General features: G+C 69.5%; 47 protein-coding genes and 1 pseudogene (1 of these 48 running past the window's edge). 13 read left to right on the top strand and 35 right to left on the bottom strand.

The genetic code is table 11. From position 1 onward, the window contains the following. From OO62_RS19740 to OO62_RS19710, 7 genes are all read left to right on the top strand, one after another. Positions 1 to 92, top strand: partial view of a cupin domain-containing protein gene (locus tag OO62_RS19740; RefSeq protein ID WP_033268809.1) — the 3' portion only. 355 nt of this gene lie to the left of the window's left edge; 92 of the gene's 447 nt are visible here — the last part of the coding sequence; its start codon lies off the left edge, out of view; its stop codon occupies positions 90 to 92. A gap of 138 nt (positions 93 to 230) precedes the next feature. Further along, positions 231 to 608 (top strand): hypothetical protein, encoded by a 378-nt coding sequence (locus OO62_RS19735; protein ID WP_033268808.1) that lies wholly within the window; start codon positions 231 to 233, stop codon positions 606 to 608. Between the two features lie 852 nt (positions 609 to 1,460). Further along, entirely contained in the window at positions 1,461 to 1,679 is a 219-nt protein-coding gene (locus OO62_RS19730) for a ferredoxin (protein ID WP_033268807.1), read from the top strand. Further along, positions 1,676 to 3,079 (top strand): NAD(P)/FAD-dependent oxidoreductase, encoded by a 1,404-nt coding sequence (locus OO62_RS19725; RefSeq protein WP_033268806.1) that lies wholly within the window; start codon positions 1,676 to 1,678, stop codon positions 3,077 to 3,079. Before OO62_RS19730 ends, OO62_RS19725 begins: the two co-directional genes overlap by 4 nt. 60 nt (positions 3,080 to 3,139) lie before the next feature. Then, positions 3,140 to 4,408 carry a cytochrome P450 gene (locus OO62_RS19720; protein ID WP_033268872.1) on the top strand — a complete coding sequence of 423 codons (1,269 nt, stop codon included), beginning with the start codon at positions 3,140 to 3,142 and terminating at the stop codon, positions 4,406 to 4,408. Positions 4,409 to 4,431: 23 nt separating this feature from the next. After that, on the top strand, positions 4,432 to 5,478 hold the full coding sequence (locus OO62_RS19715; protein WP_033268805.1) for an NAD(P)-dependent alcohol dehydrogenase: 1,047 nt from the start codon (positions 4,432 to 4,434) through the stop codon (positions 5,476 to 5,478). Positions 5,479 to 5,680: 202 nt separating this feature from the next. Next, positions 5,681 to 6,673: a diacylglycerol/lipid kinase family protein gene (locus OO62_RS19710; protein WP_077191301.1), complete on the top strand. Its 993-nt coding sequence runs from the start codon at positions 5,681 to 5,683 to the stop codon at positions 6,671 to 6,673. 122 nt (positions 6,674 to 6,795) lie between these two features. Here OO62_RS19710 and OO62_RS19705 read toward each other — a convergent pair whose 3' ends face one another. From OO62_RS19705 to OO62_RS38075, 11 genes are all read right to left on the bottom strand, one after another. Beyond that, a complete protein-coding gene (locus OO62_RS19705) occupies positions 6,796 to 7,350 on the bottom strand; it encodes an HdeD family acid-resistance protein (RefSeq protein ID WP_078617266.1) in 555 nt (184 codons plus the stop codon). 114 nt (positions 7,351 to 7,464) lie between these two features. Further along, the gene (locus tag OO62_RS19700; RefSeq protein WP_033268803.1) at positions 7,465 to 9,288 is read right to left on the bottom strand and encodes a glycoside hydrolase family 15 protein; all 1,824 of its coding nucleotides are present in this window, start codon (positions 9,286 to 9,288) and stop codon (positions 7,465 to 7,467) included. A gap of 1,304 nt (positions 9,289 to 10,592) precedes the next feature. After that, positions 10,593 to 10,943, bottom strand: coding sequence for a UBP-type zinc finger domain-containing protein (locus tag OO62_RS19695; protein ID WP_033268802.1), 351 nt, complete (start codon positions 10,941 to 10,943; stop codon positions 10,593 to 10,595). After that, entirely contained in the window at positions 10,940 to 12,397 is a 1,458-nt protein-coding gene (locus OO62_RS19690) for an ATP-binding protein (RefSeq protein ID WP_033268801.1), read from the bottom strand. The genes OO62_RS19695 and OO62_RS19690 overlap by 4 nt, the downstream gene beginning before the upstream one ends. Next, positions 12,394 to 14,076: an NAD(P)/FAD-dependent oxidoreductase gene (locus OO62_RS19685; protein WP_033268800.1), complete on the bottom strand. Its 1,683-nt coding sequence runs from the start codon at positions 14,074 to 14,076 to the stop codon at positions 12,394 to 12,396. The genes OO62_RS19690 and OO62_RS19685 overlap by 4 nt, the downstream gene beginning before the upstream one ends. Before the next feature lie 538 nt (positions 14,077 to 14,614). Then, positions 14,615 to 15,067, bottom strand: coding sequence for a VOC family protein (locus tag OO62_RS19680; RefSeq protein WP_033268799.1), 453 nt, complete (start codon positions 15,065 to 15,067; stop codon positions 14,615 to 14,617). Positions 15,068 to 15,309: 242 nt separating this feature from the next. Next, positions 15,310 to 15,807 carry a DUF1003 domain-containing protein gene (locus OO62_RS19675; RefSeq protein WP_051733431.1) on the bottom strand — a complete coding sequence of 166 codons (498 nt, stop codon included), beginning with the start codon at positions 15,805 to 15,807 and terminating at the stop codon, positions 15,310 to 15,312. 412 nt (positions 15,808 to 16,219) lie between these two features. Further along, positions 16,220 to 17,431: a cytochrome P450 gene (locus tag OO62_RS19670; RefSeq protein WP_033268798.1), complete on the bottom strand. Its 1,212-nt coding sequence runs from the start codon at positions 17,429 to 17,431 to the stop codon at positions 16,220 to 16,222. Between the two features lie 39 nt (positions 17,432 to 17,470). Beyond that, a complete protein-coding gene (locus tag OO62_RS19665; protein ID WP_033268797.1) occupies positions 17,471 to 18,865 on the bottom strand; it encodes an NAD(P)/FAD-dependent oxidoreductase in 1,395 nt (464 codons plus the stop codon). Then, a complete protein-coding gene (locus tag OO62_RS19660) occupies positions 18,855 to 19,082 on the bottom strand; it encodes a ferredoxin (RefSeq protein ID WP_033268796.1) in 228 nt (75 codons plus the stop codon). The genes OO62_RS19665 and OO62_RS19660 overlap by 11 nt, the downstream gene beginning before the upstream one ends. Positions 19,083 to 19,479: 397 nt before the next feature. Further along, positions 19,480 to 19,815, bottom strand: coding sequence for an SDR family oxidoreductase (locus tag OO62_RS38075; protein ID WP_078617265.1), 336 nt, complete (start codon positions 19,813 to 19,815; stop codon positions 19,480 to 19,482). A gap of 454 nt (positions 19,816 to 20,269) precedes the next feature. On the opposite strand from OO62_RS38075, the gene OO62_RS19655 reads away from it, so the two are divergent. The 4 genes and pseudogenes from OO62_RS19655 (at position 20,270) to OO62_RS19640 (ending at position 23,229) form a co-directional block, all read left to right on the top strand. Next, complete coding sequence (locus tag OO62_RS19655) at positions 20,270 to 21,550, top strand: molybdopterin-dependent oxidoreductase (RefSeq protein ID WP_106974879.1); 1,281 nt, start codon at positions 20,270 to 20,272, stop codon at positions 21,548 to 21,550. Further along, positions 21,547 to 22,065 carry a hypothetical protein gene (locus tag OO62_RS19650; protein WP_106974875.1) on the top strand — a complete coding sequence of 173 codons (519 nt, stop codon included), beginning with the start codon at positions 21,547 to 21,549 and terminating at the stop codon, positions 22,063 to 22,065. The genes OO62_RS19655 and OO62_RS19650 overlap by 4 nt, the downstream gene beginning before the upstream one ends. Positions 22,066 to 22,198: 133 nt before the next feature. After that, a pseudogene (locus OO62_RS19645) lies at positions 22,199 to 22,519 on the top strand (DUF2064 domain-containing protein); the annotation flags it as partial. Then, positions 22,516 to 23,229, top strand: a complete 714-nt coding sequence (locus OO62_RS19640; RefSeq protein WP_033268794.1) for a class I SAM-dependent methyltransferase — start codon at positions 22,516 to 22,518, stop codon at positions 23,227 to 23,229. The pseudogene OO62_RS19645 and the gene OO62_RS19640, both read left to right, overlap by 4 nt. Positions 23,230 to 23,300: 71 nt before the next feature. Here OO62_RS19640 and OO62_RS19635 read toward each other — a convergent pair whose 3' ends face one another. After that, complete coding sequence (locus OO62_RS19635) at positions 23,301 to 24,674, bottom strand: hypothetical protein (RefSeq protein WP_033268867.1); 1,374 nt, start codon at positions 24,672 to 24,674, stop codon at positions 23,301 to 23,303. Between the two features lie 69 nt (positions 24,675 to 24,743). Beyond that, positions 24,744 to 25,040: a hypothetical protein gene (locus OO62_RS19630; RefSeq protein WP_033268793.1), complete on the bottom strand. Its 297-nt coding sequence runs from the start codon at positions 25,038 to 25,040 to the stop codon at positions 24,744 to 24,746. A 552-nt stretch (positions 25,041 to 25,592) separates the two neighbouring features. On the opposite strand from OO62_RS19630, the gene OO62_RS19625 reads away from it, so the two are divergent. Further along, positions 25,593 to 27,239 (top strand): purine-cytosine permease family protein, encoded by a 1,647-nt coding sequence (locus OO62_RS19625; protein WP_033268792.1) that lies wholly within the window; start codon positions 25,593 to 25,595, stop codon positions 27,237 to 27,239. 209 nt (positions 27,240 to 27,448) lie between these two features. Here OO62_RS19625 and OO62_RS19620 read toward each other — a convergent pair whose 3' ends face one another. Then, positions 27,449 to 28,261 carry an AbiTii domain-containing protein gene (locus OO62_RS19620; RefSeq protein WP_033268791.1) on the bottom strand — a complete coding sequence of 271 codons (813 nt, stop codon included), beginning with the start codon at positions 28,259 to 28,261 and terminating at the stop codon, positions 27,449 to 27,451. 858 nt (positions 28,262 to 29,119) lie between these two features. On the opposite strand from OO62_RS19620, the gene OO62_RS19610 reads away from it, so the two are divergent. Further along, the gene (locus OO62_RS19610; RefSeq protein WP_033268789.1) at positions 29,120 to 29,800 is read left to right on the top strand and encodes a phosphatase PAP2 family protein; all 681 of its coding nucleotides are present in this window, start codon (positions 29,120 to 29,122) and stop codon (positions 29,798 to 29,800) included. A 12-nt stretch (positions 29,801 to 29,812) separates the two neighbouring features. Here OO62_RS19610 and OO62_RS19605 read toward each other — a convergent pair whose 3' ends face one another. The 21 genes from OO62_RS19605 to OO62_RS19505 all read right to left on the bottom strand — a co-directional run bounded on the left by OO62_RS19605 (position 29,813) and on the right by OO62_RS19505 (position 57,591). Beyond that, a complete protein-coding gene (locus OO62_RS19605) occupies positions 29,813 to 31,156 on the bottom strand; it encodes a glutamate-1-semialdehyde 2,1-aminomutase (protein WP_033268788.1) in 1,344 nt (447 codons plus the stop codon). A gap of 7 nt (positions 31,157 to 31,163) precedes the next feature. After that, a complete protein-coding gene (gene rfbC / locus OO62_RS19600) occupies positions 31,164 to 31,715 on the bottom strand; it encodes a dTDP-4-dehydrorhamnose 3,5-epimerase (protein ID WP_033268787.1) in 552 nt (183 codons plus the stop codon). Continuing rightward, positions 31,712 to 33,007, bottom strand: a complete 1,296-nt coding sequence (locus OO62_RS19595) for a polysaccharide pyruvyl transferase family protein (protein WP_033268786.1) — start codon at positions 33,005 to 33,007, stop codon at positions 31,712 to 31,714. Before OO62_RS19595 ends, rfbC begins: the two co-directional genes overlap by 4 nt. Next, positions 33,004 to 33,951, bottom strand: coding sequence for a glycosyltransferase family 2 protein (locus OO62_RS19590; protein ID WP_033268785.1), 948 nt, complete (start codon positions 33,949 to 33,951; stop codon positions 33,004 to 33,006). Before OO62_RS19590 ends, OO62_RS19595 begins: the two co-directional genes overlap by 4 nt. Next, positions 33,948 to 35,255 carry an MATE family efflux transporter gene (locus tag OO62_RS19585; protein ID WP_033268784.1) on the bottom strand — a complete coding sequence of 436 codons (1,308 nt, stop codon included), beginning with the start codon at positions 35,253 to 35,255 and terminating at the stop codon, positions 33,948 to 33,950. Before OO62_RS19585 ends, OO62_RS19590 begins: the two co-directional genes overlap by 4 nt. After that, complete coding sequence (locus tag OO62_RS19580) at positions 35,252 to 36,550, bottom strand: DUF4910 domain-containing protein (protein ID WP_051733450.1); 1,299 nt, start codon at positions 36,548 to 36,550, stop codon at positions 35,252 to 35,254. The genes OO62_RS19585 and OO62_RS19580 overlap by 4 nt, the downstream gene beginning before the upstream one ends. After that, positions 36,547 to 37,581 carry an NAD-dependent epimerase/dehydratase family protein gene (locus OO62_RS19575; RefSeq protein ID WP_033268783.1) on the bottom strand — a complete coding sequence of 345 codons (1,035 nt, stop codon included), beginning with the start codon at positions 37,579 to 37,581 and terminating at the stop codon, positions 36,547 to 36,549. The genes OO62_RS19580 and OO62_RS19575 overlap by 4 nt, the downstream gene beginning before the upstream one ends. Before the next feature lie 3 nt (positions 37,582 to 37,584). Then, positions 37,585 to 38,232 (bottom strand): PIG-L deacetylase family protein, encoded by a 648-nt coding sequence (locus tag OO62_RS19570; RefSeq protein ID WP_033268782.1) that lies wholly within the window; start codon positions 38,230 to 38,232, stop codon positions 37,585 to 37,587. Then, on the bottom strand, positions 38,229 to 39,023 hold the full coding sequence (locus tag OO62_RS19565; RefSeq protein WP_033268781.1) for a sugar phosphate nucleotidyltransferase: 795 nt from the start codon (positions 39,021 to 39,023) through the stop codon (positions 38,229 to 38,231). The genes OO62_RS19570 and OO62_RS19565 overlap by 4 nt, the downstream gene beginning before the upstream one ends. Further along, on the bottom strand, positions 39,020 to 40,309 hold the full coding sequence (locus OO62_RS19560) for a class I SAM-dependent methyltransferase (protein WP_033268780.1): 1,290 nt from the start codon (positions 40,307 to 40,309) through the stop codon (positions 39,020 to 39,022). Before OO62_RS19560 ends, OO62_RS19565 begins: the two co-directional genes overlap by 4 nt. Beyond that, on the bottom strand, positions 40,306 to 41,547 hold the full coding sequence (locus OO62_RS19555) for a glycosyltransferase (protein ID WP_033268779.1): 1,242 nt from the start codon (positions 41,545 to 41,547) through the stop codon (positions 40,306 to 40,308). The genes OO62_RS19560 and OO62_RS19555 overlap by 4 nt, the downstream gene beginning before the upstream one ends. Positions 41,548 to 41,549: 2 nt before the next feature. Continuing rightward, the gene (locus OO62_RS19550) at positions 41,550 to 42,782 is read right to left on the bottom strand and encodes a membrane protein (RefSeq protein ID WP_033268778.1); all 1,233 of its coding nucleotides are present in this window, start codon (positions 42,780 to 42,782) and stop codon (positions 41,550 to 41,552) included. Between the two features lies 1 nt (position 42,783). Next, entirely contained in the window at positions 42,784 to 44,322 is a 1,539-nt protein-coding gene (locus OO62_RS19545) for a right-handed parallel beta-helix repeat-containing protein (RefSeq protein ID WP_033268777.1), read from the bottom strand. Between the two features lie 8 nt (positions 44,323 to 44,330). Beyond that, positions 44,331 to 46,274, bottom strand: a complete 1,944-nt coding sequence (locus OO62_RS19540) for an alginate lyase family protein (RefSeq protein WP_033268776.1) — start codon at positions 46,272 to 46,274, stop codon at positions 44,331 to 44,333. Beyond that, complete coding sequence (locus OO62_RS19535) at positions 46,274 to 48,442, bottom strand: bi-domain-containing oxidoreductase (protein ID WP_033268775.1); 2,169 nt, start codon at positions 48,440 to 48,442, stop codon at positions 46,274 to 46,276. The genes OO62_RS19540 and OO62_RS19535 overlap by 1 nt, the downstream gene beginning before the upstream one ends. 32 nt (positions 48,443 to 48,474) lie before the next feature. Then, positions 48,475 to 50,403, bottom strand: a complete 1,929-nt coding sequence (gene asnB, locus OO62_RS19530) for an asparagine synthase (glutamine-hydrolyzing) (protein ID WP_033268774.1) — start codon at positions 50,401 to 50,403, stop codon at positions 48,475 to 48,477. A gap of 3 nt (positions 50,404 to 50,406) precedes the next feature. Further along, positions 50,407 to 52,059 carry a Wzz/FepE/Etk N-terminal domain-containing protein gene (locus tag OO62_RS19525; RefSeq protein ID WP_078617261.1) on the bottom strand — a complete coding sequence of 551 codons (1,653 nt, stop codon included), beginning with the start codon at positions 52,057 to 52,059 and terminating at the stop codon, positions 50,407 to 50,409. Next, the gene (locus tag OO62_RS19520) at positions 52,056 to 53,447 is read right to left on the bottom strand and encodes a Wzz/FepE/Etk N-terminal domain-containing protein (RefSeq protein ID WP_033268773.1); all 1,392 of its coding nucleotides are present in this window, start codon (positions 53,445 to 53,447) and stop codon (positions 52,056 to 52,058) included. The genes OO62_RS19525 and OO62_RS19520 overlap by 4 nt, the downstream gene beginning before the upstream one ends. Continuing rightward, complete coding sequence (locus OO62_RS19515) at positions 53,444 to 54,724, bottom strand: glycosyltransferase family 4 protein (protein ID WP_078617260.1); 1,281 nt, start codon at positions 54,722 to 54,724, stop codon at positions 53,444 to 53,446. The genes OO62_RS19520 and OO62_RS19515 overlap by 4 nt, the downstream gene beginning before the upstream one ends. Continuing rightward, positions 54,714 to 56,030: a nucleotide sugar dehydrogenase gene (locus OO62_RS19510; protein ID WP_033268771.1), complete on the bottom strand. Its 1,317-nt coding sequence runs from the start codon at positions 56,028 to 56,030 to the stop codon at positions 54,714 to 54,716. The genes OO62_RS19515 and OO62_RS19510 overlap by 11 nt, the downstream gene beginning before the upstream one ends. An 82-nt stretch (positions 56,031 to 56,112) precedes the next feature. After that, positions 56,113 to 57,591, bottom strand: a complete 1,479-nt coding sequence (locus OO62_RS19505) for a sugar transferase (RefSeq protein ID WP_033268770.1) — start codon at positions 57,589 to 57,591, stop codon at positions 56,113 to 56,115. Between the last annotated feature and the right edge of the window lie 80 nt (positions 57,592 to 57,671).

Below are 57,671 nucleotides of genomic sequence, written 5' to 3'. Positions count from 1 at the left end.
TGTGTGCCCCGGGTCAGCCCATGCTCACCCTGGTCGACGACGAAGAGCTGGCCCAGCGTCAACACCTGCGAGCTCCTCGTCCAGGCACCTGAGCCGCCAGAACCGGATCCAGCAGCAGCTGACCGCCGCCGCTGAGGGAGAACGGCAGGTAGTGGCCGTACCCGACCAGCAGACCCTCGGATGCACGCAGCGGAAGCACCGTGGCCTGCGCGAAGGAACAACTCGCGTACATGGACGCCGAGGACAAGGCATCCGCGGCGGACAAGGACGCCGACGCGGCACAGGACGCACTCTCCCAAGCTGAACGGGACAGGGAGACGCTCATTCACACGGACGAGCACATCTACGCCCTCTCTTTGGCCATGGACCCGCTCATCAACAACGACCAACAGCGGAAGTCCCGAAACGCGGTCATCGACGCGGCCAATGCTGCCTGTAAGGCATGTCCAGCGCCGACGCCGCAGCGGTGGCCGACGCGGCCGATAAGGCTGTGGCTGCCGGGAAGCAGTTGCTCTAGGACACTCCCAACGGGCCCCGTGCTCGTTTTGCGAGTCCAGGGACTGATTGCCACGGTCGAGAAGAGAGCTTCGCAGTGCGTTCCAGGCTGATCAGCCACAGCGAGACACGCCCCAAGGAGCAACCGCTGGACCTCCCTTCGAGAGGGAATTAACACCGCCCTCGCGAAAGAGGGACCATGCCCGATTCACTCGAAAATCATCTCTGCGCCGCGAGGAGAGTTGGATCGAGGATCAAACCTTGCGCGCGCAGGGTCAACCACGATATGCGGTTAACGCTTCCAAGGGGCGAGGCCGGTAAAGCCCAGGTTCCATTCGTTTGCTGGCCGTTGGCGAGCGGACCCGGGAGACTCGATGCCGGGCTTTGCGGGATGAAGCAACCCTGCGGTCTGACACGGTGCATGCTGGTTGTGAGGCGCTGAAAGCCGTGCGCGGAAAACTGGAATCCCCAGATCTATGGCGACCATGGAGCATCTTCGCGTACGCGGAGCGGACGCCCTCATGCAGAGCTTCGTTGAAGCTCACAACAACTCCGGGCGGCGACCGGGCGTATCAGGGCGTGATCAGCGCAGCGGCTTCAGCCTGCGGGGCCGTATCGCCTCCGCAAACGCCCATGACGACGGTGACCGTTTCCAGGGCGGGCAAGCACTCCGGAATCCCCCTGGGCCTGCACGACACAGTCAGAGATCAAGAACTACAGCTGACCTGAGAGGTGTTTCCGGAACAGCGGATTTGCGGGCGTCGGAAGACGGGGCGAGGATATTTTTAGGTGAACGGCGGGGCAACCTTGATGCCGATGCCATCGGATCGGACCGCGACCTTCGGACCGTGACGCTCACCGGACGTATGCGCCGCCGTGGCGGAGAAGAGCGAAACATACGGGTGCTCAGCCGGGGGTGACGGGTGGGCTGTCCAGCTGGGCGGCAGATCGGAAGGAGTCTGCCCATGCGGATCGCCGTGGACCTGAATCGATGTCAGGGATACGCACAATGCGTGTATTTGGCGCACCAGGACTTCAGATTGACTGGCCAGGAGGCGCTCACCTACGAGCCGAACCCCGATGACGAGCGGCGCCTGCAGGTTGAGCGAGCCGCTGCGGCGTGTCCCGTGCAGGCGATCGTGATCGACCGCTTGGACGGCGCAGGCGAGAGCGAGACGTCATGACCGTGCGGGCTACGGTCGCAGAGCTGGTGCGCGAGTTCAGGGCCAATGGCCGGATTGTCATCGTCGGTGCGTCCCTGGCCGGACTGCGGGCCGCTGAAGCCCTGCGCGGGGAGGGCTTCACCGGATCTCTGACCATCATCGGGGACGAGCCGTACGAGCCCTACGACCGTCCTCCGCTGTCCAAGCAGGTGCTCAAAGGCTGGGTGCCGGCCGATCACACCAAGCTGCCCCGCCTGCGAGAAGTGAATGCGCAATGGCGGCTCGGGGTGACGGCCACCGGGTTGGACCGGGCCGCCAAGCAGGTGCGCCTGGCCGACGGCGAGCACATCCCGTACGACCGCTTGCTGATCGCCACGGGCACCCGGGCGCGACAGTGGCCGAACCCGGACGAGGCGGCCCTGGACGGGGTGTACACGATTCGCTCGCGTGATGATGCCGCCCAGCTGCAAAAGGCGCTGGCCGCACCGCCGTCGCGGGTCATGGTCATCGGCGCCGGGTTCATCGGCTCGGAGGTGGCGTCGGTCTGCCGGGAACTCGATCTCCCGGTGACCGTCGTGGAGCGGGGCTCGGCGCCGCTGGTCGGCGCGCTCGGCGGGGTGATCGCTGAGATTGCCGCGGAGATGCAGCGGGACCACGGCGTGGACCTGCGCTGCGGGCTGGGCGTGTCGTCGCTGGAGGGCGACTCCGGCGGACACGTGCGGCGTGCTCATCTCTCGGACGGAACCACCGTCGAAGCCGACGTGGTGGTGGCCTCGCTGGGGTCGATCCGCAACGTGGAATGGCTGGAGGGCGCCGGGCTGGCCTCCGGTTTCTGGGGCGTGGGTTGCGACGCCGGCGGTCGCGCCTTCGACGTCAACGGCGTGGTCACCGACAGCATCTACGTGGCAGGGGACGTGGCACGCGCGCCCCATGTGCTGTACGAGTACCAGTTCCTCGCGATGGAGCACTGGGACAATGCCGTTTTCGGCGCCGAGGTAGCGGCCCACAACATGGTGAACCTCGAGCCCCTCTATCGCCCGCATCTGCTGCTGCCCGGCTTCTGGTCCGGTCAGTTCGGCGTCAACATCAAGTCCGTCGGCGTGCCGCCTTTCGCTGACGAGATCGTCTTCACACAGGGGTCCGTCAAGGAGCGCCACTTTGCGGCCGCCTACGGCCGCCGCGGCCGCATCGTCGCCGCCGTCACCTTCGATCACGGCAAGTGGCTGGAGCACTACGGGAATCTGATCGAGCGATCGGGTCCGTTCCCGCCTCCGCCGCCAGGCTGGGACCAGCCTCCGGACATGAAGCCGATGCCGGCCGAGTTCCCGCAACCCGGCGTCCCGACGGCGATCCCCGACGTCGTCCTGACCGGCCACGACCCGAGCGAGCGGAGGGCCGAGTTCCGGCCTCGCCCTCGTTGACGCGCCCGCCGGATGGGCGTGCAAGCGGACCGCATCGACAGGAAGAAGGAGGGGAGCCTCGTGGTCGAGGAAACCCCCTGGCAGCAGGCCCTCCGCTACGCCAACCGCGCCAATCCGTACCCCTTCTACGAGGAACTGCGCAAGACACCGGTGGCGAGGCAGCCGGATGGAACCTATGTCGTCAGCACCTACCGGGAGGTCGTCGCGCTGCTCCACGACCCCCGGGTCAGTTCGGATCCAAGAAAGTGTCCCGTCCCGGTCGCGGCCCAGGACGAAGGCTCCGCGGAGCCGGTGGCCGAGCCGATCAGGGAGGCGCTGACCGAGCCGACCATCATCACCTGCGACCCGCCCGAGCACGATCGAGATCGCCGGATGATGACGCCGCACTTCGTCGGCCCTCCCCAGTCACCTCACCTGATCTCCGACCTGGAGCCCGAGATCCGCCGCATCGTGGACGGCCTCCTGGACAGCATGCAGGGCAAGACCCGGATCGATGCCGTCGACGAGTTCGCCTACCCCCTGCCGGTGACCGTGATCTGCAAAATCCTGGGCGTGCCACTGGAAGACGAGCCGCGCTTCCACAGCTGGATCGAGACGGCCCTGGATGCTTTGGACTTCGGCCCCGAGGCCGCCTCCGAAGAGATCCAGAGCCGACAGGCCGGGGGGCGGCAGGCCGTGCAGGAGTTCGGGCAGTTCGCAGCTGAGTTGCTCGACCGGTACGCCCAGCAGCCCGGCCCGGGCATGCTCTCGGCGATGGTGAACGACGACGGCCCGGAGGGACGGATGTCCAAGGGCGTGCTCGCGAGCAACGCCCTGCTCCTGATCTTCGCCGGGCACGAAACCACGGTCAATCTCATCGCCCACAGCGTGCTCACCCTGCTGCGGCACCCCGAGGCGCTCGAGAAGCTGCGCCGCCGGCCCGAGCTGATCGTGCCCGGGGTCGAGGAGTTGCTGCGCTTCGAGTCGTCGGTCCAGTTCTGGCACACCCGCTCCGCCGTGGAAGACATCGACATCGCAGGCACCACCATCCCGAAGGGCGCGCCGATCTTCTTGGCATACGGCTCGGCGAACCGCGACCCGAAGCGGTTCGTCAACCCTGACGAGCTCGACCTCGAACGCCGGGACAACCAGCACCTCGGATTCAGCCAGGGCATCCACTTCTGCTTCGGCGCTCCGCTCGCGCGGCTCGAGGTCCAGGTCGCGGTCGGTGAGTTCGTCCGCCGGGTGGAGAATCCCCGGCTCGTGGAGGACCCACCGCCGTACCGCCACAACCAGATTTTCCGTGGCCCGCGCCACGTCCTGGTCGACATCGACGGGATCCGCGACTGAACCAGCGTGCGTAAGGGATCGCCATGCAGGCTTTTCAACTCGTCGGATGGCAGCAACCGCCCGAGCTGCGCGAGGTGCCGGTGCCCGAGCCCGGGCCGGGACAGGTCCTGGTGAAGGTCGGGGGCGCCGGGGCGTGCCACTCAGATCTGCACATCATGGAGGCACCCGGACCACCACCAGGGTTCGCCACAGAACTACCCTTCACGCTCGGCCATGAGAACGCGGGATGGGTGGAGAGCCTGGGGCCGGGGGTCACTGGGTTCGCGCCCGGAGACCCTGTGATGGTCTACGGTCCCTGGGGCTGTGGGACGTGCGTCAACTGCCGGGAGGGCCGGGAGAATTACTGCCAGAAGGCCAGTGGTCAGGGTGGGGGCCTGAGTGGCGGTCACGACGGCGGAATGGCCGAGTACCTGAGGGTCCCGGCGGCGCGATTCCTGATTCCACTGGGCAATCTCGACCCCCGCCAAGCTGCCCCGCTCAGCGACGCGGGACTGACCAGCTATCACGCCGTCAAGCGATCGGTCCACCTGCTGGGGCCGGGCTCGACCGCGGTGGTGATCGGGGTGGGCGGGCTGGGCCAGATGGCCATCCAGATGGTCCGAGCGCTCAGCGCGGCGACCACCGTCGTCGCCGTGGACACCGATGCCGGCAAGTTGGAAACCGCTCAGCGCATGGGTGCGGACGAGGCTCTGCTCTCGGGCGAGGAGGCGGTCACACGCATCAAGGACATGACCGGACAACAGGGCGCTCAGCTCGTGCTCGACATGGTCGGCATAGATCCGACCCTGCGGATGGCTGCTCAGGTGGCCAGGATGCTTGGCCACCTGACCATCGTGGGTCTCGGCGGCGGAGTCCTGCCCGTCAACTTCGCGAGCCCGCCGCACGAGTGCTCGGTCGCCTCGCCCTACTGGGGCTCCCTTCCCGAACTGATGGAAATGATCACTCTCGCCCAGCAGCAAAAGATCAAGATGCTGGTCGAGCACTTCCCCTTGGAACGCGCCAACGAGGCATACCGGCTCCTGCACGACGGCAAGATCCAAGGACGCGCCGTCATCACCCCCCACCCGTGAGTACCGCCCTCAACGTGACCGGGCCGGTGCCGCAGGCCGTAACTGTCGGAGGAAACGTCATGGAGACGGTGACCGGTGCGATCGCTGGACCGGGCCGGTGGCCGAGGGCACAGTCAGCAGCGGGCGTAGTAACAGCAGTTGTGCCGGCGCCTGCGACTGTGACGGGCACCGGGCTGATGAACGCGGCCTGCTGGCGGTTGCCATGACCGAGAACGCGTTCCGACCGGTGGCCGCTGCACGGCGGCCGTATCTCATTGTGAATCCCCGTTCGGGAGGAGGGAAGGCGAGCCGCTTCCGCATCGCGGAAAGAGCCCGTGAGTTGGGGGCCCAGGTCCTCCTGCTTGATCCTTCCCGGCCCCGGGATCTGGTGGCTGTCGCCCGACGCGCAGTGGATGACGGTGCGGACCTGCTGGGAGTGGCCGGCGGAGACGGCACGCAGGCAGTGGTCGCTGGGGTGGCTGCGCAGAGCGGTGTCCCCTTCCTGGTCGTCCCGGCCGGTACCCGCAACCACTTCGCGATGGACCTCGGCCTGGACCGTGAAGACCCTTCGGCCGCGCTGGAGGCCCTCACGGACGGCGTCGAGCTGCGTGTGGATCTCGGGTACGCAGGCGAGCGGGCGTTCGTCAACAACGTGTCGTTCGGAGCGTATGCCGCCCTGGTGCAGGACCCGGCCTATCGGGACGACAAGATCGGCACCGTGGTGCGGATCCTCCCGGAATTCCTGGCTCGCCACGCGGGCCCAGAGCTGGTGGTACGCGCAGGGCTGCTCACTGTGGACCGGCCGGATGCCGTGCTGGTGAGCAACAACCCCTACCAGGTCGATGACCCGGCCGGACTCGGCAGGCGTACGCAGCTCGACTCCGGGCTCCTCGGGGTACTGGCCGCCAGGGCCGAGACGCCCGCTGAGACGGTCGCCCGGCTGCGAGGTGGGCAGACGCACGGCCTGACCAATCTGGCCACCTCTGAGGAGGTTGTCGTCGATGCCGACGTCCCGGTCGTCCCCGTCGGGCTGGACGGTGAAGCCGTCACCCTGCCGACTCCCGTGCGGTGCCGGATCAGCCCAGGGACGCTACGGGTGCGGGTTCCCCGCCATCGGCCCAGCGTCGCGCACGCCGGGCGGCCGCCAGGCTGGGGCGCCATCCGGCGGGTGGCCTCGGCTGTAGGGCGAACGGTTCACGGCCGTCCTCCCGGCTGACCGAAGCCGAACCGGGCACGGCGCGGACGTCCCCGGACAGGTGCGGGATCACTCGCGATCGTGGTGGGCGGCGGTGATCCGGTGATCCGGGGAGGGTACCGAGCGGGCGGCGGGGCGATCGATCAGTGCTGCGGGTGTGGACGGTGGAACAGGGGGCGTCGCTGGTGGGCGGGGGCCGGAGCAAGACGGCCGACTTCGACGCGCATCATGAGGGCCCGGCCCACCTCGGTCAGCCCCACGACGATGGCCATGATGCCCACCACCAGCAGGAGTGCCGCGATCGAGGCGAACGGCGAGACGATGAGCACGATGCCCGCCAGAGCACTGATGATCCCGAAGGCCACGTGCCAGCCTCGGGCCGGCATGTCCTGGGCGGAGGCCGCAGTGGCCGTCTCCATGGTGCCGCGCAGCAGCCAGCTGAAGCCGATCCACAGGGCGAGCACCAGGATCGACTCCAGGGCGCCCCGGAAGCAGATCAACCCCAGCAGGATGGAGAACGCGCCTGTGAGGAAATGCAGCACCCGAAGATGCCGGGGCACGTGCGTGCCGAAGGCGCCGGCCAGCTCGAAAACGCCCGTTGCCGGCAGATAGACGCCGAAGAGCACGCCGAGCACCCGCAGCGTTGCGTCCGGCCGGACCAGAGCGATGACGCCCAGGGCGGTGGTGGCCAGGCCCATGGTGAGCAGGATCTGCCAGCCCAGGTTCGCCAGGTACGACGGTGGGGCGGGAAGCCGTACAGCGGGCCGAGCTGCCGCATCGTCAGGTTCTTGCAGACCGCGGAGCGGGGGAGGTCACCCCAGGGCGCGGTCGAGATTGAAGGCGGCGCTGATCAGGGCAAGGTGGGTGAAAGCCTGGGGGAAATTGCCCTGTTGCTCTCCGGTGTGGCTGATCTCTTCCGCGTACAGGCCGAGGTGGTTGGCGTACGTGAGCATCTTCTCGAAGGCCAGCCGAGCTTCGTTCAGGCGCCCGGCGCGCGTGAGGGCCTCGACGTACCAGAAGGAACAGATGGAGAAGGTGCCCTCCTCGCCTTCCAGACCGTCCGGGCTGGCCTTGGGGTCGTAGCGCCAGACCAGGGAGTCAGAGACCAGTTCGCGGCCAAGGGCGTCAAGGGTGGACAGCCACACGGGATCGCTGGGGGAGACGAACTTGGTCAGCGGCATCATCAGCACCGCGGCGTCCAGCACATCGCCGTCCTCGTGCTGGACGAATGCCTGCCGGGTGGGTGACCAGCCCTTGTCCATGATCCGCAAGTAGATCGCGTCCCGGACAGGCCCCCAGCGGTCGAGCTCGGCGGGCAGGCTGCGGTGCTGGGCTATGCGGATGGCGCGATCGATGGCCACCCAGCACATGAGGCGGGAGTAGAGGAACTTCTTGCGCCCGCCACGGGTCTCCCACACACCCTCGTCCGGCTGGTCCCAGCTCTCACAGACCCAGTCCACCAGTGCGCACACCGCGCGCCAGTGGCCACTGGAGATGGGCCGGCACCACATGTCATACAGATAGACGGAGTCGAGCAGGGCGCCGTAGATGTCGAGCTGCAACTGGGTGGCCGCGCCGTTGCCGACCCGCACGGGCGCCGAGCCCTGGTAACCCTCCAGGTGGGACAGCTCGCGTTCGGGCAACTCGGTGCGACCGTCGATGCCGTACATGACCTGCAACGGGCCGGACGGTCCGTTGCCGCGCCGTTCGGTGTGCCGGGTGAGGAAGCCCATGAACGCCTCGGTCTCCTCGGTGAAGCCGAGCCTGAGCAGGGCATAGACGGCGAACGCGGCGTCGCGCACCCACACGTAGCGGTAGTCCCAGTTGCGGCCGCCGCCGAGCTGCTCGGGCAGGCTGGTGGTGGGGGCTGCCACGATCGCGCCGGTGGGGGCGTAGGTGAGCAGCTTGAGGGTGAGCGCGGAGCGGTGCACCATCTCCCGCCATCGGCCGCGGTAGCGGGACTGTTGCAGCCAGCGCCGCCAGAACGCGACCGTGGCGGCGAACTCCCGCTCGGCCTCGGCGAGCGGGCAGCGGGGCGGCAGAGCCTCGCTGCTGACCTGCTCCAGGGCGAACACCACCATGTCGCCCTGGGAGAGTTCGAATTCCGCCCCCACGTCCTTTTCCTCTCGCTCCAGCGGCACCGTCGCGGTCAGCATCAGCGACAACTCCTCGGAGGCGAACAAGGCGGCCCGGTCCAGCATCCGTACGGTGTGCGGGTGGGCGCCGTAGCCGAACCGGGGGGTCACCCGAGCCTGGAACGGGATTGTTCCGCGAACGCACACCACCCGCCGGATGAGCCGGTCGCGGTCGGATGCGCCGGAGTCCGCCACGGGCATGAAGTCCTGGATCTCCCCCAGCCCGTCCTCGGTGAAGAAGCGGGTGATCAGCACATTGGTGTCCGGGAAGTAGAACTGTTTGGTGCTGGCCGGCACGGTGGGAGCCAGCGCGAACGCCCCGCCCCGGTCCGCGTCCAGGATGGCCGCGAAAACACTCGGGGAGTCGAAAGAGGGACAGCAATACCAGTCGATGGCCCCGTTGGTACCCACCAGCGCCACCGTGCGCAGATTCCCGATCAAGCCGTGCTCAGCGATCGGCAGATAACGGACGGACTCGTGCTGTGCCGGTGCTCCAGACATCGCAGCACCCTCCCTTTGCTCCCGCCTCTCCTGCTTCGGGGCCCCTGCAATCGCCCCGTCGGGGTGAGCCGCCCTGCTAGGTCAGCTCGCGCTAGGTATCGCGGCATCCATGAACGCGAAGCCGAGGACCACCGACGGATAGGTTGCGGCCTTCCGCTTCGGCCTCCCGGATCGAGGGGCGCGGACCACGACGTCCCACGCACCTCCAGTGTCCTACAGAAGCCCGAGCGAGCGTCTTTGTCGCCTGGCCGTTTCCAGCCGTGGCAGGGATCCCATCCGGTGTTCGTTCCGACCCTCCTATGCCTGCCTCAGGCTGCTATTACTTTGACCGTTGTCACGTCCGGCCTTCGACAGACGTGCAGGGTGGGTTTATTGCGCCTGAGCCTGTTGCGCCCAGGGGAGGGAGCGGGAATACAGAGAGCAACCGGTAGCCACTTTGCGCAGACGTAAACACCCGAATTTACGTGAATTTTCACCCTCTTTGCGTTTGATTTCGACGCGCTACGGCGTAGCGTGGAAGTGGTCCTGCTGGAGAAGGCTGGACCGTGTCAAACCAAGGAGGCGGACAATGAGTTTCCGCATACTCCCCTTCAGGCGTGGGCACGGCTGCTGTGGTTGGGATGACGACGACGGTGGACGCGGCTATGGACGCGGAGGCGGCTACGGCCGTGGACGTGGCTTTGGTCGGGGACGCGGCTACGGCCGTGGACGTGGCTTCGGCGGCGGATATGGATTCGGTGGAGGAGGCCGTTTCTGACAACTTCACACGACAATTTCGAGGTCGGTTCCCGGTCACGGGGACTGGCCTCGCGACGTGTTGTGGACAGGGCTTCCGATTGAGCCCACAGCCCCCTGCCCGCTTCGGTCGTGCCCCGATGTGGTGCCGGGATGCGCACGACCGTCCCCGGCGCAGAGCAACAGCGGAGAAAGGCCCATCGACTTGGGTCACCACTGGCAATGGCACGCTGCGCAAAGCGCTGCGCGAGGCACCTCTGTCCACGCGCAGCGCACTTCCGGGTCTTCCCTGCCGGGGTATTGAGTATTCTCCTCGAATAACTGCATTGCAATGCACAATGCGTGAGGAGTCATGCGTGTTACGTGAGGCGTGATGTCGCACAACAACTCCAACGCCAGCCCCTCACCGCGCAGGCCAAATGACGCGGACGACAGGCCGAGGGACGACATCACGAACCGCCAGCACCACATTGGCGGGTCCTTCTCTGTCTGCAGGAACAGCCCGAAGACGTTGCAGCCGGTGGGTTTCCTCGCGGACCTTGCCACCGCCGTCCCGTTCGGCGATCTGCCTATCCCAGACGCTCAGCCCAGTCCTTCGGGACTCGCCCCGCAGGGCCAGGGGTGGGCTGGTCGACCGGGTGACTCTCCGGCGGGGCCAGGGGTGGGCCCGAGGCGTACATCTCCGTGGTCTCGTAGTCGTAGAACCAGGTTTCGCCCGGCTCGAAGCTGCGGATCATCGGGTGCCGGCTGTCCCGGGCGTGCGACGTCGCGTGCTTGGCGGGCGAGTCGTCGCAACAGCCGATGTGGCCGCACTGCGCGCAACGTCGCAGGTGGAACCACCAGCCGCCACTGGCGTCGCATTCGGCGCAGCCGGTTCCGCTGGGTGGGACCGAGGGGTCGATTCCGGGTGGGGAACTCATGACGGCTCCTTTGGGGGAGGGGAGTTGGGGGAGGTCAGCGGCAGGCGTACCTGGAAGCGGGTGTCGCCGGGGACGGATCGGAAGCTCAGGTCGCCGTTGTGTTTGTTGACGATGATGCGCCAGGAGATGTCCAGGCCGAGACCTGTGCCCTCACCCACCGGTTTGGTGGTGAAGAAGGGGTCGAAGATGCGCTCGCGGATTTCCGCGGGGACTCCGGGGCCGGTGTCGCAGAATTCGACGAGCAGATGGTCTCCGTCGCGCGCGGTGCGCACCGTCAATGTGCCGCCGGCGTCCGTACTGTTCATGGCCGCGACGGCGTTGTCGATCAGGTTCGTCCATACCTGGTTGAGCTCGCTGGGGTAGGCGGGGATGTCCGGCAGGCTGCGGTCGTAGTCCTTGACGACGGTGATGTGCGGGCCGATCTTGGCGGAGACCATCAGCAGGGTGCTGTCCAGCAGTTCATGGACGTCGGTGACCTGGTGGGGCGCTCGGTCGAGTTGCGAGTACTGCTTGGCTGCGGTGACGAGGGCCGAGACGCGGGTGGTCGACTCCTCGATCTCGTTCATCAACAGCTCGGTTTCGACGGTGTAGTTGAGCCACCGCACGGCACCGTCGAGGGTATCGCTGTCCACGGCTGCGGCGACCTGGTCCAGCCAGTCGATGTCGAGGCCGGCCTGTACGAAGGTCGGCGCGAGCTGCCAGCCGTCCCCGATGCCGTGGTCGTCCAGCCAGTCGGAGATGGTGTCCTCCCGGTCGGCGGCCTCCAGCGGGCTCAGGGTGGTGGACTTGGCGACGCATTCGGCGGTGCGTTCCTGGACGTCGATCAGCGTCTCCAGGGTGTCGCGCCGGTACGGGCGCGCGGCGATGATGCCGAGCTTGTGGCGCATTCCGGCGACCCGCTCGCGGAGCGCGGAGGTGGCTCGCACGGCCGCGGCGGCCGGGTTGTTCAGCTCATGGGTCAGCCCGGCGGACAACGACCCTAGAGCCAGCAGCCGTTCGCGCTGGCCGACGGCCTCCTGGACGCTCTTGGTGCCGAAGAAGAGCCCTTCGAGCAGGTGCACGGCCATGGGAAACCAGTCACGCATGATCGTGGCGAAGGTCTCCGCGGGCAGCACGAAGAAGCGGGTGGGCTCAAGGACGCGCAGGGAGCTGTTGTACACCTGCCGCAGGCGGTCTCCCAGGTACGCCTGGAAGGCTCCCGCGTACACCCCGCGGCTGGAACTCCGGGTGATCTCCACGTCGTAGTCCCCGATACGGCGTGAGAGGACGAGGGTTCCTTCGAGCAGCACGTAGAAGCAGGTGGCCGCGTCCCCCTCCCCGTACACGGGCCCGGGCGCGAACTCCTCCACCCGGCCTTCGCGGCAGAGCAGGCCGAGCTGGTCGGGGGACAGCTTCTCGAACAGGAACAGCGAACCGAGTTCCTCCTGACTGCACGGCATCGGCCGGCCGTTCATGACTGCTCCAGGTATCGGTGGACGAGCATGACGGCCATGGCTCCCTCGCCCACTGCGGAAGCGACCCGCTTGGCGGACTCGGCGCGGGCGTCGCCGGCCACGAACACGCCGGGGACGTTGGTTTCCAGGTGGTAGGGCGGCCGGTCCAACTCCCAGCCGGCCGGCGGGTGCCCGTCCGCGGTCAGGTCGGGACCGGTCAGGATGAACCCGCGGGAGTCCCGGAGCACTGTGCCCTCCAGCCAGTCGGTCCGCGGGGCTGCGCCGATGAAGACGAACATCCACTGGGCGTCGACGCGTTCGGTGTGGCCGGTCACTGTGTCCCGGACGGTGATCTGTTCCAGATGCCCTGAGCCGTGGGCCGCGTCGACGACCGTGTGGGTGCGCACGGAAATCGTGGGCGTCTCGTCGACCTGCTGGACGAGGTAGTGCGACATCGAAGCGGACAAGGACGGCTGGCGCACCAATACGCTGACCGACTTGGCGCTGCGGGCCAGGTATATCGCGGCCTGACCGGCGGAGTTCGCGCCGCCGACGATGTACACGTCCTGGTCCTGGCACGCGGCCGCTTCGGTGAGGGCCGAGCCGTAGAACACTCCGCAGCCGATCAGCTCGGACACATGGGGCGCATCCAGTTGCCGGTACGACACGCCGGTCGCCAGAATCACGGAGTGCGCGGCGACGGCGGAGCCGTCCGAGAACCGGACGATGCGCGACGCGCCGTTGATTTCCAGCCCGGTGACCTCGCTCGCGGTCAGTATCTCGGCACCGAACTTCGACGCCTGACGACGGGCCCGGTCGGTGAGCTGCGCCCCGGACACTCCGTCCGGAAAGCCGAGATAGTTCTCGATGCGTGAGCTCTGGCCCGCTTGCCCTCCGGTTGCGGACCGCTCCACGAGGACGGTGCGCAGGCCCTCGGAGGCCCCGTAGACCGCCGCACCCAAACCGGCCGGTCCACCGCCGATGATGACGAGGTCGTAGAAGTCGGTTGCCGGCGTCGTCGCGAGGCCGACCCGGGTGGCGAGCTCCCGGTCCTCGGGTTCGACGAGGGCTGTGCCGTCGGGGACGATCACCAGCGGGAGCCGCAGCCCCTCCTGGCCCGCGGCACACAGCAGCCGCCGGCCTTCGGGATCCTCGGACGAGTACCAGCGGTAGGGCACCTGGTTCCGGGCCAGGAACTCGCGTACGGCCGAGGAACGCGCCGACCAGCGGTGTCCGACGACCTTGGTGACGGTCACGGGCCGGCGGTCGGTGGCCCGCCAGGCGAGCAGGAGATCGTCGAGAACGGGGTACAGCTTCTCCTCGGGCGGCTCCCAGGGCTTGAGGAGGTAGTGGTCGAGGTCGACGACATTGATCGCGTCGATGGCCGCGTCGGTGTCCGCGTACGCGGTGAGCAGCACCCGTCGGGCGTCGGGATGGATGTCGAGGGCCTGCTCGAGGAACTCGATGCCGTTCATCTCCGGCATCCGGTAGTCGGCCAAGATCACCGCGACAGGTGCGCCGCGCAGCTTCAGCTCACGCAGGGCAGCAAGAGCGGACGCACCGGACTCCGCACGTACGATGCGGTACGACTCACCGTAGCGGCGCCGCAGATCGCGGGCGACAGCACGCGAGACGCCCGGATCGTCGTCCACGGTCAGGATGACGGTCCGCGCCGGACTGGCAGCCTGTTCCCTAGGCATCACGTCCCCGGTCGATCGCCCTCCGTACCGACTTCATGTGCCTGTCCGGCACACCGGTGCGTCAGCAATTCCCATCGTATGGGTGCCTGTCATGGTTCGCTACGCAAGATCAAGTGTGTGGAACTCCGCCGGTGGGTGTCGCGGTGTGTGACGTTGCGTCTGCGGGGCGCAACCGACCGGCAGCCCAGCCAGGCACTGCCGAGGGATTGTGGCGATCCACGGGGTGGGCTGCCCACGCCCCGAGAAGCGCCCCCACACCAAGACCATGTTCCCTTCCGCCTTGACCGGCTCGCATTCATGCCTAGCTCCAGCCTCGGGGCATCTAGGACTTGTCCGGTCGATCATGTGCGGAGCCAGATGGTGAGTGCCGTACAGGCGCCCGCGGTTCCACCTTCGGGTTCGAGTGATGGCGGTGTCGCCCCCGGGCTGTCGACGGCGCTGACCTGCGCGGCAGGCTCGATCTTGCTGTCGGGCCACCCACGGCGGCGTGATCTCCTTGGGTTTCGCAGCAGGCGGTCAGGGGCGCGGCTGGTCGGTGTCAGTTGGTGCCGGCGGGTGGGTCGGCGAAGATGCCCTGCTCCATGCCGGTGGCCTGCCCTACTTCGATGAGATAGCCGTCGGGGTCTCGCAGATAGCAGCGCAGTTCGGCTTTGCGGTCGATGGGTGGAGTGAGGAATTCGGCTCCCTTGGCGCTCCACTGTCGGTGGCATTCCTCGATGTCGGCGACGCGGATGTTGAGGAAGCTGCTGACCGTGTTCGGGTCAGTGGGTGGCCGCAGGGTGACGTCCGGCTTGTCGGGGGTCGGCCCGCCGCCGGGGTTCATGATGATCCATCCGTTGGCGAGCTTGACGATGCAGGGGTTCTCGGCGAGGACCACTTCACCGCCCAGAACGTCGGCGTAGAAGGCGCGGGATCGGGCTACGTCGGCCACCGTCAGGAAGTGGGTGAGGAGCAGCCCGGTCTCTGGGTATGGAAGATCATCACGGCTCATGCGCAGCCTCCACGTAATTAGGATGTATCTGCATATAGTGAGGCAAAGATGCCTGTGGGGGGCGGATGGACACGGGTGAGAGGGGAGACGCCGCAGCCGAGGCGGAAGGGCTGTTCCGACGCGCGTGACTCCTGTTGCTGTGTTCGTCGCTGTCTGCCTCGCCGAGAAGGCGCGCTGAGCCGGTAGGGGCCCTGCGGCGTCGTCCGGCAGCGGTACTTCGCCCCTGTTGCTGGGAGGACTGGCTACTGAGAGGAGTGGCCGGAGCCGGCCATCCGGGCGCGGTTCTCCGCGAGGACTTCCTGCACCTTGCGCTCGACCTCCGTCGGGTCGACGCCCAGGGCGCGGCCCATGTGGATCGACCACACCTCCGAGCGCACATTGGTCTCGAAGTCGAGGTCGGCGCGGACGTTCTCCCGGGCGGCCTGGCGGTTCTGGCTCACCATCACGAAGGTGGACAGGAAGATCGCCTCCAGGCTGACGATCATCGTGAGCAGCCCGAAGGGGAAGGGATCCCAGACGGCCTTCTGACCGAACGCGCCTTCGTTGCACACGATCCAGACCGTGAACCACGCCGCATGGATGTAGACGAACTGCATGGTGCCGGCGAAGGCGGTGATCGCGTCCGCGATCCGGTCCTCGGTCCCGCGCATCCGCGCGAGCACCTCCTGCTCACGCCGCAGCCGCAGAGCCAGCCCGCCCGGATCCCTCGGCCCGCCGGGACCGCTCACAGCGCCGCCCATGCCCACTCCCAACCGCCGTCCACGTGCACCAGCCGACAGCGTACGGACAGGTGGGTTCGAACCTCGCGACGACCGACGGTGAACACGCCCGAATACATCGCGTGGTGGAACGCTGCCGGGCCGGGTCCCGTCAGCGTTCCGTAACCTTGCCCGTCGCAACCTCCCGTCGGGGGGTACCCGGACCGCCGAGCCACGTCAATCGAGACGCCCACCGGCGAAGCGGCTACCGGCTTTCATCGCGGAGGCCGGTTGGCGACTTCCCGGTGAGTGCCTGGCTTCCAGCCAGTGTCCGCTGCTTTGCGGAACCGGAGCGGGAACATCGGCCGGCCCAGGGGAGGGGCTTGCCGAGGCGGCCGTTGCCGTCGTGGAGCTGCACCTGGTTCGAGGGTCGGGGTGAAAGCCTCTGCGGCGCTCAGGCCGTGAGGCCCTCGATCGCCACGGGAAGGTGGCGGGGGCCGCGCAGCACTGCGTTGGCGCGGTACGGCGGTGGGTCCTCGAGCAGTTGGGAGAACGTGACCCGGCGGAACAGTTCCGGCACGGCCACGTGGAGTTCTATGCGGGCGAGCGGGGCGCCGAAGCAGTAGTGGATGCCGGTGTAGAAGCCCAGGTGCTCGTTGTCCTTGCGGTCGGGATCGAACCGGTCGGGGTCCGCGAAGCGTTGGGGGTCGCGGTTGGCCGCCGCCAGCATGAGCCATACCGGAGAGCCCTTGGGGATCGTGGTGCCGGCGACGTCGATGTCGGCCAGGGCGGTGGTCCACGGGACGAACTGGACCGGGGGCTCGTACCGCAGCACTTCCTCGATGAGCGGGACAGCCAGGCCCGGATCCTGCAGGAACCGCTGGAGGACGTCGGGGTGGCGCAGCAAGGTGAGCGTCGTATTCGTGATCGCGTTGACGGTGGTCTCATGGCCGGCGACCAGGAGGAGCACCGCGGTGGCCTCCAGGTCTGCCGGTGTCATGTCGGGGGCGAGTGCGCTGAGGATCCCGGGGCCGGGGTGGCGGCGTTTGGTCTCGATCAGATCGGTCAGGTAGGCGCCCATGTCCTGGCGTGCCCGCTGTGCCTTTTCCTGGCTTTCGTCGCCGCCGCCGGACTGCGGATCGAGTGACGACGCCAGGGCATCGGCCCAGACGTGGAAGCGCGGTTCGTCCTCGCGTGGCACGCCGAGAACCTTGCAGATGGCGGTGACGGGAAGGGGATAGGAGAAGTCCTCGACGATGTCGACCTGGTCCTTGCCTTCGAAGGCGTCGAGCAGCTCGGTGACGACCTTGGCCAGCTCTCCGCGCAGGCCGTCGAGGAACCTGGGGCTGTGCGGGGGGCCGAACGGCCGGTTGATGGTGTCGCGCAGCCGGTCGTGCACGGGCGGGTCGGTGAAGATGAAGCTGGGTGGCAGGCCGGTCTCCTCCGCCGGTTGCCCGGGACGGGCGTGACCGGGCGGGCGGTTGCGGGTGTCGTTGCTCAGCCGCGGGTCGTTGGCCAGGCTCCGCACCTCCTCGTACGTGCTGACCACGTAGGTGCCGTCGTCCTCCCGCCTGACCGGTGTCTTGCGCAGCTCCGCGTAGAGCGGGTACGGATCGGCCCGGTTGGCGTAGTCGGTGATCTGAGCAGTGATGGTGCCGGGCGTCATGGTGTCTCCTGAGGTCGCCGGGCGGCACAGGGCCGGTGATCAGGCATGGGCCGGAACGAACGTCACACGCCGTTCGCTCGGTGAGTGACCCGTCAGCGTGACCGTGGCCCCGTGGGTGGGCAGATGGGGATCCGGGAAGGCCGGGTCGACCGGTTGCAACGTTTCGGTGCGACGGTCGACCGTGCGGTACTCCGGCGGGAAGGGCGCGCCGGCCGCGATCTGCTGCTCGTAGAACCCCATCCACTTGGCTCCGTCGAAGGACGCCGCGGCGATGACGCGGCCGTGGTAGCCGTACACCGCTACGAACCGCTCCTCGTCGAGGGCTCCCTGGGCGATGACCAGCTGGTCGCCCATCGAGGGCACACCCACGGACTTGATGTTGACGCCGAACTGGGAGGACCAGAACATCGGCAGCCACAGGTGCGGACGGCGCTCGGGACCTGCACAGATCATGTTGTGGGCGGCGATCTCGGCCTGTTCGACCGCGTTGCCCCAGTGCTCCAGCGACAGGAACTGGTAGTCGAACAGCGGGTGCGGGCTGCGGGCGACGTCACCGGCGGCATAGATGTCGTCGGTGACGATGCCGTTGACGTCGAACACCCGGCACCCGGCGTCGCACGCGACCCCCCGGGGACCTGCGGCCACCCCCGAGCCGGCGAGCCACTCCGCGTTGCGGACGGCACCGAGCGAGACGACCGCCACCTCCACGTCGATCGCCGAACCGTCCGACAGATGGGCGCGTCTCAGGCGTCCGACGTCGTCGCCCTCCAGGGCGGTGACGCTGATGCCGCAGCGCAATTCCACTCCCTTCCTGCGCTGCAGCCGGTCCGCGACCGCGCCGATCACTCCGCCGAGCGGGCCCACCAACGGTGCCGGGCCGCGTTCGACGACCGTGACCTCAAGGCCCAGCTCCCGGCAGGCGGAGGCGACTTCGGAGCCCGTGAAACCGGCGCCGATCACCAGCACCCGGGACACGCCCCCGGCCAGTTTCCGGGTCAGGCGTGTGGAGTCCTCACGGGTACGCAGCACGAACACCCCGTCCAGCGCGGCCTCTTCCGGGTGAATCCAGGGCCGCGCTCTGGTCCCGGTGGTGATCAGCAGGCGGTCGTAGGCGACGGTGGCTCCGTTCGCCAGGCGTACCAGCTTGGCGACACGGTCCAGGCCCTCGGCGGCGACGCCCAGACGCCATTCGGCGTCGATGTCGCGCCGCCGTGGCAGCGCGGTGTCCTCGGGCCGTGCCCTTCCGAGCAGCGCCTGCTTGGACAGCGGCGGCCGGTCGTAGGGCTCGTAAGGCTCGTCGCCGATCATGGTCAGCGATCCGGTGAATCCTTTCTCGCGCAAGGTCTCCGCCGCGCGCAAACCGGCGAGCGAGGCACCGACGACGACAATGCGGCCCTGGCGCCGCAGGACCTCGACGTCCGCGTCAGCCGACATCGGGTTCCACCCGCAACGTAGGCTCGTCGGAGTAGTCGACAAGGATGGCCTGGACCGGGCAGGCGGCAGCAGCCTTCTCCACCCGGTCGCGTTGTGCCTCGTCGAAGCGAGGGGAAAACAGCAGCGCTTCGTCCCCGTGCAGGGAGAAGACGTCCGGGGCGAGAAAGACGCACTGCGCGAATCCCTGGCACCGGTTGAGATCGACGACAAGCCTCATCTGGAACCCGCTCCCTGATCAGGCCGCGCCCCCCGGCGCGTCGGACACCCACGCCGCAAGCAAGCTCCGCAGCCCTTGCGCTCGGTCCACACGATCGGATGGCATGCCTCCCCTTCAGAATCGACCCCTTCAGAGCGGCTCGCAAACCGGGAGCAGGGGCCTGAGAAGCCGCCTTCCGATCGCCTGGGCCGACTGATTCTTCCTGGTCAGGCAGTTTTGCTGGGGGAGGGGCGGGGCACGGCGTCCTGTGCCTGTTGTTTGGTCCAGGGGTGTGCGTGGCCGACTGCCCGCAGTTCGACGCATGGCTGGAACCCGCGGTCCCGGCTCCAGCCATGCGCGGAGCCCTGTCGTCCGTCTGAAGCCCGGCCGGGTATCGGGGCGGCAAGTGACTGCGTCTTCAGGGGCGGGACGCACGTCGGCCAATGGCTGCAGACTGCCCTGGCCACCAGCCTGGTTCGCTCGGTCTGCCATCAGAGGGTCTTGATCTGGCCCCGTCGATGACGAACTCGGCCCCAGTGATGTTGCCGGGCCGCGGGGAATCCAGGAAGGCAACGGCAGCGACGGCGTTGACGCGGACATCACGGGGAGCGAATTCGTCCGACAGCGCCTTGGTGAGGGTGCTCAGCGTGGCTTGGGCCGCTGAAGAGCCCCGCACCATGGGGAAGGGCGGCCGGGCATTGATCGAGCTGGTGTTGAGGATCGCGCCCTCGCCGTGGGCGAGCAGGCGTGGCAACGAAGCACGGCCGGCGCGTACTGATCCGCTGGCTCATGCGTGAACTGGGCCTTGAGCCCTGTCAACCGAAGCCGAGACGGTTCGGGCTCACCCAGGGCGCGCTCGGTCCGTAGCGGACCGTGGGAGATGAGTCCGTCGCGGGCCGGGACCAGGTCAGCGTGAGTCCGAAAGAGTTCCGTAATGTGCGACAACACAGGAAATGCGCATCGACCTGCATACGGTGAGTCCTGCGCGGCGATCACGCCGCCCCGGCCGCCATGAGGGGATCGATGTGGAGGGCAGCGACCGTGACGATGAGCCTCGTCGTGCCAGACCTCGGCAACAGCCTGACAAGGCAGCCGAGAGCGGCCCGCCACCCCGAGGGAGCTCCGCGCATCGACCAGCCGACGACTCCGCCCTACCTACCAAGAAGGCCGCCAAGCCCCATCCCGACCGTCGTCGGCGCCTCGCCGCACTGTTGAACAGTCCGCCGCCGGGCCCCACGCGGCCGGGCTTCTGGCGCAGTCCGTTGCGGGGGCCGTGGCTGACGTCGGTGTTCGGGCTGATCCTCCTGGCCGGCATCACCGTGCTGTTCGTGACCGGGCTGCTGTCCTACGCCGCGTACAACCCGAATCTGGCACCGGGCAACGACAAGACGCCGGGGAAGGGCTGGCTCGGCTTCTATCTGTTCTCCTGGCCGACCAGTCCGTACTGGCTCTACCGCCTCACCCAGGGAATCCACGTGACGCTGGGCGTGGTGCTGATCCCGATCCTGCTGGCGAAGCTGTGGTCGGTAATCCCCAAGCTGTTCACCTGGCCGCCGGTGCGTTCACTGAGCCATGCACTGGAGCGGCTCTCGTTGCTGCTCCTCGTGGGCGGGGCGCTGTTCGAATTCGTCACCGGCGTGCTCAACATCCAGCTCCACTACATCTTCCCCGGGTCCTTCTACACCCTGCACTTCTACGGCGGCTGGGTCTTCATCGGCGCCTTCGTCGTCCACGTCGCCTTCCGGATTCCCACCATGGCACGAGTGCTGCGCAGCCGTCGCTGGCGCAGCGTCCTGCGGACCCCCGTCGCACGCACGACACCCGAACCGCCGGATGACACCGGCCTGGTGACTCCCCATCCCGCGCCGCCCACGATGTCGCGGCGGGGCGCGCTCGGCCTGGTGGGCGCCGGCTCGCTGGCACTCCTCGTCGTGACGGCCGGGCAGAGCACCGGCGGGTCCCTGCGCAAAACCGCACTGCTGGCACCGCACGGGCAGGAGCCGGGGAAGGGCCCCAACGGCTTTCAGATCAACAAGACCGCCGCGGAGGTAGGTATCCGTGCCCGCGACATCGGGCCCGACTGGCGCCTGGTCGTGCGCGGCCCCGGCCGGGAACGGGTCTTCACCCGGGCACAGGTGCTTGCGCTGCCGCAGTACGTCGCAGCCCTGCCCATCGCCTGTGTAGAGGGCTGGTCCACCGACGACCAGGACTGGAGCGGTGTACGGCTGGCCGACCTGGCGGCCCTGGTCGGACTGCGGCGGAGCCCACCGGGCGTCTTCGTCGAGTCCGCCCAGCGCGGCGGCGCCTTCAGCTCCACCCACCTGCGCGACAACCAGGTCCGCGACCCCAGGTCACTGCTCGCCCTGCGAGTCAATGGCGCCGACCTCTCCCCGGACCACGGCTATCCGGCGCGGATCATCGTCCCGGCCAACCCCGGCGTGCACAACACCAAATGGGTCACTCACCTCACCTTCGGAGCGGCACAGTGAAAGGCTTCCGCACACGCTACGGCGCATCCCCCTTGCACCTCTTGATCGTGCTGTGCTCCTTCGCCCTGGCCGTCTATGCGGGACTCCGGTTGCTCGAGGGAGACACGCTCGGCGTCGTCATCTGGTTCGTGGGCGCCGCGCTCCTGCACGACCTGGTCTTCCTCCCCCTCTACACCGTCACCGACCGAGTGCTGCAATCCGTCTTCCGGCGTGGAAAGGACATGGCGGACCGCCCCCGCCCGGTGACAGGCCGCATCAACTACATCCGTGTGCCCGCTTTCGTGGCCCTCCTGCTGCTCCTCGTCTGGTATCCGCTCATCCTGAGCCGGGTCCCGGGCTTCACCTCGTATACCGGCCTGCCGGCCGACGTGTTCTGGGGCCGTTGGCTGCTGATCACCGCTGCCCTCTTCGCAGGCTCCGCGGTGTGTCTGCTGGTCGCCATGTGGCGCGCGCATTCACCCCGGCCGAGGGTGCACGAAGCCCCTCCGAAGCCGCCCGGCCGACGTCCGGCATAGCCACCGCCGCCAGTTCTGAGAAAGGGCCGACAGGGAAGTCCCGATGACCCGCTCACGTGCACGAACCACACTGATCGTCCTGGCCGGGCAAGCCGTCCAGGGCCGGGCCGCAACCCGTCTCACTGCGCCCCACACCCCGGCCGGGGCCGCGGAACGCGCACCGGACGCCTGGCCGGGGTGCGACGCATGGTTCGGTCCCGCTGCCGACGGCGGCTTCTGGGCCCTCGGCCTGGCCGAACCGGATCCCAGGCTGCTGCTGGGCGTCCCGATGTCCACGGATACCACCGGCGCCATCCAGCGCAAGCGGCTCCTCGACGCGCGCCTGACCGTGCGGGACCTGCCTCAGCTCCGCTACGTCGACACAGCGGCCGACGCGCACGCCGTCGCAGCGGCAGCACCGCACACCCGCTGTGCGGCCACGCTGCGCCGCATCGCGAAGGCGCCGGTCTCGTGAGCACCGAAGAGCATGCGCCAGAGCAGCCACCCGGCTCCGGCCCCCGCCACGAGGATCCGTATGCGCACGCACTGCAGGACGGCCGTGGCCCCCTCTACATGCGCCGTATGGACGGTGAAGTTCTGTCCTCAGAGGTGGACCGCTGGTGCGCCGCACCGGATCCTGCCGACATGAGCGTCCTGCGGCGGTGCGAGGGGGCGGTCCTCGACATCGGCTGCGGACCCGGGCGCTTGGTCAGTGCCCTCCGCGCGCTCGGTCACCTCGTGCTCGGCATCGACATCAACCGTGCCGCCGTCGAGCGGACCGCCGACACCGGAGGCGCGGCGTTGTGCCGATCCGTCTTCGAACGGCTTCCCGGTGAAGGGCTCTGGAATACCGCTCTGCTCATGGACGGCAACATCGGGATCGGCGGCGACCCGCCGGTCCTGCTGGAGCGGATCGGGAGCCTGGTGACTCCTCGCGCAAGCCTGTTGCTGGTGGAGGCGGCTGCCCATGACGTCGACGAAAGGTTGCAGGTGCGGTTCGACGACGGCCATGGCCGCCTCGGCATGTCCTTCCCCTGGGCCCGTGTCGGCGTTGCCGCGTTGCGTCGCACGGCAGCCGCCACCGGGTGGCAGCCGGGTGAACACTGGTCGGTCGGCGACCGCCACTTCCTCGAACTGAAGCGGTCCTCCGGCTCTCGCCCGGCACACACGCAGGAGCAAGGCTGAGGGAGGTCGCAGCAGCGGCGTTGCGGTCTCCGGGTGCCGGCTCGCGGTCCCGCACTCAGGCCGTCCGATGGTCACCAGCCGGTCAGTAGCAGATGGTTGACGAGCAGGGCGAGGGTCGCCTGCGCGGCCAGCCACCCGACATGAGCCCGGCGGGGGAGCAGCGCGCAGGCGGGGAGCAGCCAGACCGCGAAGGTCAGCCAGATCCGTTCGGTCTCCGCCTTGCTCATTCCGGACAGATCCGCGAGCAGCATCATGCACAACGCCCCGGCGACCAGCACCGACAGTGCACCACGCCCGGCCGGTGACCTACGCCGCATCCCTCGCACGGCCGACCGGAGAGGGCGGGCGGCGTTGCACAGCCCCGCGACCGTGGCCAGGCCCACCGTCAGCACCTGGGCGGCCAGATTGGCCCAGATGAAGTAGCCGTACGGGCGTACCTTGGCGGCGCCCTGGTAGTAGCGCTCGACGAGGGTCGTATAGCCGTCAAGCCACCAGAACCCGGCGGCGGTGAACGCCACCACCCACGGCAGCACTCCAAGGGTCACATACGGAAGCGGGCGGGCCGACCGGGCGAGGAGGAGGACGGTGGCACCGAGCACGACAAGGACGGTCAGACCGTAGGAGAGGTACCAGGCAAGCCCCAGCAGCAGACCGGCACCCACAGACGCGAGGCGGGGCACGCGCGTGGTGCGGGTGGCCGCCAGCGCGAGCAGCGCAACGGCCCAGGAGGCGACACCGGCGAAGTAGCCGTCGGCACTGACACCGATCCACACCGCCGCGGGAGCCAGCACCAGGAACGGGGCCGCCTGCCGGGCCAGTTGCTCACCGCAGAGCGCCCGAACGGCCACCACGACCGCGGCGGCGAAGGACGACCCGACGGTGATGCACCAGGCTGCCGCCCAGGCGCCGCCACTCAACCCGATACGGTCCAGACCGACGAACGTCAGCAGCGCGCCGGGCGGGTGGCCGGCCACATGCGCCGGCCAGATGTGGGGCGAGCCGACCAGGATGTGGTGCGTGAAGTCCCGCAGAAAAGCGGGCACATCGTGCACGTCGTCCACCGACTGCAGGTACTCCAGACTGGTGGTCAGCCGCTCGGCGATCCCACGCCCCCAACCGTCCACGAGCGCCAGCGACCACGTCCAGGCCATCGCCGCGCCCCATACAGACGGCACCAGCACTCGCCACGACACGCGCCGCGCAGTCGGCGGACCGTAGACCACCACCAGCGCGGCGACCGCGAGCGCGGCCGGCGTCCCCGGGCCGACGTGCGGCAGCCACCACGCATACAGCGGCGGCCACCCCAGCCGCAGAATTCCCTCCGAACCGTAAACGGTCCTGTTGAGGACTCTTCCGATGACCACCGCCAGCACGAACAGCACGACCGCGGCCGCCACCGCCCACACATTGCGTCGGCACTCCCGCTTCCGCGCACTCACCGTCACCGCGTCATCGTAGGCGGGGACGACCGACCGTCCGCTGACCTTGCGGTTCGACACAGCGGATCACACCGTTCACGGCGAGGAGGAGCCCGGCTCGAAAGGGGACAGGCCGATGACCCGCTCGTCGAGGGGCTTGTCGAAAGCGACGTCGAGGAGCAGGCGGAACCACTGGCCCGGACCCGACTCCCGCCACCCCTCCGGGCCGAACACGTCGTCGGCCGGAGTTCCCAGCCGCTCGCCGGTCAGTACACGGGCCAGGCGCCGCCGGCGCCGGACACGACGGCGCCCCTGTCCCCGGGCGGCGCGGCGTACGTCCCGCAGCGGCGGTCCAACGGCGCCGGTGGTGAGTTCATGGCGAATTCCTTCCACACAGTGGATGGGTGGTCCGGCGCTCGTTCTTGATGGATCACAACGGATGTCTGGCCCCGTCCATCCCAGCCGGCGCGTGAGCGGACACCGGAATGAGTGGAGCGCAGGAAGTATGGGCGAGAGTCAGCAACTTCCTCGGAGAGCTTGTACTCCGCCGACGCCCGCCTCGGCTCGGATGCACGCACTGTGAGATGCCGGAAATCTCTCCTTCACATGGTGGGACGGGCCATGAAATACGCCGTACCTAGCGTTCTTCTGACGGACACGCACGGACCGACCGGTCCGGGCACGGTCCCCCCTGACGCAGGGGCCCCCGGAAACCCGCACCGGTGCGAGCCGTACTGCCGTCTCCAACTGCCCGCGCCCGGACTTCCCCGAGCGCGCTCCCACCCTCCCCTCCTGCCAACGGTGCCAAGTGGGGACACGGCGCAGGCCCGATCACCCTCCAGGAGGCGTGGCATGAGTGTTCCCCCACCATCGGTAGCGAAAGGTGTCCGGTCAGGGCCGGCGGTCGAAGAGCGGTCCGGCGCCGGGCAGACGGTAGCCAGGGACGTGGCGGCCACGGAGTCGGCGGACAAGGACACGGTAGCGACGGACGCGGCCGCCAGTGAGACCCTGGAGGACTACACCCTCCGGTTTGCTCCTCGTAGCTACCGCCGTTGGACCCCGATGGTGGTGGCGACCACCGCGCTCGGCGGCATCGCCTACATGGCCGACTTCTCCATCGGCGCCGGCATCGGTCTCACCCACGGCACCGGGAACGCGCTCGCCGCGATCGCCCTCGCGGCAGCAGTCATCTTCCTCACCGGCTTCCCCCTCGCGTACTACGGCGCCCGCTACAACATCGACCTGGACCTGATCACCCGCGGTGCCGGGTTCGGCTACTACGGTTCGGTGCTGACGAGCGTCATCTTCGCCAGCTTCACCTTCATCTTCTTCGCCCTCGAAGGCTCGATCATGGCGCAGGGCCTGAAACTGGGGCTCGGGCTGCCGCTGTGGCTGGGGTATCTGGTCTCCACCCTGATGGTGATCCCGCTGGTGATCTACGGGATGAAGGCACTCAGCAAGCTCCAGGTGTGGACCACGCCGATCTGGCTGCTCCTGATGGTGGGCCCTCTGCTGTATCTGGTCAGCACCGACCCGGGCACGGTCAACCGCTTCCTGTCGTACGCCGGGACCGACGGCGATGGCGGCATCAACACCGCCTCGGTGCTGCTGGGCGCGGGCGTGTGCCTGTCGCTGATCGCGCAGATCGGCGAGCAGATCGACTATCTGCGGTTCATGCCGCCCAAGACCCAGGAGAACCGGCGCAGTTGGTGGACCGCCGTGGTCATGGCCGGGCCAGGCTGGGTGGTGCTCGGTGCGCTGAAGCAGGCCATCGGGGTGTTCCTGGCTGTATACATCCTCGCCGAGGTGGGGCCCGCAGCGGCCACCGAGCCCATCCAGCAGTTCCGGGGTGCCTTCGACGCGATGCTGCCCTCCTGGCTGGTGATCCCGCTGGCCGTGGTCCTGGTAGTGATCAGTCAGATCAAGATCAACGTGACCAACGCCTACTCGGGCTCGCTCGCGTGGACCAACTCCGTCACCCGGATCACCAAGCACTACCCCGGCCGCATGGTTTTCGTGCTGCTCAACCTGGCGTTCGCGCTGACGCTGATGGAGACGGACATGTTCAGCGTCCTCAACTCCATCCTCGGGTTCTACTCCAACTGCGCCATCGCCTGGGTCGTGACCGTCGCCACCGACATCATCGTCAACAAGTACGTGCTGAAACTCTCCCCGCAAACCCCCGAGTTCCGCCGCGGCATGCTCTACGCGGTCAATCCGGTGGGCGTGGTGGCGTTCGTCGCCGCCTCCGGCCTGTCGATCGCCATGTACTTCCACGCGCTCGGTGACGCTCTCCAGCCGTACTCGCCGGTCGCCGCGGCCCTGATCGCCTTTGTCCTCACCCCGCTCACGGCGGTGCTGACCAAGGGCCGTTACTACCTGCGCCGCACCGACGACGGCATAGCCGAAGCGCTGCTCGACGCGGACGGCAACCCCAGCGCCACGACGTACGCATGCCATGTGTGCCGTCAGAGCTTCGAGCGACCCGATCTGGCCGCCTGCCACACCCACGACGCGATGGTCTGTTCGCTGTGCCTGACCACCGACAAGACCGGCGACCACCTCCTCCCGCCGGAACCCGCCACCGCCTGAGGCGGGCCGCGCCGGGAGCGCGCGAAGACGGCGAAGCGGTGGGCCGCCCAGGGGGCGCGGCCCACCGTCTGCCCCTCCTGGTCGGTCAGTCTGCGCACACGGACAGGTTCGCCACCACGCCTCCAGCGGTCGGATCGGACGTCACCGCACACCCAACCGCCATGAGCACCGACTCGGCGAACCCATGCGGTCACAGCATTAGCAACGTGTCACTTCGCCACGGCGACGGTAGCGATGACACCGGCAATGGTCGCCGTCGCCGCGATGGCGCTCCATATCACTGAGCTGCGGTGCCACCAGGGTTGTGGTGTTGGCACGGGCTCGTTGACAGAGGCGGTCGCTGTGCTGTCGATAGCGGCTTTCGCGCTTGGCGCGACAATGTTGATTGTGGTTCCGTCGCGTCCCCTGAAGCTGAACACCTGTGCGGCCGAATCGATCTGATCAGGGTTGGGATTCCGCTGGCCGGGCGGCATAGCCGCTCTCACCTCTGCGACGAACAGCGTCAAGCGTGTCCTGATGTGATCGAGGACTTGCTGAAGAGCCGTCAGCCGCACTCTCCAATGCAGGGACAGGACGGCGGAGCCGTTGCCAAGCTCATCCGTCACCTCCGCCAGGTACTCGGCTGAACCCGGCGGGCGGAGCTCCAGGTTCCACCCCATGGCGATCAGAGCTTCCATCTCCCTGACCCCGTATCGGATGGGCGCATGCTCCCCGATGCCGCGATCACGTACCGACTGAGGAAGCTGATACGGGCTGATCTGCCGGGTATCTTCTAATCGTGGCCGGCCAGGGGCGCTGGGCTCCAGCGTTATCTCGAGCGTTGCTGCGACCTCTCGAAACCTGGGCACTTCCTCGTCGACCTCGTACCCTTCCGACTGTTTCAGCGCCCAGGCACGGAGTTCTTCCTGGTGGGCGTAGCCAGCTAAGAGCAGAAACCGTCGGAGGGCGGTGGCCAAGGAGACGTCCTCGTCTAACACGGCACGCTCAAGCTGATCCAGGCCCTCGATGTCAGGTGTCGTCACAGCAGTCGAGTGTGCCCTGCCCACCGCTAGTAGAGGAGGGTTTCGCGGCACATCGCTTGACTACATGCGACGCTGCTGTTTAGCCCTGTGATTTATGTTTGGCTATCGGGTGTCAGAATCTGGGGCATGCCTTCGCCGGTGAGGTGGCGGCTGTCCGCTCACTAGGGCGTCGATATCCGCTACCATTCGCGACCGCCACCCGCCCTTTGAAGCCTGCCACGGTCTCACGAAAGGCCGGCGGACGTGCTGCGCATCGCCTTCTGGTTTCCAGCGGTGGCATTGAGCTGCCCAGCGCCTTTAGGTCCGATTTCCCCAGGTGTGCCCCTGATGGTGTACGACGGCGGTTTGCCGCGAGGGATTGTTGGTTAGGGTGACAAGGTCAACTAGATGTTGATTCCGATGCCTTGGGCAAGGCAATGACCAGACTGGCGAGTTGGAGCCGCAGAGGCTGACGGCTTCCGCGGAGTCGTACGGAGCAGCAGCGGGTGTCCGCGGGGCGGCTATGGTCGCTTGAGGGTGGGTCGGACACGACGGGGGGTTCGCGTTGGATCGCATGGCTGGAGGGGGACCGGAAGTCGGTCCGGCCCGGTCCGTGCTTGACGGGTTTGTCATCTTGCTCGGTCCAGTCGCGCAGCTTGTACAGGCTGACGCTCCTGGCCATGTCGACGGGCGGCAGCGGGCAGTTCTGGCGGGACTGGACCGCCGTCACGTAGGGGGTTGCGGCGCGGGCGAGTTCGGCAAGGCAACGCGGGCTGATGAAGTGCGGGCTTTCGTGGGGGCCGTAGAAGCGAGCGCCCCGACGCTGCGCACGGCAGACAGGAAGGTAACGTCCGCAGGCCGCCCGGACGCGGTGGGCGTGTGACCGGCCGGCCGGCGCCCGTGGTGCCCCCATGGCTGCGTGCGTGGCTCGGGCCGATCGTGGCCCTCGCCGCGCTGGTGGTCGTCGTGCTCGGGGTCCTGTATGCCGACGCCGGGAAGCCCGGCATGGTGGACGCGTGGATCGGGGCGGCGGTGGACGGTGTGCGGCCGCCGTGGCGGTACGTCGCTCTGGCCACGGACTTCTTGGGGGAGCCCATAGGAGCGGCGGCGCTGGTCGTGGCCACCGTGACGGGCTGCCTGCTGCTTCGGCGTCCTCGCGCGGCGGTGCTCATCGTTGCCGGCGTCGGCATGTCCGTGGGGACGACGACGCTGCTCAAGCATCTGGTGGGACGCACCATCCACGGCGACGGCAACCTGTCCTACCCGAGTGGGCACACCGCCTTCGCCACCGCGCTCGCCCTCACGGTGGCGCTGCTCGCGACCGGCTGGCTCGGCCTCGGCAGGACGGTCGGCACGTTACTCGTGCTCGTCGCGGCGCTGGTTGCCGGTGCCGCCATGGGCTGGGCGGAGGTCGCCCTGGGCGCGCACTACCCGACCGACGTCCTCGGCGGCTGGTGCACCGCGCTGGCGGTGGTACCGGTGACCGCGTGGCTGGTCGACCGGATGGCTGGCCGTCGGGCCGATCGGATGGCCGACGCCGGTCGGCGGGAGCATAGCTGACGTCACCTCACCTCACGTCAAGCGGCGGAATACGGGCTTCACCGGCCGCCCGGCCAGCCAGGGGGTGGGGTCGGCGGCGTCCAGTGCCTTCCGGTACACCGCACATGCCTGGGCCACCACATCGACGGTGCGGTCGATGTCGGCGTCGGTGAGCGCGCTGCTCACCACGAACGACGGGGCCAGCACTCCACCCGCGAGGAGCCGGCGCAGGAACAGGGTGCGGTACTGCTGCGACGACTGCCGGTTCTGGTCGAGGGTGGCGAAGACCAGGTTGCTGGCCCGGCCCCGGACGACGAGGTGGTCGCCGACGCCCATGCTTGCCGCGGCGTCACGGACACCGGCGGCCAACCGCTCGCCGAGGGCGTGCAGCCGCGCGGTGATGCCCTCCTCGACGTAGGTGGTGAGCACGGCCATCGCGGCGGCCAGCGAGTGCGTTTCCGCGCCGTGCGTGGTGGACAGCAGGAACACCCGGTCGTGGGAGTGACGCAGCCCGCCCCGCTCCATCAGGTCGCGGCGTCCGGCCAGCGCCGAGACGGCGAACCCGTTGCCCAGCGCCTTGCCGAAGGTGGAGAGGTCGGGTACGACGCCGTACAGGCCCTGGGCGCCCGCCTCGGACCAGCGGAAGCCGGTGATCATCTCATCGAAGATCAGTACGCAGCCGTGCCGGTCGGCCAGCTCGCGCAGGCCGGCGAGGTACCCGGGCGGAGGCTCGGTGTGGGTGGCGGGTTCGAGGATCAGGCAGGCGACCTCGTCCTGGTACCGGGTGAGGAGTTCGTCCGTGGCGGCCAGGTCCCCGTACGGGAACGCCACGGTGAGTTCCGTGGTCGCCTCCGGAATGCCCGCGGACATCGGTGTGGTGCCGATGAACCAGTCGTCGACGGAGAAGAACGGATGGTCGGCGCAGAGGGCCACCCGCGGGCGCCCGGTGACGGCGCGGGCGAGGCGGACCGCGGCGGTGGTGGCGTCGGAGCCGTTCTTTGCGAACTTCACCATCTCGGCGGTGGGCACCGTGGCCAGGAAGCGTTCCGCGGCCTCGACCTCCACGATGGACGGCCGGACGAAGTTGCTGCCCCGGTCGAGCTCCTGCCGCACCGCCTCGATCACGCGTGGGTGGGCGTGGCCGAGGCTGACCGACCGCAGGCCGGAGCCGTACTCGATGTAGCGGTTGCCGTCGACATCCCATACGTGGGCACCGCGGCCGTGGCTGATGACCGGGGCCAGATCCTCGGGGTACTGGTCGTCGCCCTTGGCGTAGGTGTGCGCGCCCCCGGGGATCAGGGCGTGCAGCCGCTCGTTCGCCTGCCGCGACCGGGGGAGGAGGAACTCCTTGGACTCTTCGGTGTGTTCGGTGTCCACTCCGACCTCAACTCTTCTGTTGCTTCAGGACCTCGGCGAGGCTCGGTGCCTCGCGGTCCCGCTGGGACATCGATGTGACCGGCAGCGGCCAGGGAATGCCGAGCTCCGGGTCGTTGAAGGCGATCGTCACGTCCTGGGACGGATCGTGCGAGCGGTCGATCCGGTACGAAGTGTCGGCGGTTTCGGTCAGCGCCTGGAAGCCGTGCGCGCACCCCGCCGGGATGTACAGGGTCGCCTGCGTCTCGCCGGACAGTGCGAAGAAGGCCCGGTTGCGGTAGGTCGGCGAGTCCGTGCGCAGGTCCACGACGACGTCGAAGATCCTCCCGTACGAGCACCGCACCAGCTTGGCTTCGCCGGCTCCGGAGCGCAGGTGCAGGCCGCGCAGCACGCCCCGGACCGAGCGGGACACGCTGTCCTGGACGAAGGAGTGCGGGTCGAGGCCCACCGAGCGGACGACGTCGGCGTCGAAGGTGCGGCAGAAGAAGCCGCGTTCGTCGGCGTACGGCGTCGACTCGAACAGGTATGCGCCGGCGATCTCCGGGACTTCGGTCGCTTTCATGGAGCCTCCTGGGCATGGGCGTGACCGGTTGCTGGGAACAAGGCCGCGGTCAAGGCGGTGAATTGGTGCTTGAGTTGGCGGGCGGCAGCCAGGTTCCGTTCGGTGAGGGTCTGTCTCAGTTCGGCCGATTGCTTCTCCAGCGCACGGAATTGCTCGAGCAGCCGATCGACGTCCACCTCGCGGGCCGGGTGGCAGTACGCGCCAAGGCCCATCCGATCCATGAGCGCATCGCTCTTCGCCGCGTAGCAGAGTGCGAGCGTCGGCGTGCCGACCTTCAACGCGCAGATCAGGTTGTGGTACCGGATCGCCACCACGGTGTCGGCAGCCGCCGTCTCCTTCATCAGGTCGGCCAGTGAGGACGCCTCGGCCGCGGTGACCAGCGGCGAGTCCACCGCGTCGAGGATCGCGGCGACCACCGGGGCGTCGACCCCGTCGCCGGTGAGCAGCCGGACCGGCCTGCCCTCCTCGATCAGCGCGCGGACGAATTGGATCGTCCCGTCGAGGTAGCGCCGGTGGATCTCCTCGGCCCGGGCGCGGTCGTCGTTGCCGCCGTGGAAGTTCATGACGCCGACGCAGACCGTGCCCGGCGGGCCCGCGGGCGCGATGGGGGTACCTCCCTGCTCTGAGGGCTCCTCCCGGCCGAAGGCTGGGGGAGAAGCCGAGAGCTCGGGGGACGGCGGCGCCGGCAGGGAGAATGCGAGGTCGGGGTAGACCTCGTCGCGCGCGGTGTCCACACCCATCGCCCGCATCGCGTCGCGGGACGGGGCGTCCCGGTACGACCGGTACGCGGCCAGTCGCGCCGACCAGCGCACCAGGGCCCGGGTCGGCCGGCTGCCGATCTTGGCGGCGCCGACGCTGACCAGCGCGACCCGGGTGTGCAGCAGCCGGCCACTCGCGCAGAGCAGGAACAGCGCGTACGGGAAGCCCCAGGGCCGTAGCGGCAGCGTGGCTTCCAGGACGCCCATGCCCGGCACGATCACCACGTCGTGCCGGCGCACCCAGGCGGCGGTGCGGACGGCGTCGACGATTTTGCCCAGACCCTTGCCCGCGATCGCGCCCGCTCGCGACGCGGTCCGGTACTCCCCGCGGTACCAGTGCAGCCGCGTCGCGGGGATCCCGAACCGGGTCGTGACAGCCTCGGGTCCGCCGCACAGCGCGTCCACGACCGCCTCCGGGTGCTCGGCGCGCAGGTATCCGAGCACGGCCTCGAGTGATCCGTCGTTGCCGAGGTTGCCGGAGCCGAGCAAGCCGAACACCCCGACGCGTACCGGAGTTTCGTCCGCCGGCGTCATGCCTGCCTCCCTTCGCGGCCGGCGACGAGGGCGTCGACGGAGACGGTCAGCTCGGCCGGGTCGACCGGGGCGCGGTCCTCGACCCGCTCGCCGGCGCCCGGCCGGACCCGGCTGGTCATCCATGCGGCCAGGTGGCGGCAGCACGCGCGCCGGTCGGCCGGGGACAACGGGGCCCGCCGGATCGCCGAGGCGAAGCCCCAGACGTACTCGGCGAGCAGCCGGGGCGTCGGGTGCAGCAGGCCCGCCCGGCGCGGGTCCAGATTGACGCACCGGGAGCGCTTGCTGGGGTTCGCGCGCTCGGCGCGGGTGGGGTGGTCGCGGCGGAAGTACAGGAGTTCCGGCACTTGGTGGAAGCGCCCGTGCAGGGCGATCTCGGCGACGAACGTGCGGTCCGCGTGGTGGTAGCTGTCCATCGGTTTCACCCGGCGCAGCGCGTCGGCCCGGATCACCCCGTAGAAGTCGTCACCGCCGGGCTCGAACAGCATGCTGCGGAAGCGCTCGGGCGGGTGCGGTGAGTCGGTGGCGAGCGTGTACGCATAGGGGACCTTCACCTGGCCGTCGCTGTCGATGACCGCCTGGTCGGCGTGCGCGAGGATTACGTCCGGCTGCCCGTCAAGAGCCTCCACGCAGCGCCGTAGCAGATCGCGGGCGTAAAGGTCGTCGTGCGAGGCCCACTTGAACAGCTCGCCGCGGCACTGGGTGAACACGTAGTTGTGGTTCGGCGTGGCGCCGACGTTCCGGGGCAGCCGGAGGTACCGGATGCGCGCGTCCTGCGCGGCGTACTTGCGGCAGATGTCGCCGGTCCCGTCGGTCGAGGCGTTGTCGGAGATGACCAGCTCGAAGTCCTCGTAGGTCTGGCCGAGCAGCGCGTCGAGGGATTCCGCCAGGTACTCCTCGCCGTTGTACACGGGCAGGCCGATGCTCAGCCTGGGGTGGGCGGTCATGAGGTCCTCACTTCGGGGATGGGTTCTTGGTGGTGCTCGCGCAGGGCGAACCGCAGGTGCAGCCACCACACGGCCGAGCCGCTGACCGTCGCGGTGGCGACGCCCCAGGCCGAGCCGACCGTGCCGGCGACGGCCGCCCCGCCGAGTCCGCCGCCGACGTAACAGGCGGAGGCGAACAGCTGGCAGCGCAGGCTGCGCCGGGCGGCGCCGAGCGCGCGTAGCCCGGCTGCCGCGCCGGTGCCGAGGCCCGCCCCCGCGACGCCGAGGGTGATCGGCACGATGAGCTGCGAGGAGGAGTGCCAGACGTCGCCGAGCACGAACTGGCCGAGCCGGTCCGGCATCAACAGCAGCGCCCCGCCCCAGAGCAGCGCGCCGACGGCCTGCCCACCGCCAAGGAGGAGGCAGAACTTCCCGAGCTGCTGCGGGGCCCGCCGCAGCACCCGTGCCGCCTCCGGGACGGTGACCAGCGAAAGGCCCATCAGGACGGCGAGAAACGGGCCGAGCAGGAGCTCGGCGCCCCGCACCGCGCCCACCGCGCCGAGCCCGACGATCGCGCCGAGCCCGTACGCCCGCAGCTGGCTCGCGCCGCTGAGGCAGGTGTTCTCGACCAGGTACCGATAGCCGAGATCGCGCTGCTCGCGAAGCCAGCCGCGCGCCTCGGTCACCCGCGGCCGGATGCCGGACTGGAGGTAGCCGTACCCTGCCGCCACCGTGGCGGACGCGCCCCAGGCGAGCACGAAAGCGGCCACGCTGCCCACCCGGGCCGCCACGACCATGGCCGGGACGAGCGCGACGCCCCACACGACGTCGTTGACGAACGCCTTCCGCCCGTTGCCGGCGGCGAAGAACGAGAACCGCCAAGCGTCTTGCAGCAGCAGCCCCGGCAGCATGACGCCGAGGCAGACGAACGCGGGCCCCACCCGGCCGCCGAGGGCCGGCCCGGCCACCAGACACGCCGCGCCGATGGCCGTACCCACGCCGAGTGCCGTACCCGTCGAGCGGGCCACCGCCCCGCGCCAGGACGCTTCCGACACGCCGCTGAAGCGCACCACGAGCGGATCGGTGGCGAGGCCGCGGGAGACGTTGAGCACCACGCCGTAGGTCACCCAGGCCAGGCTGAACACGCCGAACGCGGTCACCCCCAGCGAGCGGGCCACGTAGATGCCCACCGCGAAGTTGGACACGCTGGAGGCCGCCTGGTCGGCCAGTCCCCAGGACAGCCGGCCGACGAGGGCCCGCTTGGCGGATCCGGCCGGTGGCGCCGCTGTCTGCGGATTCTCCCCCTCGACGGGCATCGACGTCATGTTTTGATCAGCCCGGCCTCGTGCAGGGCACCGGCCGCGTCGGCGACGGTCTCGAAGGGCAGCCCGGCCCGTTCGGCGACGTCCAGCAGACTGTGCTCGCCGTCGGAGAGGTTGAGCACCCAGAGCATGGCCATCTGGGCCTGCTTGGTGTCGCTGCGGCCGCCGAGCGCGTCGTACAGCCCGCGCCGGCCCAGCTGTGGTTCGCCGTAGGGGCTGAGGTTGACGTACCGCCGGTTGCGGTCGAGGACGGCGAACGCCTCGCGGCAGACGGCGAGGGTGTCCGCCATCGCCTCAGGCGAGACGAAGTCCAGGTTGTCCGCCGAGGTGTGGTACTCGGGGTAGCCCGCGTACGGGGTGCGGGTGAGCGAACCCACGCCGAGATTGAACCCGGGCGAGCAGTACTGCCGCTCGTCGTAGCCGTACGGGGTGAACTTGTTGACCTGGTGCGGGCGTTCGGACACGGCCAGCACGTGCCGCATCACCCGGTCGATTTCCGCGTCACCGCGCCCGCTCTGCTTGTACGTCAGTTGGCCCGGGTCGCCGGCGCAGGCCAGCACCAGCCCATGCTTGACCTGGTCGATCCGCTCGGCGTTGCGGGCCAGCCAGGTGATCGCCCCGATGGTGCCGGGCGCGTAGATGAACCGGTAGGTGTAGTACGGCGTTTCCTGTGCCAGCGTGCGGGCCAGGAACGTCGCCACCGCGATGCCGGCCAGGTTGTCGTTGGCCAGCGACGGGTGGCAGACGTGACAGGAGACGATCACCTCGTCGGGGACCTGCCCGGGAACCACGTGCTCGGCGTAGGTGAGGTGGCCATCGGTGAGTGTGGAGTCGATGCGCACCTCGTACTCGCCGTCGGGTAGTGCGTCCAAGGTCTCCTGGGCCAGGCAGAACCCCCACTCCGGCTTGTAGTAGCTGGTGCGGTACGGCACCCAGGCCGGGTGGTCCGGCAGGGTGTGCAGGTGTCCGCGCAGCTCGGCCAGTGGCATGGTTGCCGACACCGGCAGGCTGTAGCCGAGCACGTGCAGGCTGGACGCGGCGAAGTCGACGACCCGGTTGCCGGCGGTGTCGGCGATGTACGCGTCCCGGATGTTCCACTCCTGCGGCACCGTCCAGTCGAGCACCTGGGTCCCGGTCGGCACCTCGTGCACCTGCAGCGGGATGTACTCGCCGACTCTCTCCAAAGTGGCCCGCACACCGTCGCCGGTGATGCTCCGGCACAGTGGATACAGCCGCTCCACCAGCGCGTACATCTCATCGCCGACCGCGGTCGTCGGCTGTTCGGTGGCCGTGGTCATCGGCGCCACCGCAGGGTGTCGTCGACGGCGCCGGCGTCGGACGCCGCGCGCAGCACGGCCAGGCGGGTGAAGCGTCGCTCGAAGTCCTCCTTGGTCAGCCTGAACTTCCCGTAGGCGTCGGCGAGTTCGAGCGCCCCCCGCTTCACGTTCCACTCGCAGTCGAAGCCGGGTACCGCGGCGCGGAACCGGGAGAAGTCCACTCGGTACGACCGCGGATCGGCACCGGTCTCCCCGGTGATCACCACCTTCGCGCCGCACACCGCCTCGGCCACCTGCTCGGCGATCTCGGCGACCGTGACGTTGTTGATCTCGCTGCCGATGTTGAACGCCTGGTCGTGCACCGCTTCCCGCGGCGCGGTCAGCGCGGCCGTGAAGGCCCGTGCGATGTCGGCGGCGTGCACCAGCGGGCGCCAGGGGGTGCCGTCGGAGAGCACAAGGACCTCGCCGGACAGGAGCGCGTGGCCCACCAGGTTGTTCAGCACGATGTCGGCGCGCAGTCGGGGTGAGTAGCCGAAGGCGGTGGCGTTGCGCAGGAACACCGGGGTGAAGTCGCCGTCGGCCAGGTCGTGCAGGTCGTCCTCCACCCGCACCTTGGACTCCGCGTATGGCGTCACCGGGCGCAGCGGGGCGTCCTCGGCCACCAAGTTCGACAAGTCGGGGTCGCCGGCGGCGCCGTAGACCGAGCAGGTCGACGCGTACAGGAAGCGCCGCACTCCGGCGTCGCGGGCCAGCCGGGCCAGCCGCACGGACGCGTGGTGGTTGATGTCGTAGGTGAGCTCCGGCGCCAACGATCCCAGCGGGTCGTTGGAGAGCGCGGCGAGGTGGATCACGGCGTCCACCCGGGCAACGTGTTCGGCCGTGACGTCGCGCAGGTCCACCCGATGGCCCTGCGGGTCCGCGGGCGGTGGGCCCAGCACGCAGTCGGCGAACAGACCGGCGTCGAGGCCGACGACTTCGTGTCCGGCGGCCTTGAGGACCGGGGCCATCACGGTGCCCAGGTAGCCCTGGTGTCCGGTCAGTAGTACGCGCAAGGTTCAACCCCCCAGGTTGAGAGTGAGTTTGGTGACGGCGAACGCCTCGGCGTAGCGCGCGTGGCATTCGATGCCGCGAATCCGTGCAAGGCCGAGGAACGCCTCCCGGTCGTACCAGGGCCGGTGCCGCTGCGAGGGGTAGTGCTCCTGCAACAGCCGCACCTTCTGTTCGGCGATCTCCGGCGACAGCGGCTGGTACACCGCCGGGCGGCCGAGGTCGCCGTCCCACTTGACGATCTCGTAGCCGAGTACGAGGTGGTCGCGGAACGCGGTGGGTATCAGCTTCGCCAGGCCCCGGTGATCCTGGTGCGCGTCGTCCGTGCGCGGGGCCAGCACCAGATCCGGCTCGGTCTGCCCGCGCAGTTCCTCGACGGCGGCCTTGGCCTCCTCCCAGTGTGCGGGCAGCCGGCCGTCCGGCAATTTGTGCACGGTCAGCCGCAGGTCGGCACCCGGACAGAAGGCGGCGAGCGCGGCCTGCTCCTCCTGCTCCCGTTCGCTGCCGCCGCCGGAGAGCACCAACGCGTCGATGCGGATACCCGGTCGCGCGAGGCACATCGTCAGCAGCGTGCCGCCGACGCCGATGGCGATGTCGTCGCAGTGCGCGCCCACCGCGACGATCCGGTCCAGGCGCCCGGCGCCGAGCCGGATCACGCGCCCACCCCGACGTTGTCCCGCTCCCACACGGCCCACGGGCGGTCGCCCCGGGCGTAGGCGGCGTCGAGCGCGGCCCGCTCCTTCACGGTGTCGGTCGGCTTCCAGAAGCCGCGGTGCTGGTGCGCCACCAACCTTCCGCGCTTGGCGAGTCGGGCGCATCCGTCAGCGACCAGATCCCCGTTCTCCGGGATGTGGTCGAAGACCTCCTGGCGGAGCACGAAGTAGCCGCCGTTCTCCCACAGCGGCAGTTCACTCACCGCGGTGATGCCCCCCACCAGGCCGTCCTCGCCCAGGTCCACGCAGTGGAACGAGGACTGCGGCGGCACCACCATCATCGACGCACCGGCGTCGCGCCGGGCGAACCGGTCGATCATCTCCGGCAGTGGGGCGTCGGTGAGCACATCCGCATAGTTGGCGAGGAACATCTCGTCGCCGTCCAGGTGGTGCCGCACCCGGCGCAGCCGCTCCCCGATCGGCGACTCGACGCCGGTCTGCGCGAACGTGATCGTCCAGTCCGAGATGTCGGTGGAAAGCAGCTCGGTCCGCCCGCCCCGCAGCACGAAGTCGTTGGACGTGGTCTCCTCGTAGTTGAGGAAGAAGTTCTTGATGTGGTGCGCCCCGTACCCGAGACACAGGATGAACTCCGTGTGCCCGAAGTGCGCGTAGTAGCGCATGACGTGCCAGATCAGTGGCCGCGGGCCGACCATCGCCATCGGCTTGGGCACGTCGTCGGAGGCTCCGCTGCGCATCCGCATCCCGTAGCCGCCGCAGAACAGAACGACCTTCATGCTGTGACCTTTCGAGACGCGACCTCGACAATGCTCAGTTCCGGGATGGGGAAGACGAGGCGGCCGCCCCAGTCGTTGACGAAAGACAGCTGCTCGACCAGCTCGGCCCGCAGGTTCCACGGGAGGACGAGGACATAGTCCGGTTTGTCGGCGGCGATCTGCTCGGGCGGCAGGATCGGTACGCGGGTGCCCGGGGTGAATCTGCCGTGCTTGTACGGGTTGCGGTCGACGGTGTACGGGAGAAGGTCGGGCCGGATGCCGCAGTGGTTGAGCAGGGTGTTGCCCTTGCCCGGGGCGCCGTAGCCGACGACCGTCTCGCCGCGCTCCGCCGCCTCGATGAGGAACCGCAGGAGGTCCCGGCGCACCTTGGCCACCCGGGCGGAGAACTCGGTGTACCCGGACAGCTCCTGCAGCCCGGCGGCCTTCTCCTGGGCCAGCACGTCGGCCACCCTTCCCCAAGCTCTCGGCTCCGCTCGAGCAGGGGATACCCCTATCGTGGGCTCGCCGGCCACCTCGGCCGGTCGGGCCCACAGCCGGATGGAGCCCCCGTGCGTGGGCAGCAGCTCGACGTCCACGAGCGCGAGTCCGCCGCTCGCCAGTGCCCGGATCGCGGACGCGACCGTGTAGTACTGGAAGTGCTCGTGGTAGATCGTGTCGTACTGGTTCTCCTCGATCAGGGTCAGCAGGTGCTGCACCTCGATGGAGACCCAGCCGTCGTCGGCGACCAGGGCGCGGAGCCCCTGGGTGAACCCGACCACATCGGGGATGTGCGCGTACACGTTGTTGGCCACGACCAGGTCCGCCGGGCCGTGTTCGGCGCGGACGGCCGATCCGGTGTCCGGGCTCAGGAACTCCGTGAGCGTGGGCACACCGGCGTCCCGCGCCGCGGCGCCGACGTTCACCGACGGCTCGATGCCGAGGCAGCGGATCCCGCGGTCAACCACGTGCTTGAGCAGGTACCCGTCGTTGCTCGCCACCTCGACCACGAAGGCGTCGGTGCCGAGACCCACCCGCTGTGCGGCGTCGGCGACGAACGTGCGCGCGTGCTCCACCCAGGAGGTCGAGTAGGAGGAGAAGTACGCGTACTCGCTGAACGTCTCCTCCGGCGTGATCAGCGGAGGGATCTGCGCGAGCCAGCAGTCGGTGCAGACCCGCAGGTGCAGCGGGTACGCAGGTTCCGGCTGGTCCAGTTGGTCCGTGGCGAGAAAGCTCTCACAGGGTGGCGTCGCCCCAAGGTCGACGACGCTCGCCATGGCTTCCGAGCCGCAGAGTCGGCATCGTGTCATCTACTGCCCCCATCCCCCCTGCTCGCGCGGGTGTCCCCGCCGCGAGTCAGTGCTGACCGCACCGCGATCGCGGTGCGGTACTCATCCACCAGGCGCTCCAGCCCGACGGCCGGGCTGAAACCCTGTTCGTAACGGAGCCGGGCCGCCTGGCCCATCTCCCGGTTGCGGGCCGGCCGGGCCGTGATGCGGCGTATGCAGGACGCGAGCGAGGCGGGCTCGCCCGGCCGGTGCAGCAGCCCGGTCACCCCGTCCTCGACGAGTTCGACGAAGGCGCCGTGACCGGCGGCGACGGCCGGGACCCCGGCCGCCATCGCCTCGACGACCACCAGGCCGAACGCCTCCAGCCATGTCGAAGGAGCCAGCACGGCGACCGACCGCGCGACGGCCTTCCGGCACTCCGCCGGGTCCAACAGGCCGACGTAGCGCACGTCGTCCCGGCCCGCCGCCCAGGCGGCCACCTCTCGCTCCAGTGGCCCGGCACCGGCGATCACGAGCGGTACGCTCACACCGCCGCCAGCGGCGATCTCGTCCCACGCTGCCATGAGCAACCGCACGCCCTTGACCTCCGCGAGTCGGCCGAGATACAGCAGATGCTCGCCGGCGCCCGCTCGGCAGGCGCCCGGTTCGGGCACGAAGTTGTGCTTCACCGCCAGCCGCTCGGCCGGCATGCCGGCCTGCACCAGGACGTCGCGCTGCGCCGCGGAGATACAGAAGAACCGCTCCACGCCGGACCACCACCGCCGCCGGTTGACCGACAGGCTGACCGCGAGCGGCACCGTCGCCAGCCGGGAGCTCCGGTAGCAGCCGTGCCGGACGGCGGGCAGCGGCGCCGACCCGACGCACTCGGTGCACGGCCGGCCGTCCCGCTGCAACGTGCCGGGCGGGCAGACCTGGGTGTAGTTGTGCAGCGTGGCGACGGCGGGTACGCCGGCGTCGGCGCAGGCGGCCAGCACGGCGGGCGACAGGAGCGGGAAGACGTTGTGGATGTGCACCACGTCCGGCCGCTCGGCGCGGAGCCGGGCGGCGAGTTCCGTGCGGACCGCCGGGTTCCACGGCACGAGCAGCGGCACTGCGGCCTTGCCGAGCAGGGACCGACCGGCGATGTCGTCGCTGCGCCGTTCGAACACCTCGACCCGGTGGCCGGCCGTGCGCAGCAGCGCCGCCTCCTGGTCGACGACCTTGTTCTCCCCGCTCGGCTGCGCCGAGGCGTAGCGGTTGTGCACCACGAGGACGTGCATGCTCAGCTCACCTCCGATTTCCGGGTCCATTGCGAGATGCGTCGTAGAGGCGCTTCGGGCGTCGAGAGGGGAGTGGCCGCGGCAGGTGCGGCCAGCAGCGAGGCGGCCAGGGCCAGATGCAGCAGATACGGCGAGGCGTCGCCCAGCCCTGTCTCGGTGTACGACGCGATCGCGCAGTAGCTGATCAGGAAGATCGCGCAGGCTCTCGGCAGCGACGGCGGCCGCAGCAACGCGACGCCGCCCAGCACGATGATGATCGCCGCCACGAGGGCGATGCCGATGAGACCCTGCTCGTGGTACACGGCCAGCCAGCTGTTGTCGATCGGCAGCCCGCCGAACGACTTGTCGCCCATGCCCATGCCGAACAGCTGCTGCCAGGTCGTCCGGGGGGCTGCCAGCAGGGCGTCCCAGACCTTGGCCCGACCGGTGAGGTTGGAGAAGTTCTCCTGGCTCTGTCCGCGCAGGAACCACGCCTGCAGCGCGGAGCTGAACGCCACCGCGGCCACCGCGGCGCACAGCACCGCCCAGGCGAAGAACCGGCGGGCGGCGGCGCTGGTCAGGATGAGCGAGCCGATCGCCAGCGCCAGCCCGAGGAGCAGGCCGAGCGTGGCCGTCCGGGTATGGGTCAACGCGAGCAGGATTACCGACGGCACGATGACTACCGCCGCGCTGGTCCGGTCGGTCCGGCGGCCCAGTACGAGCAGCACGGTGAGCCCGATGATCACCGCGGCGTACTGTCCGATCTGCGGCGGGGTGAGCGGCCACAGATCGCCGACCAGCCGCCCGCCGTAGAGGTCGGGCAGGGCCGCGCCCGGTGAGACGACCAGGCCGGCAGCCACCGATCCGAGCACCGCGAAGTACATCCGGATGTGGTGCCGGACGAACGTCAGGCCGCCGTCCCACCATCGGCTGAGCAGCCACAGCGTGCCGACGAAGAGAGCCAGTCGGGCGCAGCGGAACAGCGCACCGAACCCGGACCCCAGGTTCGCGCTGGAGATCACGCTCGTCACCAGCAGCAGGGTGAGCAGGGACACGTACGCACTGGATCGAATGCGCAGCTCGAGATTGACCGCGAGCGCCAGCGTGAACGCGGCGACCAGCGCGCCCATGGTGACCATCTGGATGAGGGAGCGGGGCAGCGGGACGATGGTCTGCGCCCCGGCGGAGCCGAGCGTGTTGAGGACCAGCAGCCCCCAGACTGTCCCGACGATCTTCGACGAGTGGTCCGCGCCCATCTCAACCACCGTCCCGTGCGCGAAAGGTGCTGCCCGCGTCCTGCTGGTACGGCGTGCCCTGCCACTGCCCGAAGTCGAGCACCCGGCTCGGGTCGTGGGCTACGAACTTCCATGGTCCGAGGTAGACGTTGTCGTGCCAGCGGTTGTGCTGCCTGCGGGTGATTGCCTCGGCCACCTGGTCGCCCTGGTATGGCGACCAGTCCGGATAGGTGCCGTAGTTGGCCAGCATCGCCATGCGGTCGCACTTCACCGTGCAGTCGACGACGGACTCGTCCAGCACGAAGCGATTGCCGTGGATGTCCACCCGCTGCGTCTTCCAGCGGCAGTCGGCGTGGAGCGGTGCGGTGGCGATCGCCGGCCGCACGCAGCGGTCGGGGCGCCGCACCAGCAGCGTGCAGTATCCGGAAGAGGTGTTGGCCGGGCTGTTGCAGAACCGGTCGGCGTTTTCCCACAGGGTGATCCCGGACCAGTTGTTCTCCAGCACGTTCCGGTAGATCTCGATCTTGTCGGTGCGGGCGCGGACGCGCGGTTCGCCGCCGGATTCCGACAAGTAAACGGTCCCATAAGGAAAGTTGTCGCCGCGGGCGGCTTCCTTGCGGCCCGCGACCCAGTTGTTCCGCCGGATCATGTTGTCCCGGATGACCGCGTTGTAGCTGGTCTCGTAGATCAGTGCGGCGCCGTCGTTGGCTTCGATGACGTTGTTCTCGATGCGGAAGTCGTTGTTGTTGGTGTCGGCCCACAGCCCGGTGCCGCGGTTGTCGTGGACCCAGTTGCCGCTGATGTCGGCGCCGTCGACGGCCCAGAACTTGACGCCTCCGGTGCAGCCGCAGCCCTTCTGCCGCCGCTCCCAGTCGCCGGTGTTGTTGCCGACGATCTCGTTGCCCTCGACCACCAGATCACTGATGCGGCCATGGCCCTTGTAGGCGCTCATGCCGTACTGGCCGTTGCCCCGCAGGCAGTTGGCGCGCACCCGCTGGTGGGCGCCGGCCATCAGCCCGGCCCCCGAGTTGTCGTGGATCGTCGCGTGCTCGATCGTCCAGCCGTCGGCCGAGTCATGGTTGACCACGCCCTCGTTCTGCGGCGCGACGAAACCCTGCACCGTCAGATACCGGATGGTGACGTCGCGGGCGCTGCCGCCGAACGCGTATTGGTTCTTCTTGCGGCCGTCGAGCACCGCGCCGGGCGCGCCGAGGTAGCGGTCGCCCTTCTTCGGGATGACCTGGGCGTAGCGGTCCGGGGGGAGCCGGTGCGTGCCGGGGCGCAGCCAGAACGTGGTGTTCGGGGGGCTGCTCCTGGCCTTCGCCGCCAGGTCGCCGACCTTCGCGGGGTCGACGGTCACCGCGCCCGCGGGGGCCTGGGCGGGTCCGGCGCCGGGTTTGGCGCACACCCGGGCGGTGGGCGCGGCCGGCGCCCCCGAAGTGGCGGGCGCGCCGGCCGCCTTCGCCGGGGCGTCCGCTGTGCTCGTACAACCGCTGGCGGCCAGCAGAGCCAGCGCCAGCGGTGCCACTGCCGATGCCCACAGCCGCCTCTTCGTCCTCACACGCCCCCCTAGCCGCGGAACCCGAGCACGGTGGTGAAACCCTCCGTGGCGTCGGTGAAGCCGGTGCCGACCAGCGTGGTGGTGGGTTCCTTGCGCCCGAAGCCCGCGGAGTACCAGCCCAGCGGGGGCTTGCTCTCGCCCCGATGGGCCTGCCAGGTCAGCTGCCCCGGCAGGTCGAGCACGGCGGAGCGCCCCTCGCCGTCGCGGATCCAGGTGAGCCGCGCCCGGTGCCCGACCAGATCGGCGGCGATCGCCGGGCCGAGGTGGAACGCCAGCTGGACGGCGCGGCGCGGGCCTGACACCTCGTCGACGATCCTCAACTCACCCGTATCAGCCGTCAGTTCGACGCTGCGGCGGTGCACGGACGGCTGGTAGCCGTCGTGCTCGGCGGACCAGCGGGAGACCGCATCGTCGGAGGTGTCCACGGCCAGGACGCGGCTCCCCGCGTGCCGGGTCCACAGGAACGGTCCGCCGGAGACGGACTGGTCGGCGCCGTCGAGCCGCAGGGTGTTGTGGCCGAGCGTCGAGCGGAAGTACCGCCGCCACTCGGGCTGACCGTGGTAGCAGTACGTGCCCGGGTCGGCGAGCACATCGACCCCGTCGTGCCTGACCTCCACGGACAGCGCGTCCGCGTGGGCGTGCGCCGCGATGGACAGGAAGCCGTGCGGGCCGGCGTCGCAGCGGCACCAGATCTCCCCCGGGCCGCGCAGCACGGTGAGCCCCGCGTCGGCGAAGTGGGCCGGCCGGTCCGCCGGGCGGGTCACGGCCGGGGCGCCGGCCTTGATCAGCGCGGCGAGCAGCGGGGTTCGCACATCGGTGCCGGTCACCGCGGGCCACCAGTCGAGCCGTCCGAACACGGCGTCGCCGGTGGCGAGCAGGGAGCCCCAGCGGTCGGTGCCCGCGCCGTCCAGGACCAGACCGTGCCCGTCGTCCGCGTCGCCCTGACGCGGCGGCCGCAGCCGGTGGTCGACGACGGCCGCGAGCGCGTCGGTCATCCGCAGCAGCACGAGCCGGACCGTCGCGGGGACCGGTACGTCCGCGGCATCGGCCTCGGCCACCGCGGCGAGACCGAGTTCGAGGACCAGCCCGTGGTAGTCGGTGGCCAGTTCGCGGTTGAGGCCCGAGGGGAAGGTGTTGGCGCGCAGCTGCCGCTCCAGCGAGCGCAGCGCCTCGTCCCGCCACCGCCGCGAGGTCGGGAACCAGTCGAAGGCGCAGGCCGCGGCGAACTGGCCGGCGGCCTCGGCGATCACGTGGTTGTTCGCCGACGAGCCCCGGCTGGGGAACGCAGCGAGCCAGCGCTGGTGATGCCAGAGCTGGTTCAGCGCCACCGGGTTGTCCTCGAACAGCGCGGCCACACCGGGCCAGCCGTCGAGCAGCCGGCGGATCCACACCCAGGACAGCAGGCGGATGCCGAGCTCGATGCCGCTGATCCAGTGGACGCCGCGCAGCGGCGGGTTGGCCGCCCACCACGACCGCAGATGCTCGGCCACGCGCTCGGCGTACTGCTCGTTCCCGGTGATCGCGTAGGCGGCGGCGAGCACGGTGAGGTACTGGTGCCGGGACAGCTCCCAGATCTGCTTGATGTCCCCGACGGTGTCCTCGTCGCGGTAGGGGATGTCGAAGGCATAACCCCAGGGGGCCCGGCGTCCCGTCTTGGGGTCGCACCACCAGTCCGGGTCGGCCAGGTCGTCGCGGACCACCCCGAAATACTCGACGTGTCCGTACATCAGCCGGTCGGCCTCGGCGACGACGCGTTTCGCGGCGTCCGGGGGGATCGCGGCGATCGCCCCTTCGGGGAGCACCGCGGTGAACCGGGCGCCGGTCACGCTCGGGCACTTGGGCCGTGCCGAGCGCCACCGCCGTCGGCGCAGGGTGTCGACCGCCCGGCCGCCGACCTCCCGCGGTCTCATCCGGGACAGGCGTCGCAGGTACCAGCCCGCGCTCATCGTCATCACGGCCTCGCCAACGTCACCGGCGCGCCACCGGCCAGCGCGGTCCGCACGGCGAGGGTGGCTGCCGTGGTGGCGACCAGCGACTCCAGCGGCACCGGCATCGGTCCGCCGGTCCGGACCGCCTTGATGAACGCGGCCAGTTCGGCGTTCTGGCCCTTGTCCCTGGCCTTGGGAAGGCGTGAACTGACCCACCGCTTGCGGTGGTAGACCGAGGCCCGGACGAAGTCGTCGAGCTTCAGGACCTTGCCGTCCGCGAGCAGGTCGAGGGTCTCCTTGGGGAACCCGGGCGCGCCGGAGGTGACGTAGCTGATCGTCGCGGTGGAGCCGTCCGGGTAGCGCAGGACGATCTGGAGGTCCTCGTTGCCGGAGCTGGCGACCGCGTACACGGAGACCGGGTCGGCTCCGAGCAGCCAGCTCGCCGTGTCGACGAAGTGCCCGCCCTCGCCCTCGAACCGCGTGCCCTCGGTGCCCTGGCGCAGATACCAGCTGCCGTGCTGGAGCTGTCCCGCGTTGACGAGGTAGCGCAGGTGCGCCGGTCCCGACCTGGTGCCGAACCGTTGCTTGGCCTCGGTCAGCAGGGGTGCGAAGCGTCGGTTGAAGCCCACCTGGAGCCGGTCGTTGCCGGACTCCTCGACGGCCGCGAGCACACCGGCCAGCTCGTCCTCGCTGAGGGCCAGCGGCTTCTCCACGAACACGGTCTTGCCCGCAAGGAGCGCCTGGCGGGTCAGTTCGGCGTGCGAGCTGTGCCGGGTGACCACGAACACAGCGTCGATGGACTTGTCGCCGAGCACGGCGTCGAGGTCGGTGGTCGCCCCGGCGAACCCGAACTTCTTCTGCGCGTTGGCCCCCGACAGCGCCGTCGTGGTGACGACGGTCGACAGCTCGACGCCGTCGCGCTGGGCGAGAAGCGGCAGCAGCATCGAAGTCGCGTAGTTGCCGGCGCCGACGAACGCGAGCCGTACCGGTGCGGTGACGGCCCGGGCCGGACCCCGCCGCACGTTCACCGCGGGCACCTCCAGCACCGGTGCCGGCGCCTCCGCCTTCTGCCCGGGATAGCGGAACAGCACGGCGACAGCCTTCAACTCACCGTCCTTCAGGCGCTGGTAAGTCTCGACGGCGTCATCGAAGTCGGAGACGTGAGAGACCAGGGGCTCCACGTCGACGCGGCCGCGGGCGAGGAGATCGAGGAAACACGCCAGGTTGCGGCGCTCGGTCCAGCGCACATAGCCGATCGGGTAGTCGCGTCCCTCGAGCTCGTACTCCGGGTCGTAGCGCCCAGGGCCGTACGAGCGGGAGAACCGGACGTCGAGCTCCTTCTCGTAGTACGCGTTCCACGGCAGGTCCAGGCGGCACTTGCCGATGTCGACGACCCGGCCGCGGTCCCGGCAGAGCCGGGCGGCCAGCTCGACGGGTTGGTTGCTGCCGCCGCCGGCTGCCAGGTACACCTGGTCCACGCCGTGACCGCCGGTGAGCTCGGCGACGGCGGTTTCCACGGCCGCGGACGAGGGATCGCCGCAGGCCGCGGCGCCCAGGCGTTCGGCGAGTTCGCAGCGCACCGGGTCGGGGTCGGCGCCGACGACGCGGACTCCCGAGGCGGCGAGCAGCTGCACCACCAGCTGCCCGATCAGCCCGAGGCCGATGACGAGTGCCACCTCGCCGAGCTGTGGCTCGCCTTGGCGGACGCCCTGCAGCGCGATCGACCCGACGGTGCCGAAGGCCGCGTGCCGCGGCGCGAGGCCGTCCGGCACCGGGGTGAAGAGGTTCTTCGGCACCCAGTTCAGCTCGGCGTGCAACGCGTGCTCGTTGCCCGCACAGGCCACGAGGTCGCCGACCTTCACCTCGTCGATCCCGGCGCCTACCTGCTCGACCACGCCGCACAGCGAGTAGCCCAGCGGTGTGTAGGAGTCCAGCTTGCCCATCACCTTGCGGTAGGTGGCGGGCACCCCGTTGGTGGCCACGCTCTGCATGACCTTGGCCACCTGGTCGGGACGGGAGCGGGCCTTGCCCAGCATCGACATGCCGGCCTCGGACACCTTCATGAGCTCGGTCCCGGTGGAGATCAGCGAGTAGGCGCTGCGGACCAGCACACCGCCCGGCTTGCACCCCGGCACCGGCACATCGAGCACCGCAAGCTCACCGCTCTTGTAGTTCTGAACAACCTGTTTCACCCGAGCTCCTCTTGTCTCAACTTTCAACGCCATCAGGCCACTTGACTCCGGCCGGAGCCAGCGGTCGCGTCGCGATACCAGTACTCGAGGGTCAGCACATGCCACAGATGCTTGGAGAAGTCCCGCTGTCCGGCGGCGTCCTCGGCGACCATGCGCGCCAGCGCGTCGCGGCGAAGGAGCCCGGAACTGACGAGCACGCCGTCGTGCACCACCTCGCGCACCAGCGGTGCCAGATCCCGGCTCATCCAGGCGCGCAGCGGGGCACTGAACAGGCCCTTGGGCCGGTACACGATCTCCCGGGGCAGGATCGAGGTGGCCGCCTCCTTGAGGACGGCCTTGCCCTGCCGTCCGACGATCTTGCGATCACCGGGCACGGCGAACGCCGCCTTGACCACCTCGACGTCCACGTACGGCACCCGCACCTCGGTCGACGCGGCCATGCTCGACCGGTCCGTGTACGTGAGGTTCAGGCCCGGCAGGAACATGCGGGCGTCGCCCAGGCACATGCGGTTGACGAAGTCGTCGAGGTCGTTGTCCTGATAGACGTCCGCATGCTCGGTCAGCACGTCCTCGACCGTCCCGGCCAGGTCCGGATCGACCAGGGCGAGCAGCTCGTCCTGGTCGTACATGGTGTAGCTACGCCGGAACGCGGTTTCCTCCGGCAGCTCGGCGAAGGAGAGGAACCGCTTCGCGAAGCGCACCGACCGGTACCCCCGCCGGGCCGTGGCGACCGGCAGCCGGTCCACGGCCGCGGACACCCCGCGCCGCAGGGGCTGCGGGACGCGCTGGTAGCGCAGCGCGAGCAGGTTGGCCAGGTGCTTGCGGTAACCGGCGAACAGCTCGTCGGCACCCATCCCCGAAAGCATGACCTTGACCCCGGCCTCCCGGGCGGCCGAGCAGATCAGGAATGTGTTGATCGCTGCGGGGTCACCGATCGGCTCATCCAGGTGGTACGTCATCTGCGGCAGCAGGTCAAGCACGTTCGGAGCGATCTCGATCTCCTGCAGCTCGACGCCGAACCGCTCGGCCACCCGCCGGGCATAGCGCAGGTCGTCCGGCATCGCCTCGAATCTGGCGTCCTCGGCGCGGAACCCGATCGTGTAGGCGGAGATCCCTGGTTGGTGCCGGGCCGCCAGCGCGGTCAGGTAGCTGGAGTCGAGGCCGCCGGAGAGGAAGGTCGCCACGGGGACGTCGGAGAGCAGGTGCCGCCGGGTCGACTCCTCGACGAGGGCGGCCAGGTCCGGCTGTTCGCCGCTCCGGGCCCGCTCCCGTCCCTCGGCGGCGACGTCCTTCAGGTGCCAGTACCGGCCGCGCTCCACCCGGCCGTCGGGCCGGCACCGCAGCCAGCTCCCCGGCGGCAGCTTTTCTGCCTCGCGGAACGCGCAGCGCGAGTCCGGAACCCAGTAGTACAACAGCGAGGCCACCAGCGCCGCATGATCCACCTCCAGCGACCCGCCGGTCACGGCGGCGAGCGCCTTGAGCTCGGAGGCGAACACCAGCCCTGCACCGCGCCGGAGCAGGAACAGCGGCTTGATGCCGAGCTGGTCGCGGGCGAGCACCAGGTCACCGGTTCGCTCGTCGAAGATCCCGAACGCGAACATGCCGCGCAGTCGGGGCAGGCATTCCGTGCCCCAGCGCCGCCATGCCTCCAGCAGCACCTCGGTGTCGGAGGCGCCGCGAAAGCGCACCCCGGTGGCTGCCAGTTCGGCACGCAGCTCGGGCGCGTTGTACAGCTCGCCGTTGTACGTCAGGACGAGGCCGTCCGAGGCCATCGGCTGGGCGCCGGTCTCGGACAGGTCGATGATGGCCAGCCGGCGGTGCCCGAGGTGTACTTCGCCGTCACCAACGGGGTGGCTGTACCGGCCCGCCCCGTCCGGACCGCGGTGGGCGAGGGTATCGGTGAGCCGGTCGGTCACGACCTTCCCGTCCGGCCATCGGTAAGTGCCTGCGATGCCACACATGTCCTACCGTGCCTCCTGGTTGCTGTCCGGGACCCTTCCCCCAGCTCTCAACTCCTCCCCCAGCCTTCGGCCGGGAGGTGCCCCCAGAGCAGGGGAGGTCCCACTCGCCCACATCGGCAGCCGCTCCGTCTGCCGCCGGTCCTCCCCTACTGCCTGAACGGCGTGGGTGGGGGTGCCCCCAGCGGTAGCTGGGGGAGTACCTCCACCGTTCTGTCGGGCCGGCTGCTCGTCCTGGCCGCGCAGCGCGATGTGGAGCCCGTTCCACAGCGTGCCGTCGGTCCGGTCACGCGGATCGGGGTCGATCAGCACCACACCGATCACCGGTATGCGCTGGTCTGAGAGGAGCCGCGCCACGGTGTGCAGCCATGCGGCACTGCCGTGCCCGGCACGCACGACGAGCACGGTCTGGGTGCCGAGGTACTGGAGGTCGGTCCATGCCGTGCCGGGCGCCACCGAGCCGACGCCGAGCCGACGCTCCTGATGCGCCACGGCCGCTGCACGCTCGCCGCTGACCACGGTGATGTCTCCAGGCTTCGGGCGACGGCCCGCGAGCTGCGGGCCGGGCAGACCATCGATGATGACCACGGGCCCCTCCGCCGCCAGGGCCTCGGCGAGGTCCAGGGCGATCACGCTCGTGCTGCGCGCACAGCCCAGTTCCAGAAGCGACACCGGTTCCGCGGAGCCGCCCAGGGTGCGGGCAAGGTGCGCGGTGAGCCGTTCACGTGCCGCCCGGGTCCGTCGGCGCTGCCACAGCCTGCCCGACCGGCGGGGCAGCTCCGCGATGACCGAGGCGCCCAGGTTTGCCGCGATCTCCCGGCGCAGCACGGGGCGGTCCGCCACGACCGTGCCGACCGCGGCCACCGCGAGTCCGAGGACCAGCCCGAGGACGAGCCCGATCGCGGCGTTGGTGGCCGCCGCCTTGGGCAGGGAGTGCCGCACCGCGCGCGGGGCGTCCACGATCTGTGTGCCCGCGATGACCTTGGGCGAGCCGGTGCGCGCCTCCGCGGCGCGCTGGTCGAAATCGGCGATCCGTGAGTTGAGCTCGGCCCGGCGGGTGAAGAGCGACTCGATGCCCGCCGACGCTTTCGGGTCGCGCTCGCTCTCCGGCGGTCGGTTTCCGATCGCCTTGTTGATCCGGGCGAGTTCGTCCCGCATGCGGTCACGCTGGTCGAGCAGGGCCTTGGCCTCGGCTTTCGCGGCCTCCCGCATCCGCCCCACATGGTCCGCGATGAACGCATCGGCCAGCGCCTTGGCCCGGGCCACCGCTTCCGCGTCGCTGTCACCTGTCACATCGATCTGCAGCAGGTTGTTGGTCAAGCCGGTGCCCCGGTAGTCCCGCAGGAAGTCTGCAGGGTTTTCCGAGGACTTGAGGGACTGCAGGGCCTTGCCGGCGATCCGCGTGGTCCCCAGCACCTCGACGTCGGTGCGGATCAGCGTTCCGGTGTCGTTCGGCTGGTCCTCCGCATGCGCGACCAGCACCTTGGTCACCGCGCTGGGTGGCGGCGGCAGCAGGACGGCCACCGCCATGCCGACCAGCAGTCCCAGGAGCGCCATGGAGCCCCAGAGGCGGCGGCGCCTGCGCACCGCCACCACCAGCGCCTGCAGGTCGAGGAGCGGAACGGAGGCCGACGACTCCGACGTCTTGCTGGTCGTCACACCGAACCTCCCCTCGCGTGACCGCGCATCGCGAGCGCTGGAGCGGCGTTGTCCGGAAGAGGGTCGGCAGACCGCGCCGGACGGGCCAGGACTGTGCTGACGACGACGATGCCGACGACCTCATGCCTGCCGTCCGCACACGCCTGGGCGATCCCGCCGAGCTCCGCCGCGGTCCAACTGCCCGCGCTGAGGACCACCAGGGCACCGGACTCGGCGTCGTGGTCCGGCACCAACGGCCGGTCCACCGAAACCTGCACCACCCGCAGCATGGGGTATCCCCTGCTCGAAGAGCTTGCGGAAGGATCACTCTCGGCCTCGTCGGCGAGCTGCCCGGCGGCCCGGAGGGCGATGTCGTCGCCGTCCGGTACGACAGCCAGCAGCACCCCAGGGGCGGGCAGTTGCTCCCGCAGGCGAGCGCACACCCGCCGGTATCGGATCCGTCTGCTGGCCTCGTCGCCGGACATCCGCGGAGTCGGTATGTCCCACCGGGTGTCAAGGCCCAGTAGCCGGCGGATCCAGGCCCGGGGGCCACGGCCTTTGGGCTGGTGCGCGGGAGGTTCACCAGGCACGTCGACGGTACCCAGCAGCGGTGAGCCCAGCGCCGCGGCAATCTCCGGTTCGGTGCGCAGTCGGCGATTCGCCCGTGCGGCGGCGAGATGGCCGGTGACCGCGAGCAGGAAGAACAGCAGCGCCCCGGCGACAACGAGCTGCATCCTCGTCGGTGGTGCCTCGCCCGTCGGCCGGGCCGCCGGCCCCATGACGACCATGCCGGTCTTGTTGGTCGCAGGGTCGGCCTCGTCCAGCTTCTTCATGGCTTCCTGCAGCGTGGTGCGCAGCTTCTCGAGCTCCGTGCGGGCCTGCACGCCCTCCACGGTCTGCCCCGGATCGGCCGCATTGGCCAGGTCGGTGATGCGGCGGTCGGTCTGCTCCACCTTCTGCCGCAGTGCCTCGGGCCCCGCCGCCGGGTCGGGGTCGGTGCTGCCCGCGATCCGCGCGGCGAAGGTGACGAATTGCTGGGCCACCTGGTCGGAGAGCCGCTGCGCGCGCTCCGGGGTGTCGGCCGTACCCGAGATCGTGATGATGTTCCCGTCGGTGGCCTTGGCGCTCACGTGATCTCGCAGCTCACTGCCGCTGCTGCCGGTCCAGCCGAGCGCGGCAGCCGCGCGGTCGACCACCGTCGAACTGGCGGCGATCTCCGCCTGCGTCAGCAGCTCGCGCTCCTCCCACTGCCCCGCCAGCAGTACCGAAGTCGACGTCGTGTAACTCGGCGGGAACAGCAGAGAGGCGCCGTAGCCGACGAGCGCGCCCACCACGGCGACGATGACGAGAAGCCGCCAGCGCCGACGGAAGATCCGCCCGATCGTGACCAGGCGTATGTCGTCGCTCAACGGCGCGGCCTCTTCCCTGTCCGGACCGGGGCGGCCGCCGACACCGGAGCGTGGTCACGGCAGGCAACGGCGTAGGCGGCGAGCAACGACGCTTGCGAGTTCCGCCAGGAAAGCTGCCCGCTGATCCGCTCCTGGCCGATCCTGCCCATCTGGGCCCGCTTCTCCGGATCGTCCAGCAGCAGCGCGATGAGCCCGGCGAACTCGGCCTCGTCGTTGGCGGGCGCGTAGACGGCGGCGTCACCGGCGGAGACTCTCGCTTCCCGGAGGTCGAACGAGACGATCGGCCGGCCCATCACCATGTACTCCAGGACCTTGTTCATGGTCGACACGTCGTTGAGTGGATTGCGGGGGTCGGGGGAGAGGCATACGTCCGCGGTGGACAGGTAGCGCACCAGGTCGGCGTCCGGAATGCGCCCGGTGAACTGCACCTGCTCCGAGAGCCTGAGCCGCCGGGACAGTTCCACCATCGCGTCGAAGGCGTCGCCGGCACCGACGAACACCGCATGCCAGTCGGTCCGCCCGAGCTCGTCGCGCAGCTTCGCGAGGGCCCGCAAGGCATAGTCGACGCCGTCCTGTGGGCCCATGACGCCGAGGTAACACAGCAGATGCGGCTTGCCACGCTTTAACTCCGGCTCGGGCGGCACCGGGTGGAACCGCTCGCTGTCGGGCGCGCTGCGCACCACGAAAACGTCCGCCGGCCGCTTGCCGCCACGGCTCAGCGCGACGTCCCGGTAACTCTCGTTCGTGGCGAGCACGACATCCGCGGCGCGGTAGGTCCGCCGTTCCAGCGCGCACACGGCGCGGTAGAGCAGATCCTCGCCACGGTCGAACCGGGAGAGGTACAGCTCGGGTACCAGGTCGTGCTGGTCGAAGACGAACCGCGCCCCGCGCCGCTTCAGCCACAGCGCCGGAAGGAACAGCAGGTCGGGCGGGTTACAGGCGTGGACCACGTCGACCGGCCCGACCTTGCGGGCCAGCCGGACCGTGTGCCACAACGCCGATCCGTACTCCCTCAGGTAGCCGGCCGGCCCTCCGGTGGCCGCGCGCAACGGGTAGCGGTGGATCCGCACCCCGTCGATCACCGCCTCCGGCTCCGTGTCCCGCTTACTCCCCTGCGGACAGATGACGTGCACGGTCCAGCCCGCATCGCGCAGCGTCGTGCACTCCTGCCACACCCGCCGGTCGAACGGAACCGACAGGTTCTCCACCAGAATCAGCGCGCGCCGGTCCGGCCGGTCGCCGCTGACTGTGTCACCAAACGATGTGTCACCAAGCAAGGCCCACGTACCCCGGTTCGGCCCGGCGCGCCGTGGCGTCGGGGAGGTGGATGAGATCGACAATCACCGGTCCGTCGCCATGGGGCAGCGCCGACAGCACGGCCGGATCACTGGTCCCGACCAGACACACCTCGGCGTGCTCAAGCACCTCGTCGACGGAGTCCGCGAGCAGCTGCGCGAGGTGCGGCAGCCGGGTCTCGATGTACTCGCGGTTCGCGCCGAGCAGCCGGGAGAGGCTCACATTGGCGTCGTAGATCCGCAGGTCGTAACCCTTGCCGAAGAGCCTCTCCGCCAGCTCGACGAGCGGGCTCTCGCGGAGGTCGTCGGTGCCGGGTTTGAAGGACAACCCGAACAGGCCCGCGCGGCGTTTGCCGGTGCGCTCGACCAGCTCCACCGCGCGCTGCAGATGGTCGGAGTTGGAGGGCAGCACGTGGGCGAGGATGGGCACCGAGACGTCGGCCCGCTGCGCCGCATGGACCAGGCTGCGCAGGTCCTTGGGCAGGCAGGAGCCACCGAAGGCGAAGCCGGGCCGCAGGTAGGCGGGGCTGATGTTCAGCTTGCGGTCGGCCAGGAATACGTCCATCACCTGGTGCGCGTCCACCCCGAGCGCCTGGCACACCGCTCCCAGCTCGTTCGCGAAGCCGATCTTGAGGCCGTGGAAGGCATTGTCCGCGTATTTGATCGCCTCGGCCGTCGGGACCGGCACCCGGAACACCTCGCCGGGCAGGCCGTCGTACAGCGCCATCACCGCGTCGCCGCTTGCCGGGTCGAGCTCGCCGACGACGGTCTTGGGCGGGTCGAAGAAGTCCCGCACGCTCGTGCCCTCGCGCAGGAACTCCGGGTTGACCGCGACCCCGAAGTCCACCCCGGTCGTGCCGCCGACGTACTTCTCCAGGATCGGCACCAGCAGGTTCAGGCAGGTGCCCGGCAGCATGGTGCTGCGGAACACGACGGTGTGCCGCCCACCGCGCTCGGCCAGCGCGGCGCCGATCTGCTCGGTGACCCGCTCCAAGTACGTGGTGCACAGGCTGCCGTTGGGCTCCGACGGCGTGCCCACGCAGACCAGCGACACCTCACTGCCCATGATCGCCTCGCGGACGTCGCCGGTTGCGCGTAACGCTCCGGTCCGCACGACCTCGGCGATGAGCTCGCCGATCCGCTCCTCGACCACCGGGGCCTTGCCGTCGTTGACCAGGTCGACCTTCACCTGGTTCACGTCCACCCCGATGACCTCGTGACCCATGCTGGCCAGGCACGCGGCCGACACGCAGCCCACATAGCCGAGCCCGAAAACGCTGACTCTCATGATCCGTTCCTCCCCCCAGGCAGGCCCTGGTGGCCTGCGGTCCGCGCGCCGCCGGGACCGTCCAGTTGCAGTCCCCCACGCATCAGTACGCCCCCTGCCCGTAGAGCACCGCACGCAGCGTCTTCCACAAGATCACTGCGTCCAGGGCGAGCGACCAGTCCTCCACGTACCGCAGGTCAAGGCGGACCGCCTCTTCCCACGGCAGGTCGCTGCGCCCGCTGATCTGCCACAGACCGGTGAGCCCGGGCTTGACCAGCAGCCGCCGCCGGATGTCCGGGCCGTACGCAGCGGACTCCTCCGGCAACGGAGGCCGCGGACCTACGAGCGACATCGATCCGGTGAGCACGTTGAAAAGCTGCGGGAGCTCGTCGAGCGAGTACCGGCGCAGCACCGCTCCCACCCGAGTCACCCGCGGATCCCGGCGGACCTTGAACAGCAGGCCGGCGCCCTCGTTCCGGTCGGCCAGCGCGGCACGTGCCCTGTGGGCCCCGGCGACCATGGTGCGGAACTTGAAGATGGTGAACTCGCGACCGTCCTTGCCGACCCTGCGCTGGCGGTACAACGCCCCACCCGGGCTGTCCACCAGCACCAGCAGCCCGATGAGCACCATCAGCGGCGCGAACAGCACCAGCAGGACCGCCGCGCCCGTCCGGTCGACGATCCCTTTGACCGCCCGGCGCCCCCCGGTGAAGATCGGCATGCTCACCCGCAGCAGCGGGATCCCCAGCACCGCGTCGACGTGCAGCCGCGGTCCGGCCACCTCCATCAGTACGGGGGCCACGACCATCTCGGCATCGCTGCCTTCGAGGTTCCAAGCCAGCCGCTGCAACCGGTCCGGTGACCAGTGCGGGTCCGGTGTGACCGCGACGACACGGTAGCCGTCGCGGTGGACGTGGCCCGCGACGTCCGTCAGTCGGCCGACGACCGGCACTCCGTCCAGTTGGTCACCGTCGAGCCCGAGACCGTCCGTCGTACACACCGCCTCCACCCGCCAGCCGAGGTGCGGGAACTTGCGGGTTCGGGTGATCAGGTCGTGCACGGTGGCCAGGCTCCCGGCAGCGAGCACCGGTCGCAGACACCGTCCTTCCTGCCGCTGTTTGTGCAGCCAGAGGCGCAACAGATACCGCGCGGTCATGGTGATGAGCGCGATCGCGGGGATCGCGACGAAGATCCAGAGCTTGATGTTGCGCGAGGTGAGGGCGATCCCGCCGAGCGCCAGTACGACGGTCGCCGTGAACAGTGCGCGTCCGAGCCGACGGAATTCCTCGGCACCCTGGCCGAGCACGGCCGGAGCCCACGACCGGCTCACCGCAAGCGCCCCCAGCACCAGCAGCTCCGTGCAGAATGCGAGAATTCCCCACTTCTCGTGCCAGTTGGCCGCGTCCCGGACCCCGAAGAAGTTGCCGATCGCCGCCACGACGAAGGCGGTGGCCACGGTATCGCTGGTGACTACGGTACGGCGGTACCGCTGCTCCCAGTCGATCGTGGGCTGGCTGATTGCCCCATTCGCCAGACCCCCGCGCGCTGAGAGAAAAGGGCTGACCAATTCCCCCTGCTGCACATACCCTCCCACGTCGCCAGTGGGCTCGACGCGTTCGCTCCACACGGTTCCTCCCCCCCCGGGAGGCCCCCGCCCCCCGC

It is taken from the genome of Streptomyces lydicus, assembly GCF_000717345.1.
Classification (GTDB): Bacteria; Actinomycetota; Actinomycetes; order Streptomycetales; family Streptomycetaceae; genus Streptomyces; species Streptomyces lydicus.
This window is presented reverse-complemented; position numbering and strand designations above follow the sequence as displayed.

What these genes read in the sequence shown, in the direction of transcription:
- OO62_RS19700 (WP_033268803.1), bottom strand. Translation starts at nt 9,288, where the DNA reads ATGTCTGGAGCACCGGCACAGCACGAGTCCGTCCGTTATCTGCCGATC.
- OO62_RS19670 (WP_033268798.1), bottom strand. Translation starts at nt 17,431, where the DNA reads ATGACGCCCGGCACCATCACTGCTCAGATCACCGACTACGCCAACCGG.
- OO62_RS19595 (WP_033268786.1), bottom strand. Translation starts at nt 33,007, where the DNA reads ATGACGCCGGCGGACGAAACTCCGGTACGCGTCGGGGTGTTCGGCTTG.
- OO62_RS19735 (WP_033268808.1), top strand. Translation starts at nt 231, where the DNA reads ATGGACGCCGAGGACAAGGCATCCGCGGCGGACAAGGACGCCGACGCG.
- OO62_RS19550 (WP_033268778.1), bottom strand. Translation starts at nt 42,782, where the DNA reads ATGGGCGCGGACCACTCGTCGAAGATCGTCGGGACAGTCTGGGGGCTG.
- OO62_RS19715 (WP_033268805.1), top strand. Translation starts at nt 4,432, where the DNA reads ATGCAGGCTTTTCAACTCGTCGGATGGCAGCAACCGCCCGAGCTGCGC.
- OO62_RS19680 (WP_033268799.1), bottom strand. Translation starts at nt 15,067, where the DNA reads ATGAGCCGTGATGATCTTCCATACCCAGAGACCGGGCTGCTCCTCACC.
- OO62_RS19580 (WP_051733450.1), bottom strand. Translation starts at nt 36,550, where the DNA reads ATGACCACGGCCACCGAACAGCCGACGACCGCGGTCGGCGATGAGATG.
- OO62_RS19725 (WP_033268806.1), top strand. Translation starts at nt 1,676, where the DNA reads ATGACCGTGCGGGCTACGGTCGCAGAGCTGGTGCGCGAGTTCAGGGCC.
- rfbC (WP_033268787.1), bottom strand. Translation starts at nt 31,715, where the DNA reads ATGAAAGCGACCGAAGTCCCGGAGATCGCCGGCGCATACCTGTTCGAG.
- OO62_RS19685 (WP_033268800.1), bottom strand. Translation starts at nt 14,076, where the DNA reads ATGCCTAGGGAACAGGCTGCCAGTCCGGCGCGGACCGTCATCCTGACC.
- OO62_RS19675 (WP_051733431.1), bottom strand. Translation starts at nt 15,807, where the DNA reads ATGGGCGGCGCTGTGAGCGGTCCCGGCGGGCCGAGGGATCCGGGCGGG.
- OO62_RS19540 (WP_033268776.1), bottom strand. Translation starts at nt 46,274, where the DNA reads ATGACGATGAGCGCGGGCTGGTACCTGCGACGCCTGTCCCGGATGAGA.
- OO62_RS19560 (WP_033268780.1), bottom strand. Translation starts at nt 40,309, where the DNA reads ATGACACGATGCCGACTCTGCGGCTCGGAAGCCATGGCGAGCGTCGTC.
- OO62_RS19730 (WP_033268807.1), top strand. Translation starts at nt 1,461, where the DNA reads ATGCGGATCGCCGTGGACCTGAATCGATGTCAGGGATACGCACAATGC.
- OO62_RS19690 (WP_033268801.1), bottom strand. Translation starts at nt 12,397, where the DNA reads ATGAACGGCCGGCCGATGCCGTGCAGTCAGGAGGAACTCGGTTCGCTG.
- OO62_RS19565 (WP_033268781.1), bottom strand. Translation starts at nt 39,023, where the DNA reads ATGAAGGTCGTTCTGTTCTGCGGCGGCTACGGGATGCGGATGCGCAGC.
- OO62_RS19660 (WP_033268796.1), bottom strand. Translation starts at nt 19,082, where the DNA reads ATGAGGCTTGTCGTCGATCTCAACCGGTGCCAGGGATTCGCGCAGTGC.
- OO62_RS19510 (WP_033268771.1), bottom strand. Translation starts at nt 56,030, where the DNA reads ATGAGAGTCAGCGTTTTCGGGCTCGGCTATGTGGGCTGCGTGTCGGCC.
- OO62_RS19585 (WP_033268784.1), bottom strand. Translation starts at nt 35,255, where the DNA reads ATGACGTCGATGCCCGTCGAGGGGGAGAATCCGCAGACAGCGGCGCCA.
- OO62_RS19555 (WP_033268779.1), bottom strand. Translation starts at nt 41,547, where the DNA reads ATGCACGTCCTCGTGGTGCACAACCGCTACGCCTCGGCGCAGCCGAGC.
- OO62_RS19710 (WP_077191301.1), top strand. Translation starts at nt 5,681, where the DNA reads ATGACCGAGAACGCGTTCCGACCGGTGGCCGCTGCACGGCGGCCGTAT.
- OO62_RS19665 (WP_033268797.1), bottom strand. Translation starts at nt 18,865, where the DNA reads ATGTCGGCTGACGCGGACGTCGAGGTCCTGCGGCGCCAGGGCCGCATT.
- OO62_RS19695 (WP_033268802.1), bottom strand. Translation starts at nt 10,943, where the DNA reads ATGAGTTCCCCACCCGGAATCGACCCCTCGGTCCCACCCAGCGGAACC.
- OO62_RS19590 (WP_033268785.1), bottom strand. Translation starts at nt 33,951, where the DNA reads ATGACCGCCCACCCCAGGCTGAGCATCGGCCTGCCCGTGTACAACGGC.
- asnB (WP_033268774.1), bottom strand. Translation starts at nt 50,403, where the DNA reads ATGTGTGGCATCGCAGGCACTTACCGATGGCCGGACGGGAAGGTCGTG.
- OO62_RS19705 (WP_078617266.1), bottom strand. Translation starts at nt 7,350, where the DNA reads ATGGGCCTGGCCACCACCGCCCTGGGCGTCATCGCTCTGGTCCGGCCG.